Raw genomic sequence first — 49,605 nt, 5'->3', positions numbered from 1 at the left:
GTAGGCATACGTCGTGACCTTGCCCAGCTCGTTGGTGGCGGAGGCGACGTTCCCCTTGGCGTCGTACGACAGGTAGGCGGAGGCCGGGCCGGGGTAGGTGACGGTGAGTAATCGGTCCTGCGAGTCGTAGCCCAGGCTGGTGGTGTGGTTCAGCGGGTCGGTGACGGTCGCCAGGCGGCCCGTCGCCGAGTACGTCATCGTCGTCAGGTCATTGAGAGGGTCGCGGACGCCGATCAGGTTGCCGTTGAGGTTCCCCGAGACGCCGCCGCCGCTGTCGTAGGTGTAGGTCGTGATCTTGCCGCGCGGGTCGGTCGCCGACGTGACCTCGGAGTAGGAATTGTAGCTATAAGCGATGGTGCTCCCGTCGGGCCGGGTCTGGCCGGTGAGGTTCCCCTTCGCGTCGTAGGCGGACGTCGTGACGCGGCCCAGGCCGTCGATGCTCACCTTCGGCAGGCCGTTGGCGTCGATCAGGCTGGTGGAGGCGTTGCCGGCCGGGTCCAGCGGCTGGCTGCTGACGCCGAGCCCTCGCCAGTCCGGCCGGATCGACCAGGCTCGCCCCAGCGGATCGGTGTACGTGGAGGACGACTCGCTGAAGATGTTGTAGCCCGTCGAGCCGGTCGAGGAGTACCCTTGCTCCTGGAAGGCGGAGAAGAGCTGCGTGCTGCTGTCCGATCGCGTGATCGTCCCCACCCGCCCGGCGGAGTCGTACGCGATCGTCTCCAGGTTGGTGCGTGCGTCGGCGATCGACGTCAACCGATGGGAGGAATCGTACGTGTACGTGTTGACCGCAAGGTCGGGGTACTTGACCGTGGCGAGGTTGGCGCCGCTGTGCGTGAAGGTGGTGATGCGGCTGGCGGGGTCGGTGATCGTCTGGAGCTTGGCCGATCCGTCGTAGGCGAAGGTCGTGATCTTGCTATAGGGGTCGGTGATCGTCGTCAGCTTGCCATTGGTGGCGTCGTAGGCGAAGGTCGTCCGCAGCCCGTTGCGATCGACGACCGACGATTCGTAGCCGTCGGCCGAGCGGAAATTCAGCTTCGTGCCGTCCTTGAGCGTGCGGGTGAAGCTGCCGTCGCCGTTCTGGACGAGCGTGGAGAAGTCGCCCGAGGGGGTGACGTAGCTGCCGCCGCTGAGCGCGAACCAGAGGCTCGTCCCGTTGCCGGTGAGCACGGCCGCGCCGCTGCCGCTCGAGAGGACCCGCTGCCAGCCCGCGAGCGTCCACCCGGCGCCGAAGGCGTTGGCCGACTCGTTGATCACGGTCATCGAGCCGCTGTACGTGGTCGTGACGAGGCTCGTGTACGAGTCGGCGATGGTGGCCGTGTAGCTGTAGCGGCCGGTGCTCAGCGAGCTGACGTCGTCCTGGAGGCCCATCTGGAGGATGTCGCCCCCTTCCAGGGCCGAGGTCCCGGTATACGTGGTCGTCGAACCGGCCGCCGCGCCCACGGTCACCTGGCCGGTGACCTGGGTCGGCGGGTCGGGGCTCTCGTTGATCGTGTGGCGGGCGACGAAGATCGGCTTCGGGTCGGCCGAGAGCGAGTTGTACTCGAGGGAGAGGCCCGCGATGTTGGGGTTGTACGAGGGGAGGTTGATCGTCGTGTGCAGCGCCCCGGTCTGGCTGACGATCGATGCGTACTGGGCGGGGATCTCGTCCCCGCCGGGTAGGACCAGGTCCGACGGCATCACGTCGGAATAGGTGGGGGTGGTGATCCCCGTGGCGCCGCTGACCGCCGGGACGTAGATCGGATAGCTCTTCGTCGCGATCGTGCCGTTGTGCGCCGTGATCGTGAGGACGATCGTCCGGATGCTCGCGACCGAGTTGTTCGCGGCCCAGGTGAATGTGAGATGGGGCGAGTTGGCACCGGAGATACTGCCGGCGACGACGACCGAAGGGGCGGCCGTGAGTGACGAGGTATCCCAGCTATAGGTGTTCGCATAGTACGTGATGGGGAACGTCAACGTCCCCCATTTCATGGCCTGGGCGCGATAGTCGGCGGCACCGCCCATGTTGGCGATCTGCTCGAAGCCCTCGAAGAGTGTCGTGCCGCTGACGTAGTCGACGCTGTGCCACGTCTTCCAGACGTAGATGGTGTTGGGATGGATCTTGTTCCAGCGCCCGTTCAGCAGGCTGGACGCCGAGTCCTGGCCCGAACGAGCCACCGCCGATGAGTCCAAGGCCGTCGAGGCGGACGCCGCCGCGGCGAGCGGGGCCGCGGAGGCCGGCGCCGTGATGTTGAGCCGGGAGATCACGCCGGTCGAGGTGGTGGGGAACGAGGCCGGCGCGGAGACCTGCGAGCCGACGGCCGGGCCGCCCGCGTTCCCGCCAGTCCTCGCCGGCACGGCGGGGCCCGAGATTCCGCCGGTCGGCTCGGATGGGCGAGGAACCAGCGTCAGCCAGTCGCCATCGGAGGCTGGCCTGTTCACGCCGACCGCCGGAAGTGGGGCCCCTCTTCCGGCGGATGGCACACCCGACCGGGATCTCAGCATGGGGACGAGGTCGATCGTCCGCGCGGGGCTTGAATCCGCCACGGCCGGCGCCTGGCCCGCCGGGGCGGTGGGCCGACCGATCCGGGCTGTTGCCGGTGCCGCGCCGGCCCGGTCGTCCTCCCGGCCGAGGATCGTGCTCAGGCCCAGCGGGATGCCCAGGCTCAGGGCCGTCAGGCTGATGGGCTCGGTGACCATCACCCGCTGCTCGATCTGGTCGAGCGTGTCGAACTTGAGCGCCATGCGCGCACGGCGGCGCTCGGTGAAGGTCAGGCGCAGCTTGCTCATGATGCGATCCCTCGGCCTTCGCGGACCGTTCCCTCATCACCCCGAACGCCCCGGCGCATGCCGCGTCCGCGGGGTGACGCCCCAGTCGGTATCAGTCGATCGAGCCGAGCCCCGTCCGGACGGCCCGGTTCCCCGGATGCCATCCCGCGAGCTCGCATGAGAAGTTAACGATAGGATCAAATCGAAAGAGGTTCTTTTGGACGGGTGGCGATGATAAGCCAGATCCAGGCCATGTCAAGAAATTTGTCTCCGCCGGCTGGTCGATTTCGACCATGTTTTGCCGACGGCGGGGCGCCGATGAAATCCTTAAGTCCTTGCCGGATTGCGGCTTCGAGGGATCGTTAACGGCGGCACAAAATCCCGGAAAAATTTGTTTCGAGTCATGAAGACTCGCCTTCACTTTTGCGCGTATTTCCGACCATTCGAGTCTTGGGGGAATGAATGAGCGCTTGTTTTTTGACAAGGAAGAACATGAGAAGACGGAATGTAATGGTCATGGGTCAGGATGGGCGATCGTGGTTCTGGATAGGATGCAGCGCATGCTCGAACTGCCCCGCGATCTCCGCGGGATCCCAGCGGCGGGATTCCCGCAGGGCGAGCTCGCGATGCCGTGCCTCGAAGTCCGGGTCGTCCCAGAGCCTCTCAAGGATGGCCAGCCAGGGGGCGACCTCGCGGGCGGTCGGGATCTCCAGGGAGCTCGGCATGTATTGTTCAGGAATGGTGAAGAGGAAGCCGGCGTCGCCGAGCGTCTCCGGCAGCGCCCCGCGGTCGCTGGCCAGCACGGGGATGCCGTTGGCCAGGGCCTCCACCGGCACCCGGCCCAGGGATTCGCGCCAGAGCGACGGGACGAGCACGGCCCGGCTGACCTTGTAGAAGTCGCGCGGGTCGGGCGTGACGGCCATCCGGTGGAGGTTCGCCAGCCCGGAGAGGTCCACCGGCAGCCGGCCCAGGGCCTCGGCCGTGCCGCGGCCCTCGACGACCAGCAGCGGGATGTCCGGGCGGCGGGCGTTGAGCTCGATCGCGATCCGGGCGAAGACGGTCATCCCCTTGGCCGGCTGCGGGTTCACGAACGTGACGTAACGAGGGACTCGCTCGGCCTCGGGGACGACCACCCGCGACAGGTCGATGGCGTTGGAGATCACCGGCCCGTCCAGGCCGAGGAGCCGGGCGTGATGGCGGCGGGAGAACTCCGAGGGGAAGATGACGACGTCCGCGTCCTCGAAGGCGATCCGGTCGCGGTAGCCGAAGTTGTGCAGGTGGAACGCCACCCGGATGCCGCGAGCCCTCGCCCGCCGCATCAGCTCGAGGCTCGCCGGGTGGCCGCCGTAGGTGAGCAGGGCGTCGGGTCGGAAGCGGTCGAGGACCTGCGTGGCCAGCTCGAGGAAGCTCGCCGATTCCTCCCGGTCCGGCGATCGCTCCGCGCGGCTCGACCGGGTGGCGAGGATCGTGCACCTGACGCGCCCCGCCTCCACGTCGATGACCTCCGCGGCGCGCCCCCCGCCCAGGTCCGCCGCGAACCGAGCCGTCGGCAGCCCGAGCGTGCCGAGGGCCTGGCCCAGGGACGTCTCCTCCTCATAGTCGAGCACTCCGGCCGTGAACGCCCGGCACTCGGCCCCGCGGCTCGAGAGCAGCTCCCGCGTGGCGATCGCCGCGCCGCTGGAGGGGTCGAGGAGGCAATGGGTCGAGGAGAAGAGGAGTCGCATGGGGGAGGCGCCTGTCCGGATGTGCCGATTGCCACGGCGCGATTGTAGAGGCACGCGCGCCGATTTTCTCCATTTTTGTGAAACTCGGAACGGGCTCGTCGGGACTGTATTGAGTAGGGAGAGATTCTTGCGCGCCGTGCGTGCGGGAACCTCGGAAGGCTCCTTGACAATTCGGTCTCGGTGAGGAACGCACCGGCGCCGGCCCGCGCGGAGGACGCGGGCCGGCGGAATTGGCAGAAAATGGGGGGCAAAGCCAATCGAAAACCAGCGCCTAATGCATTTCAGGATAAGGATTTGCGGATAACATTCAACGTCGGCGATCCGACAAACGAAGCCAATCGCGACCGGGCAATCCGGGCCTGTGGGCGAGGGGTCATGTCGGGGTCCGGAAGGGGATGTCCGCTCACCCGGACTGGGACCGTCACTGGCGGAATTCCTTCATCGCTTCGATCCCGGCGCCCCAGGTGAAGCGATGGAAGGAGTTCTTCCAGCGGCTACTCGAATGGACCTGGAAGCCGGGGCCGATGGCGATCACGGACGCCGCGATGATCGCGATCGACGCGAACACGAGGACGAATCGAGCCCGGGGGAGTTGAGGCAGGATCGCGTGACTCGTTAAGTCTGATGCGGATGCACGACCCATCAGCAGCAGGAGGATCGCGAGCACGACGCCGGCCGCCGAGATGGCCGCCCCGGTCATGAAGCCGGCCGGGCGGTATCGGAAAATGACCCGGTGCGGACCGGCGGGGAGATAGACCGCCCGGAAGGCGACGTAGGCGGGGCGGATCTCGGCGGGCTGGCCGTCCACCGTCGCGGACCAGCCGGGGTCGAACGTGTCCGCCAGGAGGAGGTAGGAAGGGCCCTCCGATTTCGTCTCCACGGCCACGAGCTCGGGGAGATCCTCGACGATCTCCGCCCGGCCGGATGCCTCGACGGCCTCCGACAGGGGACGCGTCGGATCCTCCACGATGATCCGGTGACGGTTCTCGGCGCCCAGCTTCTCCAGCAGCGCCGCGGCTTCCGCGTCGTCTTTTGCATAGGCGGGCAGGCCGAGGAGCCTGGCCCGGGGGAGGGCCCGCGTGTTGCGGTGGAGGAAGGCCGAGCCGACCGGCTTGCTGGGGGTGAAAGCCTCGCGCTGGCCCCGGCCCACGACGACGTGGGTTACGCTCTCGAGGTCGAATCGGCCGCAGCCCGGATGGTTCGCGGCATCGAAGTAGTCGAGGAGGCGCTTGGACCTCATCGGTGTCTCGCCCTTGTCACCGCGCAGTCCCCAGGCCGCCGAGAGGCTCCAGTCCAGGGGATCTCGGACGCGGAGGAAGTCCACCGGCTCCGAGGCATAGCCCGGCTCGCCCGAGTGCTTGTCGCCGTCGCCGAAGACGCGAATGAAATCCGGGTCGGACCGGAGCCGCTCGACGGTCGCCGGGGGCTTCGTCCAGTATTCGGGGGCGACCGTCGGCGCATCCCAGGCATGCGCCGAGGACAGGTCCATGAGGACCAGGATCGGCAGGATCCAGGCGAGCCTCGAACGGAGCGGCTCGCTCGCGGATCTCGCCATCCTCGATGCCACGATCAGGCCGGTGACGACGATCGCGAGGTTGCGGGCCACGCCCCGGAGGAGCTCCTGCCCGAGCCATCGGTATCGCTCGAGGTGGTAGGGCTGGCTCCATCGCCGGGGGGTCGTCCAGACCGGGGAATAGATGTACGCCAGGATCAGGGCCGATGCCACCGCCAGCACGAGCAGGAGCCGGACCGCCCCGCCGAGCCGGACGGCGCCCGGTCGCGAGAGCCGCTCCACGCCGACCGCCGCCATCGCCGCCACCGCCAGCGAGACCCAGAGGACGAACCGCGCCGGTTCTCGGGAACTGCCCAGGATGGGGATCCGGTGGGCGTGGTCGAAGAGGAAGGTGAACTTGCCCAGCATGAGCAACCCGCCGACGACCGCCAGCCCCGACCAGAATCCCGTCCAGCGATCATGGCGCCCGGGCCCGCCGATCCCGACGAACGCGAGCGCCAGCCCGAGCGCCCCCAGGTAGGCATCCATCTCGTGATATGGATAGAAGCCGTCCATCCAGTCCGTGTCGCGGGCGCGGCTGCCGTAGGCCTCACGCATCAGGAGCGTCGGCAAGAGCTCGGGGGACCACGACGCATAGGTGAGGTCGTTGTAGCTGAGCCCCCCCGCCCGCGGCGATCGGTCGAGCAGCTCCTTGGACGGGATCCATTGGATGGCCGAGAGCAGCACGCCCAGGATGACGAGCGCGGCGGCCATGGCCGGGTCCCGCCACCGGGCCGGGCCGGCGCCGGCGGTGAGGCCGCGGAATCCGCCGTAGCAGGCGACCATCCCGGCCGTCAGGAGGACATCCTGGAGGTGGCCGGCAAAGACCTGACAGGCCATGGCCACCGCCCCGATCACGACCCCGCGCCAGTGGCCCCGGTCCCACGACCATTCCAGGGCCCAGATCATGATCGGGACGCTCGCCAGGGCGTTGATCATGCTGGTGTGGACCAGGTGCGCCCAGGTGAAGCCGCCGATCCCGAAGATCGCGCCGCCGGTCAGGGCGGCGGCCGGCCCGACATGCCGCCGGAGCCAGCCGTACGTGCCGGCACCCGTCAGCCAGATGGACAGGATCGTATCCAGGTTGAAGGCCTTCCAGGTCTCGATCCAGGGATAGAGGATGTACTTGAGCGGGTGGAGATACCCGGCCTGGCTCTCGCTGTAGAGGGGCAGCCCACAGTAGAGCCAGGGGCACCAGCGGGAGAATCGCCCGGCGCGAAGCTCCTCCGCGAAGAAGGCGCGGTAGGGGTAGTTGATCTCGGTGATGTCGAAGTAGAAGAGCGCACCGTGGAGACGCACCGCGTCCCAGAAGAGCCAGGCGACGGTGGCGCTCCAGAGCGCCAGCGCCAGGGCGTCTGGCCAGCCCCAGGCCGTCTTGCGGAACCAGGTTTCGGCGGGGTCGGCCGCCGGCACGTCATCGCCCACGGGCATTCCTTTCCGACACTTCGACGCGGCCGAGGGCGGCGGTCAGTGGGACTCGAACGGGTCATCGCGCGGGATTCGGCCCGCGGCTCCCGGTCGCGGGCCAGTCGAGGATCGTCAGGCCGCCTTCTCGGTGGAGCACCCTCGCCCCATCGCGGAGGGCCGCCTCGACGAATGGCCCGCCTTGGGGCGTCCGGCGAGCGACCAGGATCCGCGGGCGGTTGCCTGGCAGGCCCGCCGACCATTCCGGGAATCGGTCGGGGTAGATGGAGTACGGCACGCCCCGGACTACTCCGCCGCGGAGGAACGAAAGCCGATAGACGTCCCAGTAATCGCCGAGGATCGCCGACACGTCCGGATGCTCTTCCAGCCACCGAAGCGCGGGGTCGTCCACGCGTCTCCGGGTCGGCAGATTCCGTCCATCGAGCCAGCCAAGTCGACGATACCATGAGCCGGCGTCCCAGGTGAACAGGATCGCGAACAAGGCCGCGCACGAGGCCGCCGCGACGATCCGGCCGGCGGAGCTCCGGGCCCAGTGGTCGAGGAGTAGCCCGAAACCGAGCGGCCAGGGGATCAGCCAGAGGACGAGGTATCGATAGTTGTCCGCATTGAAGATGTTCCGATTGATCACGAACGCCGCCGCGATGGCTGCCGAGCAGGCGACGAGCCCCGCCGACATCGACCTGGCCGCGGCATCCGGGGCCGACCGAGCGGCGAGGGCGAGCGCCCCTGCCCCGGCGGCGAAGAGCCCCAGCGACAGGGCCGTCAACGGATAGGCCGTCCAGCCGACGGCCTTCCGGGCCGCGACTCCCGTCCAGAGCGGTCCCCCTTCCCCGAGCCTGGACGGGTCGGGATCGGCCTCCAGGCCCGGCAGTCGATGTCCGGCGATCAGGCGGGGAACGCACTCGAGCAGGAGGATTCGCGCGTGCTCGCGGAGCAGTCCGGGCTCGAGGCTCCCGACGAACTGCTCGTGATAGGGGTCATGCGGATCCACCATGGCCCCGATCCAGCGGGGCGCAACCCCGACCAGGAAGCCCAGGGCCAGGACGAGGACCGAGGCGGCCCGCGAGCGGATGCTCCCCTGGCCGACCGGCCGGCAACCCCGGAGGGCCGCCAGCCCGCCGGCAAGGCCCAGGCCCAGGAGGGTCATGAGGAACATCGAATCGCCGTAGAGCCCGAGCCCGCACCAGATCCCTAGCCAGGTCGAGCGGAACAATCCGCCGCGGCGAGTGAGCCCTAGCCAGAAGACCCAGGCCCAGGCGCTCCAGGCGGCGACCAGGAGGTGGCCGCCGGTGATCCGGCCGGAAAGCCAGATCATGCCCGTGGACGAAAACGTCAGGGGGACGAGGCTCCAGAGCGCCGGGCCGCGGCCGTAGGCGAGCCTGGCCAGTTGAAAGACGCCGACGAGCAGGAGGACGTGCGCGACCGCACCGCCGCTGACCAGCGTCATCGCGTTCGCACCCCAGATCGACGCCTGCGGCAGGCTGAGGAGGACCGCGAGGGTGCCGCTGAAGGGCGTGCCGGGATAGTGCCAGCGCCCGTGCCCGTGCATGGCGTGGATCAGCGTCAGCCCGTCCACGGCCAGGTCGCTATCAAGATGGGAGGGTGCGTTCAGGATCAGGGGGGCGCGGAGCAGGAGGCACCAGGCCGCGGCGCCGAGGAGGCAGGCGACGACAGCCGCATCGATCCGTCCCTCGGATTGGCTCGTCGGTCCGTCCGGAAGAGTCGGCGGCACTCAGACCGCCCCCGCCATGGCCTCGAGCTGGACCACCGAGCGATTCTGCTCCTTGGCCAGGTAGTCGCGACCATACTTGATGTGGATGTGGTCCCAGGGCAAGACCTCGTCCACCGCCCGCTCGCGGTGGCTGTAGAAGGGGACGTCGATGCCCATGTCCTCGAACGTCTTCCACCAGAGCCTCGAGTCGAAGTGCTCCGTCCAGGCGTCGAGCCGGGCACCCCGTCGCCAGGCCTCCTCCACGGCCGCGGCCACGCGCCGGTCGCCGCGGGTCAGGATCCCCTCGAGCATGCTCCGCTCGACGTCGTGGTACTTCACCGAGACCGACCGCAGCTTGACCCGATTCCGGAGATATCGATGCGCCCAGTGGAAATAGTCGCGGGACTGCATGCCGTTCCACTGGTAGGGCGTATGGGGCTTGGGGACGAAGTTGGACACGGCGGCCGTGACGTCGGCGTATCGCCCCGTGACCTCCTTGCCGATCCGGGCGATCGTCTCGGCCATCTCGACGATGCCGTCGAGGTCCGCTTTGCGTTCGCCGGGCAGCCCGCACATGAAGTAGAGCTTCACCTTGCGCCAGCCGCGACGGAACGCCTCGGCGCAGCCTTCGTAGAGGTCGGCGTTGTTGATCGGCTTGCGGATCTGCTCGCGCATGTCGTCGCGTGCGACCTCCGGGGCGAGCGTCAGCCCGCTCCGACGTCCCTCCTGGAGCAGCGCCGGTATCTTCTTGAGCGTCTCGGTGATCCGCAGGCTGGGGAGCGAGATCTTCACGCCGAGCGGGGTGAAGACCTCGCTCATCCGCGTGACGAGCTCCTCGAAGTCGGGGTAATCGCTCGTGGAGAGCGACAGGAGGCTGATCTCGTCGTACCCGGTGTTCTCGTAGGTCTCGAGCGCCGCCCGGACGATGGTCTCCACGGTCCGGTAGCGGAGCGGGCGCTTGATCACGGTGCTCTGGCAGAACCGGCACTGCCAGGGGCAGCCGCGCATGATCTCGATGGCGATGCGGTCGTGGGCCGTCTCGACGAACGGGACGATCGGACGCGTCGGCAAGGGGGTCCCGTCCAGGTCCTGGATGACGCACGGGCGGATGCTCGCGGGGACGTCCTCGCGGAGCCGGCGGATCTCCACGATCGTCCCGTTTTCGCCGTAGATCGGCTCGTAGAACCTCGGGACGTAGGCCCAGGGGCACTCGGCGGCGATCCTCGCCAGCTTCTCTTCTCGGGAGAGCCCGGTCCCCTTCATGCCCGTCCAGAGCTCGCAGACGACCGGCAGGCTCGGCTCGCCGTCGCCGATCACGAAGAGGTCGATGAACGGGGCCAGCAGCTCGGGATTCTGGCCGCCCGGCCCCCCCGCTAGGACCAGCGTGTCCTCCGGCCCCCGATCCTCGGCGCGGAGCCTGATGCCGCCCAGGTCCAGCATCGTCAGGACGTTCGTGTCGCAGATCTCATACTGGAGGGAGAAGCCGAGGACATCGAAGTCGCGGAGCGGCGTGAACGTCTCCAGGCTGTACAGGGGAAGGCCGTGCTCGCGGAGGCCCGCCTCGAGGTCCGGGAGCGGCGTGAAGACGCGCTCGCAGGCCCACTCGCCGGCATTGAGCAGGCTGTAGAGGACCTGCAGGCCGTGGTGGCTCATCCCGAGTGCATAGGTATCGGGGAAGGCCAGGCAGACGGTCCCGCGGACCGTCGCATGGTCCTTGACGACGCTATTCAGCTCGCCGCCGACGTATTGCCCCGGAGTCCTCACGGTCGGCAGGACGCGTGTCAGGACGAGGTTCTTCAGTTCATGGTTGAGCATCGCTGACCCGCAACGTCCGATTGGGCAAGGGGGGATGGAACCGGCCCATCGTACCCCACGTCACGCCCGCCTGGCCAGCATTTCGGGAACCTCGCGCCGGACGAGCGGGGAAGCCAGGCTCCGCCGAATTGTTCCAGATTGAGACTTGCCGTCGACGCAGGACGCTGCGCATGTATGGAGTCAATTACCGCTCCCGACGCGGGTCGTCCACTTGCGAGGTGAGATCGAACATGTCCGCAGCCGCAGACCGCCCGAGGGTCGCGCTCACGATGGGGGACGTCGCGGGAATCGGCCCCGAGGTGATCGCGCGAGCCTGGTCCGACCCGGTGCTCCACCGCCTTTGCGCCCCCCTGGTCATCGGCGATCCCGGCGTGATGCGACGGGCGATCGCGCTCGTCGGCGCGACGGCCGAAGTCGCGACGATCTCCGATCCCGGCGAGGCCGAACCTCACGCGGAGCGGATCCCTTGCCTCACCCCCCCTGCCCTGCTGAAGGCGGGCACGCTCGCGGATGTGCTCGCGGGCCGGGTCGACCGCCGGGCCGGTTTCGCCGCCCATGAATTCCTCAACCTCGCCATCGATGATGCACTCGGCGGGCGGATCGATGCCATCGTCACCCTGCCGCTGAACAAGGAGTCGCTCCGCCTGGCGGGGGTCCGACATCCCGGGCACACGGAGATCCTCGCGGAGCGTTGCGGCGTGAAGGAGCACGCCATGATGCTCTTCCTCGCGTCGTCGAAGGGGGAAGAGAACGGGGAACAGCACACGCGCGGCAGGCCGGGCCTCGGGGTCGTTCACGTCACGCTCCACGTGGCCCTCCGACAGGTCTTCGACCTGCTCACGACGGACGCCGTGGCCGAGAAGATCCGCCTGGCCGATCGGGCCATGCGCCCCCTCACGCGCGGCCAGGCCCCGCGCGTGGCCGCCTCGTCATTGAACCCCCACGCCGGCGAGAACGGCCTCTTCGGCGATGAGGAGATCCGGATCATCGCGCCGGCCGTGAAGCGAACGCGCGGGGAGGGGATCGACGTCCACGGCCCGTTCCCGAACGACACCCTGTATCCGAAGGCGCTCGCCGGCGCCTATGACGCCGTCGTCGCGATGTATCACGACCAGGGGCACATCGCGCTCAAGACCGCCGGCTTCCGCCGCGCGGTCAACGTGACCCTTGGCCTGCCGATCATCCGGACCAGCGTCGCCCACGGGACCGCCTTCGACATCGCCTGGAAGGGGCTCGCGGATCCGTCCAGCCTGATCGAGGCCGTCCGGGTCGCCGCCCGGCTGGCGGCCGCCCGGTATCCAACCGGGTCGCCCCCTTGAGGCGCCGTGAGGCCGTCAGATCCGGATGATTTCCAGCGTTTGCCATTCGGTTTCGAGGATCCCCGGCCAGACCGATCGGAGATCCGGGTCCGACCAGCCCAGGCTTTCATCGGGCTCCAGGACGGCACGCGCCCGGATCATGCCGGGGCGATCGATGGTCAGGCCCCCCGGATCGCCCAGGGCCCCGATCGGGACCGTCATCGTGTCGGCCCCGTGGCCGCTCAGGACGACGCTCCCGGCCGCGACGGTGCCCTCAATACCCTCGAGCTGGATCCGTATCCGGTGCGCCAGATCGCGCGGCAGCGGACGTCGGATCCGCAGAACCGGCGGATTTCGGATGCCGAGCGATTGATTCAGGGGGAGGATCGAGAGGGCTTCGGATCCGTCGCTCGGGGCCGGTTCCAGGGTCAGTCCCGCCGTCATGGCGCGGCCGTGGGCTTCATCGGGGGCGGCGAGCATCGAGCCCGGTTCGAGCCGCGGGTCGAGCTCGATCGGGAACGGCACCTTGGGCAGCTCGATCTCCCACGGCGTGGTCAGTCCGCGAGTCCGAACCCGCGTCTCCAGGACGAGGCGATGTGGCCCGATCCCCTCGAAATCGCCCGGCATGATCTCGAACGCAAGGCGTCCCGGGCCGGCGACCCAGGGGGACCATTGCTCGAGCGAGGCCCGATGTGCACCGAGGACGCGGTGGGACCACTCGAGGTTGTCCGGCCGCACGCCCGGTCCCGACGGGCGGAGTGCCGGCACGCCGTATTCGACCGCGATCGGGAGCGGACCGCCCAGCGCCCGGGGATAACGGCGGCGGGCTTTCCAGTTGACCGCATAGCCGCGGCGGACGAATCCCTGCTCCTCCTCGGAGACGAGCTGATCCTCGGCCCAGAGGGTGGCGATGGCCGTCGCGGCGGCTTCCCGATGGGCCGGGCCGAGCAACGAGGCGGGATCTCCCATGATCCGGAAAAGCTCCATCAGGCCGGCCCGCTGGAATCCGGCCGCGGCCGCGACCTCCTCCGGTGTGACGTCCGCCTCCAGCAGGCGGGCCACTCCCCGCCTGGTCCTCCACGCCAGCAGCAGCTTCCAGGCGATGCCGAGGATCGTGATCGAGCCGAGGACGATCAGGACGAACGATCGCGGATCCTCGAGCCAGGCGCGGCGGCCGGGCATGTTGGGGCGGCCCGGGCCGACGGGTCCGGAATCCACGTTCGATCGATCTTCTGGGCCTGGCTGCATTCGGCGGCTCGGTTCTTGGGGGCGAATCGGATCGATGCGGCTCCATCAGGCCCGACGTCGCGGATGGCCCGCGGGGACCTTGGGCAGCTTCGGCTTCGCCTCGAGCTCGGGATCGGCATCCCTGGACCTGGCGGGGGCTGGCTCATCCTTGTCGGGCTTCGCACTGGGATGCTCGGGCAGCTCCTCGATGATCGTCGGCTTGCGGAGGCGTGCCCCTTCCTCCGAGGGATCGCTCAAGAGGTCGCGAAGCTCGTCCACCCCGTCCTGGACGTCGTGGACGTCTCGGTGCAGCTCGCGCACCACCTGGCCCAGGCGCTCGACCGGATCATCGGAGCCTTCTCGGTCCGTGAGGATCATGAGGTTGTCTTCCGGCACGGTCCGGTAGGTCAGCGAGCGCTGATCGAGCAGGAGCTTGAGGCCGGTCTTGAGCCGGACGCCACGGAGGTCGAGCTGGACGGTGTCCTGGGGCTTGATCTCCAGGCGGTCCAGGGCCGCAAGATCGAGGACCACGGGACCGCCCAGATCCTGCGACAGCCTGGCGGCCACTTCCGCAAGCGTGGTCGGCTTGGAGAAACGGAAGTCGTAGGGCCTGAGCAACGCGTCCTGGATCGAGGCCGGCGAGCCGGATGACGCCTTGCTCGAACCCCCGGGCTCCGGCTGGGCGCGAAGGGGCCAGTGGAGCGTGAGGGCGATGCCGATGATCAGGCCGGCGGTGAGAGAGAGTACGTTCAGGCGACGCATGCGCCGTCCCTCCAGGGCAGAGATTCGTCCAGCCGAGATTCTAACCAGGCCGGCAAATCGGGGCCAGGTCCGGAGCCGGCGCCGCTCCAGGCAATCGAGAACGACCGCCGTTGCCGCCGGCCACGGGCCCCAGCTACACTTGTGCCTCGACTTCCGACGAAGTGACGTCCTTGTCGGCGAGAGGGCGCGGCCGTCGCGAATCGTCGGACAACCCAGCGGACAATCCCCGGCGCCCGACACGCTATGCCATCGATCGAGAAGACAGCCACGCTCGAAGCCCCTCCTCCGAGGATCAATCGCGACGAGAGTCGGTCCGACTCCAACTGGAAGGAACTGGATCTCCTCCGCGGCTGGGCCGCGTTCCTCATGATCGCGAACCATATCGCGGTCCACTGTCCTGCGGTGGAGACCTCGAGCTTCGTCGGCTGGATGGCGTTCCTGGGCAGCATGGCGCCCGTGATGTTCTTCACGATCACGGGCCTTGGATATGGGGTCCAGTCCGAGGCCCGGAGGCCCCGATCCTGGTCGCAAGTCCTGCCGAAGATCGGCATCCTGCTGGTCGCCGATTCCCTGATGTGGCTCTGGCCGGGCCGGGTGATCGGGCTTGATTTCCTGGGGTTCATCGCGCTGAGCATGCTCCTGCTCGAGTTCGTCCGCGGCCGGCGACACAGTGGCAAGCTCGCGATCCTTCTCTGCGTCCTCGATTTCTCGGTCCGGTTCGTGCTCGGGCCCCTCTGGAAGTCGAAGATGGGCGAGCCGGGCACAGGGCTGGGATTCTGGCTCGGCGTCACGTCCCTGACCGGCTTCTCGTATTCTCCTTCACCCTGGCTGGTCTACCCTCTATTGGGTTACGCGACCGGGAGGCTCGCTGCCCGACAAAGGCCGTGGCTGACTCAGAATCCGACGCGGGCGATGATGGCGATCCTCTCGTGGGCCGTTGTCATGGGGGCACCCGCCGCTTACATCTTCGCCAAGGGCGGGGTGCTGTTTCGCTACGGCACCATGTCGATCGCGTTCTTCCTCCTCAGCCTCGCCTTCCTCGGGCTGAGCCTGGCCGCCTCGCTGCTGCTCGGCCGAGCATCGATCCTGGATCGTTTCACACTGAGCGGCATCCGGAGCCTGGCGATCGTCCCCATCCACTACCTGTACCGAGACCTCCTTGATGTCATCGCGCCGCCGATCGGGTCGGCACCGGCCTACCTGCTGGCAACCGCCGCGGGCGTGGTCCTGTCGTTCATGGCCTCGGACTGGGTACGCCGCGGCTGCGACCGGCTGAGGACGACCCCCCGGCGTGATCGCCTGATCCTCGTCATCTGGCTGGCCGTTGCGTGCTGTGTCTGCGTGGCTGCAACCGGCAAATCGGTCCTGTTCCCGGTCTGGAGCTTGAGGTGGACAGGGCAGATTCTCCTCTGCTTGCTCCTTGGGGCCAATCTCCCCTCGAGACGGCCTGCACCAGACCCCGCTGCAACCTGATTGCCGGGACCGGCGTCGGGGCACTCAGCCCGTGGCGGGGCCCCGATCTCGATGGGTCTCGGGCTCGGCCCGCCGAACATCAAGGCGGTGGTGCGGGTCTGTAACTTGCCAGCGTCGCTTCTCGGTCGGGAGCCGCCGGATCGGGCCTCGCTCGAGGTCGTCCGACGGCCCCCGAAGGGACCCGGCGGCGGCACGCTGGAGGAAACCTGTGCCGTATCGCCGGGATGGGTTTCCCCATTATAATGTAGGGTTCCCGCAAGTACGACGGACTCTTCCGTCGCAGGGTTACGTGGTTTTCAGTCTGTGCAGGAGAGATCGCTTGGCGACCGAACTGGAATCGTCCGTGGAATCGCTCGACCATCCGGTGGACAACGCGCCGGTCCGATCTCTCGCGCACAGGGGACTGACCATCGAGGGGTATTCGCGTGCGGCCGTGCAAACCTACTGGCGGGTGCCGGAGCTGAAGATCGGCTTCGACCTGGGCGCGCAGCCCTGGTCCTTCATGACCACGCCCAACTGGTTCGTGAGCCATTCTCACCTCGACCACATCGCAGCCCTGCCCGTGCTGATCGCTCGTCGCCGGATGCTCAAGATGGAGCCGCCCCGAATCTATTTGCCCGAGGAGGCGATGGAAGGGGTCCAGATGCTGCTTCGCGCCATGCAGCGGCTCGACCGCGGGCGAATGGCCGCGGACCTGATTCCGGTCCGGGCCGGCGACGAGATCGAACTCTCCCGCGAGCTGGTCGTGAAGGCGTTCCCCACCAAGCACACGATCCCGTCGCTGGGCTTCCTGGTCTGGGAGCGTCGGAGGAAGCTGAAGCCCGAGTACCACGACCTGACCGGCGACCAGATCCGGGACCTGCGGCTCTCCGGCGTGGAGGTCTCCGCGGAGATCCGGATCCCCAAGGTCGCCTACCTGGGCGACTCCGCCCCCGCCGGGCTCGACGTCCTGCCGGAGGTCTACCGCGCCGAGATCCTGATCATGGAGATCACCTTCGTCGCCCCCAACGAGCGGCCGGCGCTCATCCACAAGTACGGGCATACCCACCTGGACGACATCGTGGCGCGGGCGGATCGGTTCGAGAACGAGGTCATCATCGCCTCGCACTTCAGCACCCGCCTCCACCCCGACCAGATCCAGCGGACCATCGACCGCCGCCTGCCGGACTCGCTCCGGGGTCGGCTCAAGGTGTGGCTTTGATCGTCGGCGGGGACGATCCGGCCGATTCGACCGGACGGCCCTCCGGTCGATCGGCGATCATGGCCCAGGTCCGTACTCCGAGGACATCGAGCTCGCGGATCGTGGTGAAGCCGAACCGCTCGTAGAGCCGGACGTTTCGCTCGGATTCGGTCTCCAGGAAGCACGGGAAGGCGGGCCGACCGACGCCGATCCGATCCCTGAAGTCGCTCAGCAGGGCGGAACCCACGCCGCGGCCCTGCCAGGTCGGCTCCACGGCGACGGGGCCGACGTGCCAGTGCGGCTCCATCGGATCGTAGGCCTCTCGGGCCTTCATCCAGCGGACCAGGCCCACGGTCGAACGGACCCCGAGCCCGGCGAGGAATCGAGCCGCGAGCCGCAACTGGACGGCCGGGGGGACCTCGCAATGGCCCGGCAGGCTCGCGCCCAGGCCCCCGAGGAAACTCCCGTCGCGATAGGCCCCCAGGACCAGCCCGTGGTCCCGAATCATGGGCAGGACGGCCCCGTAGAACCGCTCGCAGCGTCGCAGCCGCAACCCGGGATCGGGGCCGAAATCCCTCACATGATTCGGATTTCCTGCCATGGCGCGGGCGATCACGGAAGCGGCGTCGGTGATCTCACTCGGGCGAATCTCCCGGATCTCGATGGGGTTCATCGCGGGCCGCTCACGATCTGGGCTGGATCTCGTTCGCCATCGAGTAGATCCCGTGCCCTTCCTTCTTGAGCTTTCCGTCCCTGGCCAGCTCGTCCCAGATGCCGGGGGGATGGCCGGGGGGCGGGGTGATGCCGCCGATCTTCGAGGTCTTGCTGCCGGGGCTGAGGCCGGACTGATCGTCCAGTCGCATCAGCTTCAGGCGCTTCTTGAAGGCCTTGTACGCGTGCTTCTTCTCTTCCTCGGTGGCCATCAGGTCGCCTCCCCCACGAAAATCAGACAAGGACCCAGACCTCATCGCCCCGCCGCTCCGCCGGGAACCGATGGACCGACTGGCCGCGGATCGTGGTGCATCGGCCGTCGGAGACTCGGAACCGCCAGCGGTGGAGAGGACACACGAGCTCGCCGCCTTCCATCCAACCCGCCGCGAGCGAGCCCCCGGCGTGCGGGCAACGATCCGAGAGGGCGACGATCCCCTCCCCGCAACGCAGCAGCGCGAGCCTCAGCCCGGCCACCTCGCGGAACGCGGGGCGCCCCTCGTCCAGCTCGTCCCCCGCGCAGGCGGCATGCCATTCGGCCATCGGGATCAGCCCTCGCGGAGAAACACTCGAGCCGACACCTAGGACTTGCGTCAGAGGATCGCTCGCCAGTAGATTCTAGTCGGCGGCTCGCCCTTTCGCGAGTGCCGGTTCCGCCGGGTTGCGGCCGGGGCCTTGGGTGCACGCTTCGAGGTCCCCCGGCGGGGGTTTCCCGAGTGAACCGACGGAGCAGGGCTCGACCGGGACCGCACATCGCGGCCGTCGTCATGGTCGTCGCCGCCGCCTCGGCCTTCGGTTGCGGGGCCGGCGAGCGGTCGACGCCGGACCTGGTCTGGGGGATCCACGGCACGAAGCCCGGCTGGCTGCACAAGCCCCGGGTCGCCGCATTCGACGATCGCGACGAGCTCTACCTGGCCGACCTGACGGACCGGATCCAGGTCTTCAGCCGCGACGGCCGGTATATTCGCGGGTGGAGGACGCCCGACTTCAACGTCGACGGGCCGAGCGGGCTGACGATCGACCGCCTGGGCCGGCTGCTGGTGGCGGACACGCATTTCTACCGGGTGCTCGTCTATTCGCAGGCGGGCGAGATCCTCTTCCAGATCGGCGACGGGGTCCAGGGGACCACCCCCGGTCGGTTCGGCTATCCGACCGACGTGGTGATCGATCGGGCCGGGAACTTCTACGTCTCCGAGTACGGCGAGAACGACCGGATCCAGGTCTTTTCACCCGAGGGGGAATGGCTCCGCCAGTGGGGCGGTCATGGCTACGAGCCGGGCGAGTTCCTCCGCCCGAGGGCCCTGGCGATGGACGAAAACGAGCAGCTCTACGTCGCCGATAGCTGCAACCACCGGATCCAGGTCTTCGACACCGAGGGGAAGCTTCTTCGTCTTTGGGGCTCTCGGGGCGCGGAGCCCGGCCAGATGAGCTATCCTTATGACCTGGCCATCGGCCCGGACCGGATGCTCTACGTCTGCGAGTACGGCAATCATCGCGTCCAGAAGTTCACCCTGGACGGCCGGCCGATGGGGACGTGGGGGCACTCCGGCCGGGGGCCGGGCGAGCTGAACAACCCCTGGGCCCTGGCGGTGGATAGCGGCGGCGAGGTCTCGGTGATCGACTCCAACAACCACCGCGTGCAGAGGTTCCGGATGTGAGGCGGGCACGAACTCCACGACGGAATCCGGCGCGGGCGGGAGGCGACGAAGGCGATGTTCGGTAACACGTCGCTCACCTTCGGCCAGCCCTGGTGGCTCATCCTGCTGCCGCTCATCCTGCCGCCCCTGGCCTGGATGAGCTACCGGAGCCTGTCCGGCCTGGGCCCCGCGCGGCGGGCGCTCGCGATCCTGCTCCGGTCGGCGGTGATCGCGCTGGTCGTGCTGGCACTGGCGGAGCTTCAGTCCGTCCGGCGGTCGGACCGCCTGACCACGATGTTCGTGATCGACGCCTCCAACAGCGTCCCCCGCGAGCAGCAGAAGGCCGCCATCGAGTACGTCACGGACGCATCCCGGAAGCGCCGGAAGGATGACCTGACCGGGGTCCTCGTCTTCGGCAAGACCCCGCGCGTCGAGGTCCCCCCCGCACCCAGCGAGCTGAACCTGCTGGGGGTCGAGAGCACCATCGATCCGGAGAATTCCGACCCCGGCGCCGCCCTCAAGCTGGCCCTCGCCACCTTCCCCGAAGACACGGCCCGCCGGGTCGTGGTCCTCTCCGACGGCAACGAGAACCGGGGCAACCTGCTGGAGCAGGCGCTGGCCGCCAAGGGGCTGGGAGTGCAGGTGGACGTCCTGCCGATCGAGTACCGATACGAGAGCGAGGTGCTCGTCGAGAAGGTCTCCATCCCCCCCGACGTGAAGAAGGGGGAGACGGTCAACATCAACGTCGTGGTCCGGGCCAGCGAGCCCACCCGCGGGACGCTGCAGATCTTCCAGAAGACGGGCAGGTCCTCGGTGCCGGCCGCGGGGAACGAGAAGCCGGTCCCGGTCGAGCTCGAGCGGGGGGTGAACGTCTTCACGCTCAAGCAGCTCATCACCGAGCCGAACTTCTACACCTTCCAGGCCGTCTTCGTCCCGGGCGAGGAGAGCGGCGACCGCAAGACGGTGAACAACCAGGCGGAGGGATTCACCCACGCCCGCGGCAAGGCCCAGGTCCTGCTCATCGAGGGGACGAAGGACGAGCACGCCGAGCTCGTCAAGGCCCTCCGCGAGAAGGAGATCGAGGTCAAGGTCCTGAACGCGCCCCGGGTGGACGGCGGCGGCGACGTGGGGGGCGACCCGATCCCCACGGACCTGGCCCAGCTCCAGCCTTACGACGCGGTGATCCTGGCGAACGTCCCCAAGGAGTCGTTCACCGAGGCGCAGCATCAGCTCCTCGCCTCCAACTGCCACGAGATGGGGGCGGGGCTGATCATGCTCGGGGGGCGCGACAGCTTCGGCGCCGGGGGCTGGATGAACACCCCGGTGGAGAAGGCCCTGCCGGTGGACATGCAGATCAAGGCCCTCAAGGTCCAGGGCATCGGCGCGATGGTCCTGGTCATGCACGCCAGCGAGATCCCCGAGGGGAACTACTGGCAGAAGGTCGTCGCCAAGGCCGCGATCAATGCACTCTCGACGTACGACTACACGGGGATGCTGCACTGGGAAGGCCAGGAAGCCTGGTTGTTCACCCTTCGGCCGATCGGGACGGGACGGGGGACGATGCTCCGGGCGATCGACCGGATGACGCCCGGAGACATGCCGGACTTCGACCCTTCGCTCGTCATGGCCATGCGGGGGCTCAACGGCGTCCGCGACGCCATGTCCAAGCACATCGTGATCATCTCCGACGGCGACCCGACTCCCCCCACGAGCAGCGTCATCAACCAGCTCATCCAGAGCAAGATCACCGTCACGGCCGTGCTGACCGCCGCCCACGGCAACGACCCGGGTGCGCAGAGCGTGATGCGGAACCTCGCCCTGCGGACCAAGGGCCGCTTCTACAACGTCACCAACCCGAGGGCGCTGCCGCGGATCTACCAGAAGGAAGCCCGGACGATCTCCCGGCCGCTCATCTTCGAACAGCCGACGCCATGGGCCCCGCGGCTGAACAGCGCCACCAGCGAGCTGGTTTCGCGGATCGGCGACGACCTGCCGGGGATCTCCGGGCTGGTCCTGACGTCTCCCAAGGAGAACGAGCTCGTCGAGACTCCGCTGGTCTCACCGCTGCCCGCCGGGCAGGTGAATCCGGTCCTGGCCCACTGGACCTACGGGCTGGGTCGGTCGGTCGCGTTCACGTCGGACGCCGGCCGGCGCTGGGCCAAGGCCTGGCCGGACTGGCCCAGCTACGCGGCATTCTGGTCGCAGGTCGTCCGCTGGTCCATGAGGCCGGCCGATCACGGCAACCTGTCGCTCTCGGTCCGCCGCGAGGAAGGTCGGATCCGGATCGTGGTCGATGCGCTCGACAAGGATAGCCAGTTCCTCAATTTCCTCCGGATCCAGGGGAACGTCGTCGATCCCGAGCTGAAGCCCTCACCCGTGGAGCTCGTCCAGACGGCCCCCGGCCGATACGAGGCGACGGTGGAGAACGCGGAGGCGTCCGGCAACTACTTCGTCAACCTCGGATATCAGGGGCCGGAGAACTCGCACGGCGTGATCTCGTCGGGCGTCTCGGTCCCGTACTCCGACGAGTACCGCGAGCTGAGGTCCAATCCCACGACCCTCGAGAATCTCGCGAGCCTGACCGACGGCGAAGTCGTCCGCTGGAAGACCTCGGCCGACGGCCGCGTCGACCCGGGTCGGACCGCGGACGCCGCGGACCACTTCCGCCGCGACCCGGGGCTCGTCAATCCGCGATCGTTCGCGGCGCTCTGGCCCACGCTCCTCTGGCTGGCGGCCTGCCTCTTCCTGGCCGACGTCGCGGTCCGCCGGATCGCGCCGGATACGGACCGGATTCGACGGACCATCTCCGATCGCTGGAGGAAGCTCCGGGGCCTGGAGCCCGCCCCGGCGAGCGACTACATGGAGAAACTCCGCAGCCGCAAGGCCGAGGTCGGCGAGCAGCTCGACCGCCCCCGGTTCGCCTCCCGCTTCGACGCTCCCGCCCCGCCCGAGTCGGGCTCCCGGCCCGTCGACGAGCCCCTCCTGGAAGGCCGAGATCCCGCCGATCGGCCCCGCCCTGCCCCGCCCACGGGGCCGTCCGGCGCGGCCGGGGGCGGCCTCGCCCCGGAGGCCCGGAAGGCCGATGAGGCCGGCTACACCAACCGGCTGCTCAAGGCCAAGCAGCGCGTCTGGGAGGAGCGCGAGAAGGACAAAGAGAAGGACAAGGACAAGGGCCCGCCTCGGTGAAGTCGACCCGGGCAGGCCTCGATCAACGCCACGAACACCGCCTCATCCCCCGAAAGGAACCCGCGATGGCCGACGCCTCGCCCGACTCGATGGAAGCCCGTGCCGAGGATTTCCGGGCCCGCTACAACCAGGTGAAGGCGGAGATCTCCAAGGTCATCGTGGGCCATGACGAGATCGTCCACGGGGTCCTGACCTGCCTCTTCATCGGCGGACACGCCCTCCTGGAGGGGGTGCCGGGCCTGGGCAAGACCCTGCTGGTGCGGACGCTCGCCGATGCCCTCTCGCTGGACTTCAACCGGATCCAGTTCACCCCGGACCTGATGCCGGCGGACATCGTCGGCACCAACGTCGTGATGGAGGGCCCGGACGGCCGCCGCAGCTTCCAGTTCCAGAGGGGCCCGATCTTCTCGCAGATCGTCTTGGCGGATGAGATCAACCGGGCCACGCCCAAGACCCAGTCGGCGCTCCTGGAGGCCATGCAGGAGCACTCGGTCACGGTCGGCGGGACCATCCACCGGCTGAAGGAGCCGTTCTTCGTCATGGCGACGCAGAACCCGATCGAGCAGGAGGGGACCTATCCCTTGCCAGAGGCCCAGCTCGACCGCTTCCTCTTCAAGCTGGTGGTCGGCTACTCGACGCGCGACGAGCTGGCCACGATCCTGGATCGCACCACGCGAGGAGAACGGCCCAAGGCAGAGAAGGTGATGGACGGGGAGACCCTGCTCCGGTTCCAGGAGCTCGTCCGCGAGGTCCTGGTCGCGCCTCACGTCCAGGACTATGCGATCCGCCTCGCCCTGGCGACCCACCCGCGGGGCCCGTTCGCCGCGGCGGCCACGAACCAGTACATCCGCTGGGGGTCAAGCCCTCGAGGCGTCCAGACGCTGGTCCTCGCGGCCAAGGTGCGCGCCCTGCTCGACGGCCGGTACAATGTATCGTTCGAGGACCTGAGGCGGGTCTACCTCCCGTCGCTCCGGCATCGCGTCCTGCTCAACTTCGAGGCCCAGGCGGAGGGGATCGAGCCCGACGAGGTCCTGCTCAAGGTGCTCGAAACCGTCCCGGAGAAGGCCGAGTCGAGGCCGGTTGCCGTGGCCTGAGTCCTCCGATTCGCGAGTGTCCCTCAACCTCGAATCCCGACCATGCACGACATCTACGACCCGACACCACGACCCGAGATCGACTGGGAACCGCCCAGGGAGGAGCGACTGAGCCTCTCTCGAGGGGACGCGCTCGCCCTGGCGGGGTTGTGCGCGGTCCTCTTCGGCGTCGCCTTCCTGGCGTGGCGCGACGAGCCGTTGCTGGCGTTCATCGCGGCGGCCGTCGGTGCGCTCGTGGTCATCGAGAGCTGGCTCACGACCGTCGGGTTCCTGAACCGATGCCCCCCGGTGAGCCTCCGGCTCCGCGGGACGATCTTCCTGGCCGCCCTGATGCCCTGGATGGTGGGGCTGAGCGTGGCCGTCGGCTTCATCCTGTCCCTCTTCTGGATCTACGACCACCTTTCCTGAGCGCCCGGCGAGGTCACCCGATGAGCACAGCCGATCCGCTCGCCGCCGCCCGGGCCGCCATGGCCAACCCGCCGGCGACCGCCGACGGGCCCGCCGGGGGTTCGGGCCCGCTGCTCGATCCCGAATTCCTCCACAAGCTCGAGCAGCTCGAGCTCGTCAGCCGGAAGATCATCGTCGGCCGGATGAAAGGGGAGCGGAAGAGCAAGCGGCGAGGGACCTCGGTGGAATTCGCCGAGCATCGCAATTACTCGGCGGGCGACGACCTCCGGCACATCGACTGGAACGTCTACGCCCGGCTCGACCGGCTCTTCCTCAAGCTCTTCCTCGAGGAGGAAGACCTCCACGTCTACACGCTCCTGGACACCAGCCTGTCGATGAACTTCGGCACGCCGACGAAGCTCCGCTACGGCAAGCAGGTGGCCGCGGCGCTCGCCTTCATCGGCCTCGTGAACCACGACCGCGTCATCCTGGATGGATTCGCCAGCCGGCTCGACCGCGGCATCCCGAGCCTCCGCGGGCGGTCGCAGATGTGGCGGATCATCGAGTACCTGGAACGACTCGTCCCGTCCGGGGAGAGCGACCTGAAGGCGGCCGCACGCGAGTTCGCCATCCGCCACCCCGGCAAGGGGATCGTGGTGGTCATCTCCGACTTCCTGGACAAGCACGGGTATGAGGATGCGCTCCGCTACCTGCTCGCCCGCAACATGGACATCTTCGTGATCCACCTCCTCAGCCGGGAGGAAGTGGAGCCGGAGCTCGTCGGCGACCTTCGCCTGGTGGACTCCGAGGACGACGAGATCACCGAGATCACGATGAGCGCCCCGCTCCTGAAGCGTTACAAGGACAACCTGAACGCCTTCATCGGCGACCTGAAGGAGTGGTGCACGCGACGCGGCATCACCTACATCTTCACGACGAATGCGGTCCCCTTCGACCGGCTCGTCCTCAATTACCTGAGAGAGCGGGGGCTGGTGAAATGAGCGGCTGGTCGGTCACGAGTCCCTGGATCTTCTTCGGCGTCGCGAGCGTGGTCGTGGCGTACATCCTGTTCATGATGGTCGCGCGGCGGAAGGGCGAGCGGGGCGGCGAGTTCGGGCGTGAGAACGACCTCTGAGGCGGGCTCCGCGCCGAGGCGCGGCCTGGGAGACGCGGCATGTTCGGGGACGCCCTCAATCGATTCGGGTCGCTGGGCGGGGCCATGGAGCTGACCTCGCCGCTGGGCCTTGCCCGGTGGTTCGTCCTGGCGGGCGTCCCGGTGGGGATCATCGCCCTCTATTTCCTCAAGCTCCGCCGGCGGCCGGTCGTCGTGCCGAGCACGCTCCTCTGGAGGAAGAGCCTGGAAGACCTCCACGTCAACAGCCTCTTCCAGCGGCTCCGCCGCAATCTTCTCCTCTTCCTCCAGCTCCTGGCCGTGGCGCTGGCGATGCTCGCGCTGGTCGGCCTGCGGACGTGGGGGAGCGGCGGCCAGAGCCAGCGATTCGTCCTGATGATCGACAACTCGGCCAGCATGGCCGCGACCGACACCCCTCCCAGCCGGCTCGACGCCGCCAAGGCGAAGGCACGCGACGTCGTGAACGCCATGGGGGGCGACGACCTTGCCATGGTGATCTCGTTCGCGGAGACGGCCCGCGTCGTCTCGCTCTACACCGGAGACAAGCGGGCGCTCCTGAATCGGATCGACTCGATCGCACCGACGCAATCCACGACGTCGCTCCGCGAGGCCCTCCAGGTCGCCGCCGGGCTCGCCAATCCCTCGAAGCAGATCGGCGAGGGCGTCGTGGCCACGATGGCGCCGGCGACGCCGAAGCTCTTCATCTACACCGACGGCGGGTTCCCCGACGTCGAGGGCTTCAGCCTGGGGAACCTCGAGCCCGAGCTCGTGATCATCGGCCCGCCGCCGCCTCCCCATGCTCCGGCGCCCGCGACGCCCGAGGCCGCGGAGCCGGAGAAGCCGAAGGCGAGCCATCCCTCCGACAACGTGGCGATCGTCGCCCTCCAGGCCGGGACCAACGAGGAACGGCCGGACGTCTTCCAGCTCTTCGGCCGGATCCACAACCATCGCGAAGTGGACGTCGAGACCGAGGCCCGGCTCATCCGCCATTCCGCCGATCGTCCGGGCGCGGAGGGGGACCTGGTCGACGCCGTGGCCCTGAAGATCCCGGCCGGCAGCGACCAGGCGTTCAAGTTCGACATCCCCGACCCGGGCCTCGCCGAGTTCGAGGTGAGCCTCCCGGTCAAGGACGCCCTCGACGTGGACAACCGGGCCTTCGCGATCGTGGGCAACGCCCGCAAGGCCCAGGTCCTGGTCGTCACGGAGGGGAACCGCTACCTCCTGGACGCCTTCACCACCCCGACGGCCCAGGCGATGGCGGACATCCGGATCGCGTCGCCCGAGGAAGCCCGCGGCGATTCGCTCCGCCGCGAGCTTCGCGGCGGCCGATTCGACATGGTCATCTACGACGGATTCCGCCCCGACGCCCCCCCCGAGGCGAACGCGCTCTACTTCGGCTCGCTGCCGCCGGGCGCCGCCTACGACAAGCCCCGGGCCGTCGAGCAGCCCGTGATCCTCGACTGGAACATCGGCCATCCGCTGATGCAGTACGTCCGGGACCTCGGGCTCGTCTTCGTGGCGAAGGCGAGCCTCGTCGATCCCCCTCCCGGCTCGACGACCCTGATCGAGAGCAACAAGGGCCCGCTGGCCTTCACGGTCCCGCGCGAGGGGTACACCGACACCGTCGTGCTCTTCCCGCTCCTCGACGCCGGCAAGCCGAATACGACCTGGTTCCGGAACATCAGCTTCCCGATGTTCCTCCTGAATGGCGTCCAGGGGCTGGGCAACACCCGCGACGTCGCCGGCGAGCCGTCCCGCTCGCCGGGCCGGCCGATCCCCCTCCGGGCCGAGGCGCCGGGGAAGGAGATCACGGTGACCTCCGCCGACGGCAAGTCCACCGAGCGCCTGTCGAGGTCCCCCCAGGGGACCTACGTCTACAACAAGGCCGATCGCACGGGCCTGTATCACGCCCGCTGGCAGCCCGACGGCCTCCTCCCGTTCGCGGTCAACCTCTTCGATCCCCGCGAGAGCGACCTCGCGACCCGGGGCCTCGTCCCCGACGGGACGCCCGAGGCCCAGGCGGAGAAGTACCGGATCAAGATCGGCTACAATCCCGTCGAGACCACCAGGCAGGTCGAGGCGCGGAAGCAGGACTGGTGGAAGACGTTCGCCCTGGTGATGCTCGCGGTGCTGCTGCTGGAGTGGTACATCTACAACCGACGTGTTTACGTCTGAGTCGATCGGCCCGCGGCGGGCGGCTCGCCGGATGCCTGGATTCCCGAGCGTAGCGCCTGCTCCACGGCCTCCATCAGCCGGTTGGCGCGGAAGGGCTTGTAGAGGATGGTCTGGAGCCCTTCCTGGCGGGCCTTGACGATCGAGTGGGTGGGGTCGTAGCCGAAGCCCGTCATGAGGATGACGGGGGTCTCGGGATGGATCTCGCGGAGGCGGTGGTAGATCTCGTAGCCGTCCATGTCCGGCAGCCGGATGTCGACGAGGATGGCCGCGTAGGGGGCCTGGCGGGTCATGGCGATCGCCTCGTGGCCGTCGCGGGCCGTCTCCACCTCGGCCCCTTCCTCGCCGAGCAGGTGGTGGGCGGAGCGGCGGATCGCCTCGTCCGCGTCCACGACGAGGATCCTCCGATCTCCCAGGCGCGAGGCCGCGGCGGTCGCCTTGCGGGCGGTCGCGGGGGCGATCGCCGATCCGACCTTGGTGATGAGGCCCCGGATCTCCCTGGCCCGGTAGAGCAGATGACGGAGGCGGGCGATGATGTCCTCGTCATGGCCGGCGTACCGGTCCAGGACCGTGGTCGCGTCGCTGATGATGTCGTCGAGCGGCAGCGCGACCTCCATGCTGATCGCCTGGACGGAGGCCGAGGCCGCGCTCTGCTTCTCGGCCTGGAGGAGCTCCAGGGTATTGAGCGCGGCCGCGATGTTCCGGCCGTAGATTTCCAGGAACTGGCGATCGCGATCGTCGAAGTTGTTCGGTTGCGGGCTCTCCACGTTGAGCGTGCCGACCACGTTGCCGTGGTAGACCAGCGGCACGGTCAGGGAGCTCCGCGCGTTGGCCGCCCCCTCGATGTAGATCGGATCCTTGGTCGTGTCCGGGCAGACGTAGCTCTGGCCGGTCGCGGCGACCAGGCCGGTCACGCCGTGGCCTTCCTTGCGCGCCAGCAACTCCCGGTTGGCGGCGGTGGGGGACATCCCCTCGCTCAGGAGGGGAAGCAGTTCGCCCGTCTTGCGGTCGAGGAGCCGGATCTCGAGGAAGTCGAGGCCCATCAGGTCCTTCATGTGGCGGGCGATGTTGAACTTGAGGAGGTCGGTCCGCTCCTCCGCGCTCATCTGGGCGAGCTCTTCGGGGGTCAGGTCGGCGAGCTCGTCGCCGGCCTTGGCGATGGCGTTGACCTTGAGCTGCTGCTGGGTCTCGTCGGTGATCTCGCGGGTCAGGACGATCAGGTGGGAGAGCGAGCCGGCGGCGTCGAAGACGGGCGTGACGGTGATCCGGAAATATCGACCGCCGCCGATCTTCAGGCCGGTGCTGGCGGGCTCTCGCGAGCCCACCGCGCTGGTGAAGGGGCTAGGGTCCGGGCCGAGGATTTCGGAATCCGGGAGCGCCTGGAAGAACCGCGTGCCGATCACGTCGGCACCGGGCTCGACCAGTTGCAGGAACTCGGGATTGGCCCAGGTGATCCTCAGGTCGGCATCCACCACCGCGACCCCGTCGGAGATGGCGTCGAGGATCTCCTCCGCCTGGAGGATCATGCCGACCCAGCGGACGGCGGCGAGCTGCGCGGCATCGACGTAGACGCCGGCGAACGTGGACTCGCGGAGCAGGCCGAGGGCCCGCGAGATGGACTGCGTCGTGACGACCTCGAAGGCTTCGCCAAGTGCGGCGACCGTGGATTCATCCGGCGATGCGTCCCGATCGATGACCAGGAGTCGAGGCTTATCGGCCACTTCGGGTCCCTTCGACGGGCCGGGGCCTTCGCCCTCGCCCTTTCACTCCCCCCGAGCCGCGGGGGCCCTGATTCGCACGTGGCCAGTATCCTAACGCCCGTGCGAGGGCGGGGCAAGGAGCGGCAGTTCGGGCGAGTCGGCTACGGATTGAACGGGGCCGCCGGCGGAATTAGGCTCGGGGTGACCGAATCGATCGACTCGCCAACCGAGGTTCCCGCCATGCGATCCACCGAACGCCTGACCGCCCGGCACGGAGGTCTCCTCGTGGTCGATATGCAGGAGAAGCTCCTGGCCGCGATGCCGGAGCGAGACGCCCTGATCGGGCAGGTCGAGCGACTCGTCCGCGGCGCCGGCCTCCTCGGCGTGCCGATCTGGGCAACCGAGCAGTACCCCAAGGGGCTGGGCCCGACCGTGCCGTCGCTGGCCGCACTCATCGCCGATCGTCCGGCGAAGCTGACATTCCATTGCTGCGCCGTGCCGCGGTTTATGGATCAGCTCCGGACACGGGAAATCCAGCACGTCACGCTGGCGGGCGTCGAGGCCCACGTCTGCGTCGCACAGACCGCCCTCGAGCTCCTCGACGGCGGCTTCCGCGTCCAGGTCCCGGCCGACGCCGTCGGCTCGCGGCGTCGGCTCGACTGGGAATTCTGCCTCCGCCGCCTCGAGCATGCCGGGGCGACCGTCTCCACCACCGAGGCCGTCCTCTTCGAGTGGCTGGAGACGGCCGATCGGCCGGAGTTCAAGGAGATCAGCCGGATGGTCAGGTGAGCGAGCGGGCCAGCGTCGTGGAGACAGCCCGGACTCAACGAGTCGGACGGTCACCGGGAGTCGCACGGGGCATCCCCGGCGCCTCATTCAACTGCTTCTCTGCCGAATTGAGGATGGCTCGCACGGCGTCGACGCGAGCGCCGATCTGTTTGGATCGAAGCTGAGCCGCGGCCAGGGACGCCTGACGGATCTCCACGCGAGCCGTCGCGGCGGCCAGCTCGGATTCGGCCCTGGCGGCGTCCTCCGTGCTCACCATCCCTGGCCCGTTGAGCTTGAGCAGTCTTTGATTCTTGGAAACGGGCGCTTCTGCGGCTTTCTGCTCCGCCCTGACCAGATCAAGCTCAGATTGAGCACGCCGGATCTCAATTCCCTGCTGCTCCGCCTGCTCGCCGAGCTCCTCCTGGATACCGCGAAGGCGACCGAGCAGGATCTGAACCTGCTCCGCCGGTGCCTCGCATTCCTTCGCCGAGATGCTTCCTTGTAAATAGAGTTGCTTGCATCGGTGGATCTCGGCGAGGCCGTTTCGGATCGCCGCCTCGATCTCGCGGAACGACGTTGATGGAGATGTGCGAGGCCACGTGTCCCGATCACTCTGAACGGTCCCGGCTGGTCTCATACTGGCCGGTGCGTCCTGCTCGAATGGCGACCGGCTCGCTGCCTGCGGCTCCATGCTCGGCGCCAAGTTACTCGGGGACTCTTCAACCATGGAAGGAGCGCGGACTCGCGTGGGCTGCCTCGCCCCCCCTTGGACCTGGGCGGGTGATTCTGGATTCGGCAACCGCACGGTACTAAGCGAAGGATCGGAACGTTGAGCCCTGGGAAGCCTCTCTTCCAGTTCCGGCACGTCGGGTGCAATCCGCGAAAGAGCTGGCTCGTTGTCCGCCGCGGGACCTTCCAGAGGCTGAGGCGAGGTGATCGGCCTGTTTCCCCTGAGTGCAGGGACTTCGTTCAGCGGCGGTGCATCCGGCCGTGGAAGCCGCTCGAGCAGCAGGTCGAGCTTCCGCTCGAGTGCGGTCAGACGCGCGTCGATTCCGGGATCATTCACCACGAAACGGGGATCGCTCCGCGGTGTCGGCGCATTGGCCTGCGGCGGCATCTGGGGACGGGGATCGCTGCGGGGCGTGAGCGGCTCGGACTGTGGCAGTATTGTGGGAGGTGGAAGCGTCTCCTCGGGCCTGACCGAGTCAGCCTTCTCCGGCTCGGGCCTCGGGATCGGCACGGGCGCCCCAGCCTTCTGCTGCCCGGCCGCGGCCGGGCGAAGTGTGTAGGCCCCGGTCCCGAGGCCCCCCACGAGCACGCCGGCGGTAAGGCCGGCGGCGACCAGCTTGATCGGTGTGAACGTCATCGTCGCGAGGACTCCCTGGGCAAGGGTCGTGGCCGACCCGGTTGGGGTCGACGTCGAGGTCAGGAAAGAAAACAGAAACGGCCGCGCCGACGAACCCGCCGCGGCGGCGAATCGTGCGGCCGCCGCCACCGTCGACGCGATCAGGGGGGCGGGAACCGGGATCGTGAATCGACCGAGCAGCCCGCCCGGGGCCAGGCCGATCAGGCTCGCCACGGGCGAGCAGCCGCGGCGGATCAGCCGGTCCCGAAGCAGCGACCGGCCGCGGGCGAGCCGGCTGCGGACCGTCCCCACCGGCCAGCGCAGCTCGGCCGCCGCCTGGTCATGGGTCTGTTCCTTGAGATAGCAGAGGACGATCGGGGCGCGGAACTTCTCCGGCAATCGGCTCAGCTCCTCGTCGATCGCCGGTCCGAGGTCGTCGGCATCCGGCCGCGAGCTCGCGACCGGATCCACGTCCAGGCCCGTCGCCTCCCGCTCGCGACGGCGGAACATCTCGCCCCGGGCCCGGATCGCGACCTTGCAGGCCACACCGTAGAGCCAGCTCGAAAGCGCCGGGCGGTTCCGAATCGACGACGCCTTGCGGGCCAGGATCAGGAAAGTGGCCTGAAACGCGTCCTCGACGTCGCAGCGGTCCCTGAGGAACCGCCGGCAGAGCGAGAGCACGAGCGGCCCGTGCCGGTCGACGATCGTCTCGAACGCGGATTCGTCCCCCATCGTCAGGTAGCGGTCCAGCAACTGGCCGTCGCTCTCGAAGGCCGACGTGCCGTCCCGGTAGAGGCGATGGATCTGGGTCAGGAGTTCCGAACGTTCGAGCCCGGCCATGTTCGCTTGCCCTCTCCCTGGTCAACAGCTCTACCCAGCTTAGTGCGACCTACCCGGCGACCAATCCGGGAAAGTTGGGAAAATTGTCGGGTCGCCGTCCCGCCCGCCCCGGTCGCCGTCGCGACGAACCTTGAATTGCCTCGCCTCGGCCGATAGACTTCCCTTACGACGTTCGTCGGAGCCTCTCTTGCGGTCTGGAGCGTCATGGCTTGGAGGTGAACACGATGCGCGAGCTGGAAAAGCCGGTGGCGCAGGTCTTTCGGCGGCTCCGCCTGCAGCGGTTCCTGGCGAGCTTCGTCTGGACCCTGACCGCGGCCCTGGTCTTGGTCGTGGTCGTCCTGGCGGCGAGCAAGCTGTTCAACCGCGCGATCCCCGGGCCCGAGTGGATGCCATTCGTCGTCGCCTCCGGGGTCGGGCTCTTCATCGCGGCCCTGGTGGCGGTGTTCACCGGCCCAAACCGCCTCGACGCCGCGGTGGCGATCGACCATGTGTTCCAGCTCAATGAACGGCTGAGCACGGCGATGACGTTGCCGGCCGAGCTCCGAGATACGCCTGCCGGCCGCGCCTTGATGGCCGATGCCCGGCGAAGGCTCTCGGCCCTCGACGTGACATCGCAGTTCGGCCCGCGGATCCCTCGCCGGGCCTGGGTCGTCTTGATCCCGGCGACGCTGGCGGTCGCCGTCCTCTTCCTCCCCACCTGGGTGGAGCGGACCGCGGTCGCCAAGTCGGAGACGCAGATCGAGAGCAAGGCGCTGGCGAAGAAGACCGAAGCCCTCACCAAGAAGATCTCCAGCCAGCGGCAGGCGATCGACAAAGAGAAGTTCCCCGAAGCCGACAAGCTCCTCGCCCAGATCCAGAAGAACGCCGAGGACATCGCCAAGGCCCCCCCCGCCCAGAAGGACAAGATGCTGGTCGCCATGAACAAGCTGACCGACGCCCTCAAGGAGCGGCAGAAGCAGCTCGGCAGCCCCGACCAGGTGAACCGACAGCTCCAGCAGCTCAAGGAGATGGCCGAGAACGGCCCGGCCGACCAGCTCGCCAAGGACCTGGCCAGGGGGGACTTCAAGAAGGCCGAGGAGCAAATCAAGCAGCTCCAGGAGAAGCTCCAGAAGGGGGAGATGTCCCAGGCCGAGAAGAAGGCCCTGGAGCAGCAGCTCGGCGAGATGGCCAGGAAGCTCAAGGACGCCGCCAACATGGAGGCCCGCAAGAAGCAGCTCGACGAGGCCCTCAAGAACGGCGGCCTGAGCAAGGAGCAGCACGAGCGCGAGATGGAGAAGCTCAAGGAGCAGGCGAAGGGCCTCCAGCAGCTTTCGCAGCTCGCCTCGAAGCTGGGCAAGGCGCAGGAGGCCCTCAAGAAAGGGGACATGAAGCAGGCCGCCGAATCCCTGGGGATGAGCCAGCAGCAGCTCGAGAGCATGGCGAAGCAGCTCGAGGAGATGCAGTCGCTCGAGAGCACGATGGCGGACATCCAGGACGCCAAGGACGGCATGGACGGTCAGGGGATGAACCAGCTCGGCCAGAACGACAGCGGCATGCCCGGCATGGACAGCAATCGCCGCGGCATGGGCAACGGCCTGGCCCGGGGCCGCGGTGCCGGAGACAGGCCGGAAGCCCAGGACGAGACGTCAACCTACACGACCAAGGTCCAGCAGCAGATCCAGAAGGGCAAGGCCGTGCTCCAGGGCCTTTCCCAGCCGAGCAAGACCGTCAAGGGCCATAGCGTCATCGAGATCCAGGGTGAGACCGATGCCGCCACCGCCAACGCCGCCGATGCCCTCTCCAATCAGAAGATTCCGCGCAACGTCGAGAAGCACATTCGCGCCTACTACGACCAGCTCAACAAGGGCAGGTGAGGGCCGGCAAGGCCTGTCGCTCAGAGGCCGTCGGCCCCCTGGCCACGCGGCTTCTGGATGTCCAGGATGAGGCGGCCCCGCTTGAAGATCGAGACGTTGCCGGTCGACTGCGAGACGCAGACCGCCAGGGCGGAGGTCGTGACCGTGATCGACGCCGCGGCCTCGTGTCGGGTCCCGAGCCCTTGAGGCAGCGGCTCGTCGAGCTTGCCGCGAGGGGCCAGATAGCGCCCGGCGCAGAGGACCACGCCGTCGCCCCGGACCACGAAGCCGCCGTCGATGGCCGAGAACTCCTTGATCGTCTCCTCGAGCCTGGGGTCGAGGATGTTCCGTTCCTCTTCCGGGTAGCCGTGGAACGGATTGAAGACGAGCTGGTGACTCTGCGAGAGCGTCCGCTCGTGGTCGCCGATGACGAAGAGCGTCCCCACGGCCCGCCCCTCTCGACCCTCCACCCCGAGCTCGCTCGCCAGGGTGAGGACGCGCTCGAAGACCGCCGGGGTCACGTCCGGGGGGAGCGGGTCGGCGGCCATCGCGGTGAACAGCTCGATCTCCGTCCCCATGTCCAGGACCATCAGCGTGTCGATCACGTTCGAGCCGTCGATGCCGGTCAGGCAGAGGATCCGGTCGCCGGCGTGGATCAGGCTCTCCGCCGCCGCCACCAGGGTGGCGACCTTGACCTGCCCCGCACGCGTCATGGCGATGTCCGGAATGCGGACCACGGAACACATCTCTTCCAGGCCGTCCGGCGCGTGGAATCCCGCCTTCCGCGACACCAGGATCACCCGGAAATTCACGTCCTCCACCAGCGCCTGGAGCTCGCCCCCCTCCACGATCACGTCCGCGTGGACCATGATGACACGCGCCCCCACCTCGCGGGCGACCGCGTGGGAGTGCCGCACCATGCTTCGCGTCAGGATCTTGAGGGGGCCGGTCATCATGGTTTCTTGGGTGGAAGGCCGGCCGCCGGTGTCGCCGGCGTCCTGGTCGTGGGGCTATCCAGCTCGATCGCGAGCTGCAGGAGTCCCATGTCGTCGAACGAGCCGGGGTCGCTGGCGGTCCCCGTCTGGACGAGTCGGAGCTCGTTCTTTCCCGCCCTCAAGAGGCCGGGCGGCAGGGGGATCCGAATTCGTTCCGGCAGCTCGTTCGTGGTCACGACGTGGTGATTGATGTAGTCCACCCGCTTGCCGTTCAGCTCCACGAAGGTCCGCAGCTCGCCCTTTGCGACGTTCGCCGAGAAATCGCCTCCGACCGTCTCGCCGACAACCTGGACCACGTCCATGACCACGAACGCCGGCCGATTGAGCGGCAGGCCCGCCGCGAGCTCGAACTCGCGAACGAGCAGCCCCCCCTCGGGGAGCGGTGGATCGAGGAGCGGCGGGGAGGTCGAGATGTTGTCTCCCAGGTGGTGGGCCGCGGGGTCCACGACCATCCGCCAGGCCCGGTCGAAGAGACGGAGCCGGGTCAGACGGCCACGCGGGATGACGAGCCGGCCCGCGTACGGGGTCTCCAGCGTGACGCTCCGCTCGTCGAGCGCGACGATCGCCCCCTCGGCGTAATCGACGTCTCGCGCGGGCTCGGGCTCGCCCGTCAGCGGCACCCACTCCACGCGTGCCAGGAGGCCCTCGACCGGCCGCGACGCCACGGGCTGTCGGCGGAAGAAGAGGCCGCTGATCTCAGCCCAGTCTACGCCGACCGCCGTCTCGTCGACCGAGATCTCCACGCGATCGGCATCCGCTCCCCGGATCACGCCGTAGAGCTGATCGCCGACGATCAGCCGGACCTCATCCTGCGAGGGATCGATCTCGAGGCTCGCCGGAGGCTCGGCGAAGCGAACGAGCCGGACTCCGGAGATCAGCCCCGACGGCTCGGCCCCGCCGCGATCGCCGGCTTCCCGCGAGGTCTGCAAGGCGATGGCCTCGAGGGGACCGGCGGGGCCTTTCCCGTGCGCCAGCTCGCGGTCATCCACCGAGAGCTCGGTCTGGTCCGGCCCGAACCGGACCGAGAGGCGTCTCCACTTCTTCGTCCGCGCCAGTCGCTGCACGGCGAGTGTGGGGCCGTCGGACGATTCGACCGCCAGGCTGTCCTCACTCCAGCCCAGGACCACGCCGATCGTCGCCGGGCCGTCGGGCCCCCGGAACGTCAGCTCCACCGCCTGCCGGCGGCCGGGGGCGACGACCGTATCGTCGCGGAAGGCGACGTCCAGTCGCCCCGCGATGAGCGGCTCCCGGAGTTTGTGCCGGAGCGAGGCCCCGGCCGGGGGCAGCCAGAGGCCGCGTCCCTCGGCCTCGGTGCGGAGCTCGGGCTTGCCCTGGACCTCCCATTGCTTGGGATCGATCTGTTCGAAGCTCTCCGAGAGCACCCTGGCCTCGCCGGGCCGCTGCAGGACCGCCTGCACCCCGGGCCGAGCGACCCGGACCTCCTCCGCCTGCCACGGGACGACAAGCCCGATCGCTGATCCGCCGACCTGTCGGATCATCCCGGAGAGTCGCCCGGACTCGCCCAGGATCACCCGGAACAGCGGCGGGATCTGCGACGGCGCGGAGACGCTGCGCGGGAAGCGGACAGTCGCCCCCGCGGTCAGCGAGATGGACGTCTTCTCGCCGGCCGGCTGGAACGTCAAACCGGTGCCGACGTCCCCCCCCAATCGACCCTCGAGCCCCGGCTGGGCGTTGCGTTCGAGGACGTCTCCGGGGGCATCCGGGCTCGCGAGCCCCCGCGGCGAGGCGGCGAGCAAGCCGACCACGGCGGCGGCGACGAGACGATTTCGAAGCTCCAGGGTGATCTTCATGATGTCGATTGTACGAACTGGTTTTCCCCGAGGGCAAGGCGGCGGGATCGCGGCCGGTTCCCGCCCCGGAGGCCCCGCACGCCCGTCCGAGAAGGCCCTCGTCCCGTTCAACGAAAGCAGCCGGCCTCCCGGGTTGACTCCGGGAGGCCGGCTGGCGGGTCATGATCGATCCTTGCCGTCCATTCGCTTCGGTGACGACTCCGCGAGCAAATCAGGGCCTCATCGACGGTCCGACGTAGTTCGCCGCGGCGGCGGCCGGATTCACGCCGATCGGGGCCGGGGGCCGGTCCACGTTGTCGGGCCCGCCGCAACGGCGGAGGTGGTCCTTGTCGATGTATACGACCTCCACCTTGTGGTCGACGTGATTGAACGGGATCGGGTAGTCCGACCAGTACAGCTCGTCGTAATAGATCGTCCCCTTGTAATGGCAGTGGACGAGCTGGCAGGGCCCGGCCAGCGGGTAGATCTTGCAGCCGTCGACCTTCTCGCCGATCTTCTCGATCAGGATCCGGACGTTGTTACGCTGCGTCTCGTAGAAGACCGGGGAGCCGCTCTTGAACTTCGGAACCTTGTTCCAGACCTCTTCCTCGCTCGGCGGATCGAGGCACGCCGCGCCCAGGCCGTCGGCGGGGATCGGGTCCAGGATGGGCACCCGGTCGCGCTCCTCGCGCTTGATGTCCTCTTCCAGCCGTTGCGACTGCGAGGCGAAGATCGGCCAGGCGAACGACCAGCCGGTCGGATGCAACGGGGAGATATCTCGGAAGACGTAACTCAGCCCGCACCCGAAGTGCGTGGTCGAGACGACGGCCAGCATGGCACCCGTCATCAGGCCGCGAACCCAGCGCGGGGTCATCGGGCTCCGGTGCCGCGCGGATTGGAACATTGTCTTTCCCCTCCTTGGAATCATGCGCGAACGCGCCGCGAGGCTCTCCGGCCTCGCCGGCCTACTGGCGCCGGGACCGTTTCTTAGACGGATTCACTGACCGATCGTTCCGGCGACTATCACGATTCACGACGATCGATCTCTGGGACTTCTTATCGTTCGCAAGTCGCCCGGCCTGTGAGGAATTTCGGGATTCCATTGACAATTTCCTGCGACCGGCATCCTCCGCAGACCCAACATTTCGCCACGTCAGAGGACTCTAACGGGTCCATGAAGATACGGATCCGGCAACCTGCGAAGCCTACGCAAAATAGGCATGGACACCTGAGACGGACAACGTCCTCACCGCGTCGAGAATTGGCGTGGCCTGACCTCAAGAGTGGGCCAAGCCCTGGGGAGTCCCCGGCTCGGTTTCGCGGAGCGGCGTCCCGTGGCCCCGCGAGCCAACGCAGACGCCCCGCGGCGTCGGCCGGCGCGAGGCCGGTCAAACGAACGAGGGGCGTGCGGCCGCGGTGGCGGGGTCGTTCCGGGTCATCGCCCGCGTCAATTCGGGCCGGCCGGCGTCAGTGGAATCACCGCCGCTCCGGTCGACGGCCGGATCGGGGTCGACGGGTCGGGGAGCGGCGGGGCGCTGAATGGAGCCGTCGAGGCCGTGGCCGCCGGGGCCGCAGCCGGTGCCGGGTGGCCCTCGCCCGCGTTGGCGGCGATCGTCGCCGGCCGACTGAGCTTGGTCTGGAGGTTCTCCATCGCCGTGTGGAGCAGCTTGATGCCGTTATCGCAGCCCTGAGGGTTGCCGGCATACGAGAACGAATGGGCCTGGAGTCGACCCATGCGCCGCTCGTAGATCACGATGTGAACATAGTCGATGAAGTCGTTCGAAGGCGTGCCGCAATGGCCGCGGACGCGCATCAGCTCGCCGCTCTGGATCGCGTCGACGACGCCCTTCAGGTCGGCATTGGAGACGTGATGGACCCCCTCGGAGTCGATCACGGTGCCGTCCGAGAAGACCTGCAAGAACATCCCGAAGGTGTTCCCGTCGTTGGATTTGCCGAGCGCCATCCGGGTCAGCAGCGGGTCCGCGGAGGTGACGGCCGGGCTCACCCGTGCCCGCGGGCTCAGGCGAGGCTGCCCTCCCTGGGGCGGGCTGACGTCCGGGGTGCTGGGCCCCTCGCCTGTGATGGGGCCGGCGGCCGGGGTCACGGCCGGCGGCCGGGACGGGGAGCCCGCGGGCGGGATGAACAGGTTGCCCGGCGTGGAATTCGATCCGATGTCTCCGAACTGAGACGGCGTGCCGCGCGGGGCCGGCTCGGCCCGGGGCGTGCTGGGCGCCGCGGGGAACGCGGACGAACCGGATGTCCCCGACGAGTTGCCGTTGCCTCCCAGCCGGAAGAGCCGACCGAAGAAGCCGTTGTTGTCGTCGGCAAGGGCCGGGCCAGCGGCCATCGCCATCGCCAGGGCCGCCATGGCGGCCCTCTTTCCTAGACTCGTGCCGTGCATCACCGACCTCCTTGCCGGTTCCCCTCGACTCGACTCCGACCGCGGGGCCGCGCCAGGGCCAGGCCCGCGTGGTGGAATGCGGAGGCGTCCTGCCTCCGGCATCCGCTCAGAACGAAACGACCCGGTAGACCTCTTCGACCGTCGTCGTCCCATCCAGTACTTTATCGACCGCGCTCTGCTTGAGCGTTCGCATTCCCAGATCCACGGCGACGCGCCGGAGCACGTCCTTGGGGATCTGCTGGAAGATCAGATCGCGCAACTCCTCGCCCACCACCATGATCTCGAAGATGCCCGTCCGTCCCATGTAGCCGGTCTGGAAGCAGGCCGGGCAGCCGAGGCCGCGGTGGAGGGTCAGCCCCCTGTGCTCGTCCGGGTCGAGCTCGAGCCCGACCAGTACTTTCTCATCGGCCGGCGACGCGATCCGGCAATAGGGACAAATCCGCCTGATCAGGCGCTGGGAGACGATCGCCAGCAAACTGCTCGAAAGCTGGTAGCCCGGGATGCCGAAGTTGTACAGGTTGCTGATCGTGCTGGGCGCGTCCGAGCCGTGCAGCGTGCTGAACACCAGGACGCCCGTCAGGGCGGCCCGGATCCCGATCCGGGCGGTCTCCTCGTCGCGGATCTCGCCGATCATGATCACGTCGGGATCCTGCCGGAGCATCGCGCGGAGGCCCTCGCCGAAGCCCATCTCCCCCTGCGTGTTCACCTGGGTCTGGTTCACGCCCGGGATCCGGTGCTCGATCGGGTCCTCGATCGTCATCACGTTCCGGAGCGGGGAATTGATCCGCTCCAGGCTGTTGTAGAGCGTGGAGGTCTTGCCCGCGCCCACCGGCCCGGCGACCAGGATCGCGCCGTAGGGCTGGGCGACCAGGTGGTCCAGCAGGTCCGCCTGGTGCTGGCTCATCCCCAGGTGGGTGAAGCCGACCAGGGAGGTCAGGACCTCGTGGATCCGGATGACGATCTTCTCGCCGTAGATCGTCGGGAAGGTCGCCAGCCGCAGGTCGCGGGGGCGATTCTGGTGCATGATCGAGATCCGGCCGTCCTGGGGATGCCGGCGCTCGACGATGTTCAGGTTCGCCATGACCTTCATGCGGCTGATCATCGCGGTGGCGCTCGCCGGCTCCACGAACAGGATGTCCTGGAGCTGGCCGTCGATCCGGTATCGGACCCGCAGGCCCGTCTCCTGGGAATCGAAGTGGATGTCGGTCGCCCGGCAGTCGAAGGCCCGCTCCAGGATCTGGCCCACCACCTCCGGCAGCGGCGCGGTCAGGAGAAGCTCCTGCAGCTCTTTTCGGATGTCCCGGTGGTGTTGCGTCCGGTCCGGCGAGAGCGACGGCGAGGTCGCCTTGGCCGGCAGTTCCGCCGAGCTCGGCGGGCCGGGGGCGAGCTTCGCGGCCGTCGGATCGCCGGCGATGGCCGCCAGCCGCTCGAACGCGAGCTGGTTGAGCAGGTCCGGGGAGATCAGGTTCATCTCGAGGATCGCCTGGCGGAGGTCCCGCCCGCGGTCCATGCCGTACTGCTGGGCGGATCGGATCTGGTCGCCCGTCACCAGGCCCCGACGGATCAACGCCAGGACCAGGGTCTCCTCCTCCGGCGAGAGCGGCGGCGCTCCCGGGTGGGGCGAGTAGCCGGCGCGATCCGGGGGCGAGGCCGGCCTGAGGGGGGGAGGGGTCGGGGTCGGATGCGATGAGTCCACGGCCGTCGGCTCCTCGGTGTGGTCGCTTCGGCATTCCCGGCTCGGGCATGGTCATCGCCCGCCGAGGTTCCGGATAGAACTCGGAGCATTGTTGACCAAACCCACGTCATTTCCAAGCGGCTGGAAGGCCCGCCCCTGGTTTTCCCGGCGGAGAAGCCGGGCACCCGCCGTGGTCCGCAAATGGACGCGGGCCGTCGCCCGGGACCTTGCGGGTCAATCGGGCGACGGCCTGCCATTTGTTTCGGGTTCACGCCCTCCGGTAAGGGCGTGGAGCGTGGAGCCCTGCGCTCAGCGGCCCATCATCTCGTCGAGCATGCGATCGAGCGCCAGCTCGAGCTTCTCCGGGGTCTCATACGCTCCGGACGCGATCTGGCGTCGGATCTCCTCCACCTTCTCGTGGCGGATCTCCGGCAGGCGGCTGATGCCGTCCAGCATCTGTCCCAGCGGCGAGATCTCGACGTGGTCGCGCGGGGCACCGGCGTGCACCGTCTGGCCGGCGTCCACGCTGAAAGCGGCCAGTCGCGGGTAGATTGGCTGAGGGCCCTGAGTCCCCCCTGCACCGAAGATTTCCATGGGACCTCCAAAGTGGTGCTTGGACCGACGGCTCCACCCTTGCGGTTCCGGGTGTTGCTCGAGAGTAGTAATTCGGAGCCTGCTTGAGCGAGTGAGCCGGCTGACGACAGTCGGATCTCCTGACTCCGGTCTCCGTCCACACCATCGACGCCCTCCTCGGGCGTGCTGCCTTTCTTTATCGGCCGGGGTCCGGGTGGGAATTGAAGGAAAATCCGGCTTCTTCCCTCCGCGACGGATTCCGCCGCGGCCTAGCGCAGCCGGCGTGAGCTGCTCACGGGCCGCTTCAGCCCCTCCGCCAGCGCCGACGAGGTCTGGTTCAACCGTTCCGCCAGGGCGAGCGCCTTCTGCTGGAGCGCGGCGACTTCCTGCTGCTGCTCCGGGGTCTTCGCCTGGGCCTGCACCGACTCGATCGTCTTCACCGCATCGTTCAGCTCCTGCGCCCCCTTGCTCCAGACCTGGGCGGCGTCGTAGACCGCCTGGACCCGCAGGTCCTCGTTGTTGGGCTTGTAGAAGGGGCTCAGGACGAACGGGTTGGAGAAGATCTTCTGGACGAGCTTGTTCCCCCAATCCGTGGCGTCCCGGACGTTCGTGATCGATCGCTCGATGTCCGCCCGGTTGTGGGTCACGATCTGAACGCCCTGCTCCGCGATGATGTCCGCCCGGTAGAGCACCCGATCGGCCCGCGCCCGGAGGATGTCCAGGCCGTCGAGCAGCTTCTCCACCTTCACGCGATCCTTGGCCAGGATGTCGTCCGCGGACGCCGTGATGTTCCGGACCGAGCCCATCGTCGCCTGGATGTTCTGGCGGTTTTCGCCGATGATCCCGTCCGCCTGGCGGGTGATCGACTCCAGGCGGACGATCGTGGACTCGATCTTCTCTCCATTGGCGGAGATCCGCCGCGACAGGTCCTCCACGTGCCCGACCGTCTTCTCCACGGCGGGGCGGATCGAGACGCTCAACTCCTTCAGGTTCCCGGTCGTCTCCGTCAGGCTCGCCAGCACCTCGCGGACCTTCGGGCCGACCGAGTCCACCGTCTCGCGGACCTCCGCGATCGTGTGCGCCAGGTGACTCCGCTCCGCCGGCCCGAGCCCGACCTGCTCGATGATCGGGTCGAAGAACGAGCTCTCCACGCCCCAGACCTGCTGCCCGGCCGTGAGCGTCGCCGTGGACTGCCCGGCGGCGACGATGCTGACGTGGCTCATGCCCGTCAGGCCGGGACTGATCGAGATCTTCGAGTCCGCGGGCAGCTTCTCCAGGAGGCTCGCCGGCATCGAGATCCGCACCCGGGCGCAGAGGACGTTCTTCACCTTCACGAGGTCCAGGTCCACGACGTTGCCGGCATCCAGCCCGGCGACGCGGACGGGGCTGCCGACCCGAATCCCCTGGCCGTCCCGGAAGATCACGTCCACGGTCTTCTGGCGGGCGAGGAACCCCGGGCCGTCGCTAGCCATCCCCATCAGCGCCAGCAGGCCCGCGATGGCCGCCAGGACCACCAGGCCCACCGTCACGTCCCGCATCGTCGTCCGACCACTCATTTCGGGAGCCCCCTGGATGCGTGGCCCCTCGCCACGAGAAAGCCAATCGGACCGAGCCGCACGCCTTCAACTCGCCTCGCCTCAACGCCCCTCGAAACGGTCATGGCGTGGGAGGCTGCAAGAGCGATGGGCCGTAGACCGGCACCGCGTGATAGACCATCAGGAACCAGGTCATGTTCAGGATCAGGGTCGCCACCATGGACACGCAGACCGCCCGCGCCATGGGGACCGCCAGCGACTCGCCCGGGCCGGCGCCCTCGTCGCCGCCGCGAAGCCCCTCGAAGCAGCAGATCGAGGCCACGGCCAGCCCGAAGCACAGCCCCTTGACGATCAGGCCGATCACGTCGCGGAACCAGATCATCCGGTAGAACATCAGGAAGTACATGTTGGTGGACAGCCCCATCATCTCGCGGGCCGCCTGCCAGCCGATGAAGCTCCCTACCAAGAAGCCCCAGAACGAGAGCAAGACCGTGGCGATCGCCGCCGCGGCCAGCCGGGGAGCGACCAGGGCGCCGGCGACCTCTCGGAGATGCTCGGCATCCCTCCGGTCCCTCCCCTCGCCCGCCGACCATCTCCCCTCGCCCCTCAACCCGGGGACGTACCGGCAGGCGAGGAGCCCGGCCATGCTCATCCCGGTCGCCATGGTGGCGATGTTCCGGAGCAGGCCCACGCCCACGACGGCCCCCGTTCCGTCCACGAACGTGCTGCCGAAGTACGCCTGAAGGGACAGGGACGAGCCCATCCCCACGTGCACGAGCCCGATGATCGGTCCCCCCAGGGCCAGGATCGCTCCCAGCTCCCGCTTCATCGTGGCCCAGAACGGAGGGGCGTCCGCGGCCCTTCTCCGCCCCCGAACGAGCGAGGCGGCCGCCGCCATCACGAGGATGGCCAGCCCGCCGAAGTACGCCGGGACCGCCACGACAGCTTGGCCGATCCGGCCGATCAGCTCGACGGGCACCGGCATGCGCGATCCCGGTCCCGGGCCGTGCCGGGTCGCGCCCGCGGCCGCGGCCGCGGTCCGGCCCACGGTCGTCGTCGACGTGCTCATGCTCATGGCGGAGATCCCCCCTGGGGCGAGGGCCGGGGCATGCTCTTGCGGGGGGGGGCCGTGGTGCGGCTGACCTCCGCGGCCTGGACGGCGTCCGGCTTCCCCGTCATCCAGGCCCGCCAGCGGCTGGCCGCCGCCGATCGCTCCTCGGGATCGGCCCAGGGCCGGAAGCCGAAGTCGTGCCTTGTCCGCTTCTTGAGCTCCTCGTTGGCCGCCAGCCGGACCACCGGATCCGTGTCATTCAGCCGGCCGACCAGCACCGGGATGGCCGTCGCGTCCGGCTCCATCTCGGAGAGCCCCACCGCCCGCGCCCTCATCAGCGGCGCGGGGTGATTGATCTTCCGGAAGGTATGCGGCCTCAGGCCGCAGCCCGAGCCGCAGGCGAGGCCCATCACGACCAACAGCCATCTCCCGGAATGTCGCGGCCTCACAAGGGTCATCCCTGAACGGACTGATCGGCCGGCCGCCTCTCGTCGCGTGGTTCCATCCACTGCGCAGGCGCCCCAACCCTCCATCGCGCCGGACTCTAGACGAATCCCCCAAAACTCACAACGCCAGTCGTCCGCCCGCAAGGCCCGCGTCCACGTCATCCGCGAGCCCGCCGGTCAACGGCAGGAAAATGGCTTCTTTCGTCGCGGAAAGCCCGTGACACTAGCCATAAAGCTCAATATACAAAAGACTTATGGAATCACGAATTGGCTCTGCCGGACGATTTACCCGCGTTCCCGGCCGACCCGCGGCTCCCTCGCGGGCCGGCGTCTGCTCCTTTTCACCGTCTACCGCGTTGCCAAAGATCGGTCGAGGTTCCGCACGATGCGCGCACCTTGGATCCCTCCCAATAAGTAAGATCCGCTCAAGATTGCCGCTGGTTTCACGAAAACGGAGAAAATGGACGCGACGCCGCACTCCGTGGCGAAGTCCGCGACTCCGGTGGCGCGAACCGGGGCGAAGCGGTGACGTGGACATGGGGGGCCGCGCCGTTAGAATGGACCGCACGGGCCTTCTCGGATGTCGTGCGAATGAGGGGGAGACATGCCCGGATGAGCCCAAACGAGCTCGACGAGATCGCGTTCGCGCGGCTGCTGGCCTCGGCCCGGATGGGAAACAACCCGGCGCTCGGAGAGCTGCTGGAGCGTTACCGGAACTATCTCTCGCTGCTGGCTCGGGTGCAGATCGGTCGTCAGCTCCAGGGGAAGCTGGACGTGGCCGACGTCGTCCAGGAGGCGTTCCTCGCCGCCCACCGCGCCATCGGGCAGTTCCGGGGGATCAACGAGGCCCAGCTCCTGGCCTGGCTCCGGCAGATCCTGGTCGCGATCCTGGCCAACCAGGTGAGGAAATACGTGGGCACGCGCCGCCGCGACGTGACGCTCGAGCGCGAGCTCCAGGACCACGTGGATCAGTCATCGGCCTGGCTGGGGCCCAACCTGGCCTCGCCCCAGAGCTCGCCGAGCGCCCAGGCGTCGCGGAGGGAGCAGGCGGTGCTGCTCGCGGACGCCATGGAGAGCCTGCCGGCCGATTATCGCGAGGTCATCATCCTCCGGCAGCTCGAGGGCCTCTCCTTCCCCGACGTCGCCCGCCGGATGGGGCGCACCGAGGACAGCGTCAAGAACCTCTGGGCTCGCGCCCTGGTCCGCCTCCGCCGCTCGCTCAATGCGCTCGAGGAATCCTGAAGGGCCTTTCCCCGCTGTTTCTCCCTCGGCGGAATGGTAGAACAGCCGGGGTGTTGGGCGCGAATCGAATCGAGAGCCGACGGGCGAAAAGCGAGGCGACATCCATGAGACGACGCGACTTCCTGGCCGGGCTGGGCGCAGGGACAGGGGCCTACACGCTGGCCGTCCGCGCCGACGGGATCGAGCCGACGACGCAGGCGACGCAGGACCGCTTCCTCCGGGTCGCGCCCTCCGGACCCGATCTCGCCTTCGAAGCCGCGGAGCCGCACATGGTCCGCGTCGCGCTCGCGTGCGACGTTCTCGTCGCCGGGGGCGGCATGGCGGGTGTCTGCGCGGCCCTCGCGGCGGCCCGCAACGGCGCGACCGTCGTGCTGATCCAGGACCGATCGCGGCTTGGGGGCAACTCGTCGAGCGAGGTCAAGATGCACGTCGTGGGCGCGTCCTGCCACAAGGCCCGGCCTGGCTGGCGGGAAAGCGGGCTGCTCGAGGAGATCCGGCTCGACGACGCCGTCAACAATCCGCAGCGGTCGTGGGAGCTCTGGGACCTCCTGCTCTACGACAAGGTCATGAGCGAGCCGCGGATCACGCTCGTGCTCGACACCTCGGTCGTCGCCGCCGAGGTCAAGGACGGCCGGATCGTCCGCGCCCGGGCCCGCTGCGATCGGACCGAGCACCTCTACGACGTCGCCGCGTCCGTCTTCGTGGATTGCACCGGGGATAGCCGCCTCGCGCTCGAGGCCGGTGCGAAGGTCCGGCAGGGCCGCGAATCGCGGGACGAGTTCGGCGAGCCGCTGGCGCCCGCCTCCTCGGACGGCGAGAAGCTCGGCTCGAGCATCCTCTTCACGGCCCGCGACCACGGCCGGCCCATGCCCTTCGCTCCGCCATCCTGGGCCCGAAAGGTCACCAGGGACCAGCTCCGGCACCGATCGATCAGCTCGTGGGAATACGGCTACTGGTGGATCGAATGGGGCGGGTCCATCGACGCGATCCGCGACAACGAGCGGATCCGCTTCGAGCTGCTCCGGATCGTCATGGGCGTCTGGGACTTCATCAAGAACTCCGGGGCGCATCCGACGAGCGCGAACTGGGCCCTGGAATGGGTCGGGATGATCCCCGGCAAGCGGGAGAGCCGCCGGATCGAGGGGGACGCCATGCTCACCCAGGCCGACCTGATGGGGGCGCACGACTACGTCGATGGCGTGGCGGTCGGCGGCTGGCCGATGGACGACCATGCGAAGATGGACTTCGACCATTCCGAGGTCCCGCCGTACACGTCGATCCGGGTCCCGGTCTACAACATCCCGCTCCGCTGCCTGATCGCGAAGGGCCTGTCCAACCTGATGATGGCCGGCCGCAACGCCTCGTGCTCGCACGTCGCCTTCACCTCGACTCGGGTCATGGGCACCTGCGCCGTGATGGGCCAGGCCGCCGGGACCGCCGCGGCCATGGCCGCCCTCGATCGCGTCGACCCGCGGAAGCTCTACCAGGAGCCCGCCCGCCTGCGACGGCTCCAGCAGCGGCTCCTCCGGGACGACCAGACGATCCTGGACCTCGCCGGCGAGGATCCCGAGGACCTCGCCCGCAAGGCCACCGCGACCGCCTCGGCCGAACGCCCCGGCACCCCCGCCTCGGCCATCCTCGACGGCATCACCCGCGACATCCCCGGCGGCGACCTGCACCACTGGAGTGCGCCCCTGGGCCCGGGAGGCGCCTGGATCCAGCTCGACTGGGACCAACCCCGCCGGATCCGGACGATCCAGCTCACCTTCGACTCCGGCTTCCAGCGGGAATTGACCCTCACCGCGTCCGACGCCATCAACCAGGGGATCGTCCGCGCCCCCCAGCCGGAGACCGTGAAGGACTACGAGCTCCTCGCCAGAACCGGGCCGTCCGGCGACTGGCGATGCGTCGCGAAGGGCTCGAACAACCACCGGCGACTGGTCCGTCACGAGATCGATCCGACCGACGTGGGGAGCCTCCGACTGCTCATCCGGGCCACCCAGGGAGACGCCCTCGCCCGCCTTTTCGAGATCCGATGTTACGCCTGAATCGCGTGCGCGAAGGCGACAGGCGCATCCCCCTTCACCGAACATTCTCCGAACCCTGGCTCTAGCCAGATCGAGGCCGTCGCCGGAACGTGTTACGTTCGGCCGCGATGTTCACAACCGCGTCACCCTCCGACCTGGGATCAACGAGGACCACGAGAAGCATCATGATTGGACGCGAACGAAGCCTCCGACTGCTGGCCGGCACGATGGTCGTGCTCGCCTTCCCTCTCACCGGTCGGGCGCAGGAGCCGAAGAAGGCTCCCCTGCCCGCCCAGAGGCCGACGCACGCCGAGCAGGTCAGCCCCGGGCCTGCACAGCCCGCGCCCATCGTCGGCACGCTCAAACCGGTCAAGGGTGTCGTCTTCGAGGACGCCAACGGCGATCGGGTCCGGAACGAGGGAGAGGCCGGCATCCCCGGCGTGAAGGTCTCCAACGGCCGCGAGATCGCGAAGACGGACGATGAGGGCCGCTACGAGCTGACGATCGACGACGACGACATCGTCTTCGTGATCAAGCCCCGCAACTGGATGACCCCGGTCGATGAGCATCAGTTGCCGAAGTTCTACTACATCCATAAGCCGGCCGGCTCGCCGACGAGCCTGCGATTCCAGGGGGTGGCACCGACAGGGCCGTTGCCGGCCTCGGTCGACTTCCCGCTGCACCGCCGGCCCGAGCCGGACACGTTCAAGGCCCTGGTTTTCGGCGACACCCAGCCCCGCGACGTCGAGGAGGTGGAGTACATCGCCCGCGACGTGGTGGCCCCGCTGATCCAGGACAACAAGGCCATCGGCGCGACGCTCGGCATCACCCTCGGCGACGTCGTCTTCGACGACCTGCGGGTCTTCCCGCCGCTCAACGACGCGATCTCGCTGCTGGGCATCCCCTGGTACAACGTCATGGGCAACCACGACACGAACCACGACGTCGATCATGACTACCAGTCCGGAGAGACCTGGCAGCGCGTCTTCGGCCCCCAGTACTACAGCTTCGACCACGGCCCGACCCACTTCCTGGTCCTGGACGACATCCGCTGGCTCGTCTTCAAGGACGGCAAGCGCGGCTACATCGGCGGGCTCGGCCCCGACCAGATGCAGTTCATCCGCAACGACCTGGCCTCGATCCCGGAGGACCAGCTCGTCGTCCTGACGATGCACATCCCGCTGGTGGAGGCGGAGGACCGCAAGGAGCTCTACGACCTGATCGCGAAGCGGCCCCACTGCATCTCGATCTCCGCCCACACCCACTACCAGGAGCACGTCTTCATCGACGACAGCGACGGCTTCCACGGGCCGAAGCCGCACCACCACATCGTCAACGTGACCGCCTGCGGCTCCTGGTGGCGGGGGGCGAAGGACGAGCGGGGAATCCCCCACACGACGATGCGCGACGGCGCCCCCAACGGCTACTCGATCTTCACCTTCGACGGCCACGACTATTCGATCGAGTACCGCGCCGCCAGCCGCTCACCGGAATACCAGATGAACATCTACGCGCCGGACTCCATTTCCGCGGAGAAGGCCGCCGCGACGCAGGTCCTGGCCAACGTCTTCGCCGGCTCGAAGCGGTCAAAGGTGGAGTTCCGCCTGGGCGAGTCCGGCGACTGGTCGACCATGACGCGGACGGCGGTCGAGGACCCCGACTACGTCGCGACCAAGGCCCGCGAGGACGCGCTCCTCGCCGCGGTGAAGGCCCTGCCCGTGGTTGACACAAAGACGCCGAAGCGGCCGTTCATCACGCTGCCGGAGGTCATCAAGTCGCCGCACATCTGGTCGGCGAAGCTGCCCCCCAGCCCGCCGAAGGGGAGCCACCTGATCCACATCCGCGAGACCGACATGTTTGGGAAGGTCCACGAGGACCGTCGCTGGATCCGGATCGAGTGAGTCGACCTGGAGGATCCAAAGCCTGCCCGGGTCGCGGCTGGATCCTCGCCCTGGCGCGATGAAAAGTTGGCCTGGACGACCCGGGCTTCTTGGCCGGTATTTGTTCCGCGGGAACGAGGCCTGTCGGCAAGCCTCGGCCAGCGCCTGGCTCGGCAGGAGCCTCGCCCTGGCGCGATGAAAAGTTGGCCTGGACGATCCTGGCGTCTTGTCCAGGATTTGTTGCGCGGGAACGAGGCCTGTCGGCAAGCCTCGGCCG

At 68.4% G+C, this 49,605-nt stretch carries 36 protein-coding genes; 15 read left to right on the top strand and 21 right to left on the bottom strand.

Annotated elements, in window-relative coordinates; genetic code table 11:
• The 5 genes from G6O54_RS27045 to G6O54_RS27025 form a co-directional block, all read right to left on the bottom strand.
• On the bottom strand, positions 1-2,766 hold a 2,766-nt coding region (locus tag G6O54_RS27045; RefSeq protein ID WP_205679054.1), incomplete at its 3' end, for a hypothetical protein.
• 500 nt (positions 2,767-3,266) lie between these two features.
• Entirely contained in the window at positions 3,267-4,469 is a 1,203-nt protein-coding gene (locus G6O54_RS27040; RefSeq protein ID WP_165230365.1) for a glycosyltransferase, read from the bottom strand.
• Between the two features lie 421 nt (positions 4,470-4,890).
• On the bottom strand, positions 4,891-7,452 hold the full coding sequence (locus G6O54_RS27035) for a YfhO family protein (protein ID WP_165230363.1): 2,562 nt from the start codon (positions 7,450-7,452) through the stop codon (positions 4,891-4,893).
• A gap of 55 nt (positions 7,453-7,507) precedes the next feature.
• Positions 7,508-9,178, bottom strand: a complete 1,671-nt coding sequence (locus tag G6O54_RS27030; protein ID WP_165230361.1) for a glycosyltransferase family protein — start codon at positions 9,176-9,178, stop codon at positions 7,508-7,510.
• Complete coding sequence (locus tag G6O54_RS27025; RefSeq protein ID WP_165230358.1) at positions 9,179-10,972, bottom strand: TIGR03960 family B12-binding radical SAM protein; 1,794 nt, start codon at positions 10,970-10,972, stop codon at positions 9,179-9,181.
• 230 nt (positions 10,973-11,202) lie between these two features.
• On the opposite strand from G6O54_RS27025, the gene pdxA reads away from it, so the two are divergent.
• A complete protein-coding gene (gene pdxA, locus G6O54_RS27020; protein ID WP_165230356.1) occupies positions 11,203-12,291 on the top strand; it encodes a 4-hydroxythreonine-4-phosphate dehydrogenase PdxA in 1,089 nt (362 codons plus the stop codon).
• A gap of 15 nt (positions 12,292-12,306) precedes the next feature.
• Here the strand turns inward: pdxA and G6O54_RS27015 are convergent, their stop codons facing one another.
• Together G6O54_RS27015 and G6O54_RS27010 are read right to left on the bottom strand one after the other, a co-directional pair.
• Positions 12,307-13,488, bottom strand: a complete 1,182-nt coding sequence (locus tag G6O54_RS27015; protein WP_165230354.1) for a hypothetical protein — start codon at positions 13,486-13,488, stop codon at positions 12,307-12,309.
• 75 nt (positions 13,489-13,563) lie between these two features.
• Positions 13,564-14,259 carry a hypothetical protein gene (locus tag G6O54_RS27010; RefSeq protein WP_165230352.1) on the bottom strand — a complete coding sequence of 232 codons (696 nt, stop codon included), beginning with the start codon at positions 14,257-14,259 and terminating at the stop codon, positions 13,564-13,566.
• Between the two features lie 243 nt (positions 14,260-14,502).
• On the opposite strand from G6O54_RS27010, the gene G6O54_RS27005 reads away from it, so the two are divergent.
• On the top strand, positions 14,503-15,732 hold the full coding sequence (locus G6O54_RS27005) for a heparan-alpha-glucosaminide N-acetyltransferase domain-containing protein (protein ID WP_165230350.1): 1,230 nt from the start codon (positions 14,503-14,505) through the stop codon (positions 15,730-15,732).
• A 319-nt stretch (positions 15,733-16,051) separates the two neighbouring features.
• Positions 16,052-16,933 carry an MBL fold metallo-hydrolase gene (locus tag G6O54_RS27000; RefSeq protein WP_165230349.1) on the top strand — a complete coding sequence of 294 codons (882 nt, stop codon included), beginning with the start codon at positions 16,052-16,054 and terminating at the stop codon, positions 16,931-16,933.
• On the opposite strand, the gene G6O54_RS26995 is transcribed toward G6O54_RS27000, so the two are convergent.
• From G6O54_RS26995 to G6O54_RS26985, 3 genes are read right to left on the bottom strand one after another with little or no spacing between them, the layout of a single operon-like run.
• Positions 16,917-17,585: a GNAT family N-acetyltransferase gene (locus G6O54_RS26995; protein WP_165230347.1), complete on the bottom strand. Its 669-nt coding sequence runs from the start codon at positions 17,583-17,585 to the stop codon at positions 16,917-16,919. The genes G6O54_RS27000 and G6O54_RS26995 overlap by 17 nt on opposite strands.
• A gap of 10 nt (positions 17,586-17,595) precedes the next feature.
• Positions 17,596-17,835 (bottom strand): hypothetical protein, encoded by a 240-nt coding sequence (locus G6O54_RS26990; RefSeq protein ID WP_165230344.1) that lies wholly within the window; start codon positions 17,833-17,835, stop codon positions 17,596-17,598.
• A 22-nt stretch (positions 17,836-17,857) separates the two neighbouring features.
• Positions 17,858-18,163 (bottom strand): Rieske (2Fe-2S) protein, encoded by a 306-nt coding sequence (locus G6O54_RS26985; protein WP_165230341.1) that lies wholly within the window; start codon positions 18,161-18,163, stop codon positions 17,858-17,860.
• A 173-nt stretch (positions 18,164-18,336) separates the two neighbouring features.
• Between G6O54_RS26985 and G6O54_RS26980 the strand changes: the two genes are divergently transcribed.
• From G6O54_RS26980 to G6O54_RS26950, 7 genes are all read left to right on the top strand, one after another.
• Positions 18,337-19,278, top strand: coding sequence for an NHL repeat-containing protein (locus G6O54_RS26980; protein ID WP_250847111.1), 942 nt, complete (start codon positions 18,337-18,339; stop codon positions 19,276-19,278).
• Between the two features lie 54 nt (positions 19,279-19,332).
• Positions 19,333-22,443, top strand: coding sequence for a glutamine amidotransferase (locus G6O54_RS26975; protein ID WP_165230338.1), 3,111 nt, complete (start codon positions 19,333-19,335; stop codon positions 22,441-22,443).
• 65 nt (positions 22,444-22,508) lie between these two features.
• Positions 22,509-23,537, top strand: a complete 1,029-nt coding sequence (locus G6O54_RS26970; RefSeq protein ID WP_165230335.1) for an AAA family ATPase — start codon at positions 22,509-22,511, stop codon at positions 23,535-23,537.
• 42 nt (positions 23,538-23,579) lie between these two features.
• Positions 23,580-23,945: a hypothetical protein gene (locus tag G6O54_RS26965; protein WP_165230332.1), complete on the top strand. Its 366-nt coding sequence runs from the start codon at positions 23,580-23,582 to the stop codon at positions 23,943-23,945.
• 20 nt (positions 23,946-23,965) lie between these two features.
• The gene (locus G6O54_RS26960; RefSeq protein ID WP_250847110.1) at positions 23,966-24,925 is read left to right on the top strand and encodes a DUF58 domain-containing protein; all 960 of its coding nucleotides are present in this window, start codon (positions 23,966-23,968) and stop codon (positions 24,923-24,925) included.
• A complete protein-coding gene (locus G6O54_RS26955) occupies positions 24,922-25,059 on the top strand; it encodes a hypothetical protein (protein WP_165230329.1) in 138 nt (45 codons plus the stop codon). Before G6O54_RS26960 ends, G6O54_RS26955 begins: the two co-directional genes overlap by 4 nt.
• 39 nt (positions 25,060-25,098) lie before the next feature.
• The gene (locus G6O54_RS26950) at positions 25,099-27,231 is read left to right on the top strand and encodes a vWA domain-containing protein (protein ID WP_165230326.1); all 2,133 of its coding nucleotides are present in this window, start codon (positions 25,099-25,101) and stop codon (positions 27,229-27,231) included.
• Here G6O54_RS26950 and G6O54_RS26945 read toward each other — a convergent pair.
• Positions 27,222-28,949 carry a response regulator gene (locus G6O54_RS26945; RefSeq protein WP_165230323.1) on the bottom strand — a complete coding sequence of 576 codons (1,728 nt, stop codon included), beginning with the start codon at positions 28,947-28,949 and terminating at the stop codon, positions 27,222-27,224. The genes G6O54_RS26950 and G6O54_RS26945 overlap by 10 nt on opposite strands.
• A 219-nt stretch (positions 28,950-29,168) precedes the next feature.
• Here G6O54_RS26945 and G6O54_RS26940 point away from each other — a divergent pair, with 219 nt between their 5' ends.
• Entirely contained in the window at positions 29,169-29,717 is a 549-nt protein-coding gene (locus G6O54_RS26940) for an isochorismatase family protein (protein WP_165230320.1), read from the top strand.
• A gap of 34 nt (positions 29,718-29,751) precedes the next feature.
• On the opposite strand, the gene G6O54_RS26935 is transcribed toward G6O54_RS26940, so the two are convergent.
• Complete coding sequence (locus tag G6O54_RS26935; RefSeq protein ID WP_165230317.1) at positions 29,752-31,881, bottom strand: sigma-70 family RNA polymerase sigma factor; 2,130 nt, start codon at positions 31,879-31,881, stop codon at positions 29,752-29,754.
• A gap of 224 nt (positions 31,882-32,105) precedes the next feature.
• On the opposite strand from G6O54_RS26935, the gene G6O54_RS26930 reads away from it, so the two are divergent.
• A complete protein-coding gene (locus G6O54_RS26930; protein WP_165230314.1) occupies positions 32,106-33,734 on the top strand; it encodes a hypothetical protein in 1,629 nt (542 codons plus the stop codon).
• Positions 33,735-33,754: 20 nt separating this feature from the next.
• Here G6O54_RS26930 and G6O54_RS26925 read toward each other — a convergent pair whose 3' ends face one another.
• From G6O54_RS26925 to G6O54_RS26885, 9 genes are all read right to left on the bottom strand, one after another.
• Positions 33,755-34,669 carry a DNA integrity scanning protein DisA nucleotide-binding domain protein gene (locus G6O54_RS26925; protein ID WP_250847109.1) on the bottom strand — a complete coding sequence of 305 codons (915 nt, stop codon included), beginning with the start codon at positions 34,667-34,669 and terminating at the stop codon, positions 33,755-33,757.
• Entirely contained in the window at positions 34,666-36,519 is a 1,854-nt protein-coding gene (locus G6O54_RS26920) for a hypothetical protein (RefSeq protein ID WP_165230311.1), read from the bottom strand. The genes G6O54_RS26925 and G6O54_RS26920 overlap by 4 nt, the downstream gene beginning before the upstream one ends.
• A 211-nt stretch (positions 36,520-36,730) precedes the next feature.
• Positions 36,731-37,402, bottom strand: a complete 672-nt coding sequence (locus G6O54_RS26915; RefSeq protein ID WP_250847108.1) for a hypothetical protein — start codon at positions 37,400-37,402, stop codon at positions 36,731-36,733.
• A gap of 543 nt (positions 37,403-37,945) precedes the next feature.
• Entirely contained in the window at positions 37,946-38,899 is a 954-nt protein-coding gene (locus G6O54_RS26910; protein ID WP_165230308.1) for a hypothetical protein, read from the bottom strand.
• 106 nt (positions 38,900-39,005) lie between these two features.
• Complete coding sequence (locus tag G6O54_RS26905) at positions 39,006-40,595, bottom strand: GspE/PulE family protein (protein WP_165230305.1); 1,590 nt, start codon at positions 40,593-40,595, stop codon at positions 39,006-39,008.
• 288 nt (positions 40,596-40,883) lie between these two features.
• Positions 40,884-41,168 (bottom strand): flagellar biosynthesis anti-sigma factor FlgM, encoded by a 285-nt coding sequence (locus G6O54_RS26900; RefSeq protein ID WP_165230302.1) that lies wholly within the window; start codon positions 41,166-41,168, stop codon positions 40,884-40,886.
• 248 nt (positions 41,169-41,416) lie between these two features.
• A complete protein-coding gene (locus tag G6O54_RS26895) occupies positions 41,417-42,703 on the bottom strand; it encodes an MlaD family protein (RefSeq protein ID WP_165230299.1) in 1,287 nt (428 codons plus the stop codon).
• Between the two features lie 100 nt (positions 42,704-42,803).
• Complete coding sequence (locus G6O54_RS26890; protein WP_165230297.1) at positions 42,804-43,757, bottom strand: ABC transporter permease; 954 nt, start codon at positions 43,755-43,757, stop codon at positions 42,804-42,806.
• Complete coding sequence (locus G6O54_RS26885) at positions 43,754-44,152, bottom strand: HEAT repeat domain-containing protein (protein WP_165230293.1); 399 nt, start codon at positions 44,150-44,152, stop codon at positions 43,754-43,756. The genes G6O54_RS26890 and G6O54_RS26885 overlap by 4 nt, the downstream gene beginning before the upstream one ends.
• A gap of 639 nt (positions 44,153-44,791) precedes the next feature.
• Between G6O54_RS26885 and G6O54_RS26880 the strand changes: the two genes are divergently transcribed.
• The 3 genes from G6O54_RS26880 (at position 44,792) to G6O54_RS26870 (ending at position 49,349) form a co-directional block, all read left to right on the top strand.
• Entirely contained in the window at positions 44,792-45,421 is a 630-nt protein-coding gene (locus G6O54_RS26880) for a sigma-70 family RNA polymerase sigma factor (RefSeq protein ID WP_165230290.1), read from the top strand.
• A 104-nt stretch (positions 45,422-45,525) separates the two neighbouring features.
• Positions 45,526-47,469 (top strand): FAD-dependent oxidoreductase, encoded by a 1,944-nt coding sequence (locus tag G6O54_RS26875; protein WP_165230287.1) that lies wholly within the window; start codon positions 45,526-45,528, stop codon positions 47,467-47,469.
• A 164-nt stretch (positions 47,470-47,633) separates the two neighbouring features.
• The gene (locus G6O54_RS26870; protein ID WP_165230284.1) at positions 47,634-49,349 is read left to right on the top strand and encodes a calcineurin-like phosphoesterase C-terminal domain-containing protein; all 1,716 of its coding nucleotides are present in this window, start codon (positions 47,634-47,636) and stop codon (positions 49,347-49,349) included.
• Positions 49,350-49,605: the final 256 nt, after the last annotated feature.

Origin of the sequence: Aquisphaera insulae, from assembly GCF_011064615.1 — a bacterium.
Classification (GTDB): domain Bacteria; phylum Planctomycetota; class Planctomycetia; order Isosphaerales; family Isosphaeraceae; genus Aquisphaera; species Aquisphaera insulae.
Note: the sequence above shows the minus strand (reverse complement) of the source record. Positions and strands in the feature narration are given on the sequence as shown.

Coding starts and splice junctions, on each gene's coding strand:
- G6O54_RS26925 (WP_250847109.1), bottom strand. CDS start 34,669: ATGATGACCGGCCCCCTCAAGATCCTGACGCGAAGCATGGTGCGGCAC.
- G6O54_RS26960 (WP_250847110.1), top strand. CDS start 23,966: ATGAGCACAGCCGATCCGCTCGCCGCCGCCCGGGCCGCCATGGCCAAC.
- G6O54_RS26920 (WP_165230311.1), bottom strand. CDS start 36,519: ATGAAGATCACCCTGGAGCTTCGAAATCGTCTCGTCGCCGCCGCCGTG.
- G6O54_RS26910 (WP_165230308.1), bottom strand. CDS start 38,899: ATGCACGGCACGAGTCTAGGAAAGAGGGCCGCCATGGCGGCCCTGGCG.
- G6O54_RS26975 (WP_165230338.1), top strand. CDS start 19,333: ATGTTCGGTAACACGTCGCTCACCTTCGGCCAGCCCTGGTGGCTCATC.
- G6O54_RS26900 (WP_165230302.1), bottom strand. CDS start 41,168: ATGGAAATCTTCGGTGCAGGGGGGACTCAGGGCCCTCAGCCAATCTAC.
- G6O54_RS26935 (WP_165230317.1), bottom strand. CDS start 31,881: ATGGCCGGGCTCGAACGTTCGGAACTCCTGACCCAGATCCATCGCCTC.
- G6O54_RS26990 (WP_165230344.1), bottom strand. CDS start 17,835: ATGGCCACCGAGGAAGAGAAGAAGCACGCGTACAAGGCCTTCAAGAAG.
- G6O54_RS27040 (WP_165230365.1), bottom strand. CDS start 4,469: ATGCGACTCCTCTTCTCCTCGACCCATTGCCTCCTCGACCCCTCCAGC.
- G6O54_RS26930 (WP_165230314.1), top strand. CDS start 32,106: ATGCGCGAGCTGGAAAAGCCGGTGGCGCAGGTCTTTCGGCGGCTCCGC.
- G6O54_RS26895 (WP_165230299.1), bottom strand. CDS start 42,703: ATGAGTGGTCGGACGACGATGCGGGACGTGACGGTGGGCCTGGTGGTC.
- G6O54_RS26880 (WP_165230290.1), top strand. CDS start 44,792: ATGAGCCCAAACGAGCTCGACGAGATCGCGTTCGCGCGGCTGCTGGCC.
- G6O54_RS26870 (WP_165230284.1), top strand. CDS start 47,634: ATGATTGGACGCGAACGAAGCCTCCGACTGCTGGCCGGCACGATGGTC.
- G6O54_RS26875 (WP_165230287.1), top strand. CDS start 45,526: ATGAGACGACGCGACTTCCTGGCCGGGCTGGGCGCAGGGACAGGGGCC.
- G6O54_RS26890 (WP_165230297.1), bottom strand. CDS start 43,757: ATGAGCATGAGCACGTCGACGACGACCGTGGGCCGGACCGCGGCCGCG.
- G6O54_RS27005 (WP_165230350.1), top strand. CDS start 14,503: ATGCCATCGATCGAGAAGACAGCCACGCTCGAAGCCCCTCCTCCGAGG.
- G6O54_RS27035 (WP_165230363.1), bottom strand. CDS start 7,452: ATGCCCGTGGGCGATGACGTGCCGGCGGCCGACCCCGCCGAAACCTGG.
- G6O54_RS26985 (WP_165230341.1), bottom strand. CDS start 18,163: ATGGCCGAATGGCATGCCGCCTGCGCGGGGGACGAGCTGGACGAGGGG.
- G6O54_RS26950 (WP_165230326.1), top strand. CDS start 25,099: ATGTTCGGGGACGCCCTCAATCGATTCGGGTCGCTGGGCGGGGCCATG.
- pdxA (WP_165230356.1), top strand. CDS start 11,203: ATGTCCGCAGCCGCAGACCGCCCGAGGGTCGCGCTCACGATGGGGGAC.
- G6O54_RS26970 (WP_165230335.1), top strand. CDS start 22,509: ATGGCCGACGCCTCGCCCGACTCGATGGAAGCCCGTGCCGAGGATTTC.
- G6O54_RS26915 (WP_250847108.1), bottom strand. CDS start 37,402: ATGTTCCAATCCGCGCGGCACCGGAGCCCGATGACCCCGCGCTGGGTT.
- G6O54_RS27025 (WP_165230358.1), bottom strand. CDS start 10,972: ATGCTCAACCATGAACTGAAGAACCTCGTCCTGACACGCGTCCTGCCG.
- G6O54_RS26965 (WP_165230332.1), top strand. CDS start 23,580: ATGCACGACATCTACGACCCGACACCACGACCCGAGATCGACTGGGAA.
- G6O54_RS26995 (WP_165230347.1), bottom strand. CDS start 17,585: ATGAACCCCATCGAGATCCGGGAGATTCGCCCGAGTGAGATCACCGAC.
- G6O54_RS27010 (WP_165230352.1), bottom strand. CDS start 14,259: ATGCGTCGCCTGAACGTACTCTCTCTCACCGCCGGCCTGATCATCGGC.
- G6O54_RS26955 (WP_165230329.1), top strand. CDS start 24,922: ATGAGCGGCTGGTCGGTCACGAGTCCCTGGATCTTCTTCGGCGTCGCG.
- G6O54_RS26940 (WP_165230320.1), top strand. CDS start 29,169: ATGCGATCCACCGAACGCCTGACCGCCCGGCACGGAGGTCTCCTCGTG.